Genomic DNA, 56,712 nt, shown 5'->3' on the forward strand with positions numbered 1-56,712 from the left:
TTCGCGACGGCCGCGCCGACGAGGACGCTCATCAGGAGCACGAACACCACGGTGTGGGTCACGCCGTGGTGGCTGATCGGGAGCACCCGCTGCAAGACGAGATCGGTGTCCGGGAGCATCGCGGTGAGTAACGCAAACCCCGTGAATCCCAGCGCGCCGCGTCGGCCCCAGACGAGCCACGCCGGGGCGGCGAACAGCAGCGCCATCCCGAGGTGGCCGGTGACGTCGACCATCGAGGTGGTCGCCTATCGGAGCCTCCGGGCGATCCGGAGGAGCAGCGACGTTGCCGTCCCGAGACCGGGAACGCGAGACGAGAGCGCGGCCGCACCCAGCAACAGGAGGCCGCTCTTCGGTCGCCCGCGCCGAAACGCCAGCAGGCTGTCGATCAGCGTCGACACGATGCTCAGCTTGTTCGCCGACCGCGAGTTCAGGTTCGCCATAGATACGTTTGCCAATGTAGGGCCCGTGTAGTCAAATCCGACACCGCTGCAGTAGCAGGCCGCCGAACCGATCGGTTTCGATCAAAAGGTCGCTCGCTCACTCCGCTCACGGGCGCGGTGCGCCCGTTCGCATTCCCGCGGTTCTCGCTCACGATGTTCGCTCCGAACCGCGCATCGCTCGCGGTCCTAATCGTGCCGGAAACGACGAAAGACTCGCTCGTCTTTCGAGGTTTCGGCACTCCTTCGCTACCGCTCAGTCGTGCCGAAAACTCCGCTGGCCCGTAAACGCCATCGCCATGCCGTGTTCGTCCGCGGCCTCGATCACGTCCTCGTCGTTGACCGAGCCGCCGGGCTGGACGACCGCCTCGATGCCCGCCTTCGCTGCCTCCTCGATGCCGTCCGGGAACGGGAAGAACGCGTCCGAGGCCATAACGGCTCCCTGCGCGTCCTTGCCCTCCGCGTGTTCGTCGGCCTTCATCGCCGCCAGCCGAACCGCGTCGACGCGAGAGACCTGCCCCATCCCGACGCCGACCGTCTCGGTGCCCTTCGCGAAGAGGATCCCGTTCGATTTGACGTGTTTGAGCGTCTGCCACGCGAACACCATCGACTCGAGTTCCGCCTCGCTCGGCTCGCGCTCGGTGACGACCTCGAGGTCGTCGGCCGAAATCGACTGTAGATCCCGTTCTTGGACGAGACGGCCGCCGACGAGGGGCTTTTCGGTGAAGCGCTCGGTGCGCTCGCCGAGCGCTCGCGGCTGATCGCCGCTCGCATCCGAGGCGCTTCGCGCCTCGCGGCCCACGTCGAGCACGCGCAGGTTGTCCTTCTCGAGGAGCACCTCGAGCGCGTCGTCGGTGTAGCCGGGCGCGACGACGACCTCCTTGAACGAGTCGATGACCTGTTCGGCGGTCGCGGCGTCGCACTCGCGGTTCAGCGCGACGATTCCGCCGAAGGCGCTCATCGGATCCGTCGAGAGGGCCTTCTCGTAGGCTTCGGCCAGCGAGTCGGCGGTCGCACAGCCCGCGGGATTGGTGTGTTTGATGACCGCCGCCGCGGGCTCGTCGAACTCCTTGATCAGGTCGAGCGCGCCGTCGGCGTCGTTGTAGTTGTTGTACGACAGCGCCTTCGCGCCCTCGTTCAACTGGTCGGCGTGGACGACGCTGGCCTCGTCGCAGGTGTAGTCGGCGTAGACCGCGGCGTCCTGATGCGGGTTCTCGCCGTAGCGGAGCGTGTCCGCACGGTCGTCGGAGACGAGGCGACGCGCTGGGAGACCACTGTGATCGTCGGAATCGGTACTCGCCACGTCGGCGTCGACGGAGACCTCACCGGACTCGAGATCGATCTCGACTGCACCCTCGGCGAACCACTTCACGGCCCGGGGATACGCGCGGAACTCCCCCTCGTGGAGGACGCGCTCTTTCAGGCCCTCTTCGTCGTCGCCCTCGTAGACCGGGATCGGTTCCTGCGTGACGATCGGTCCGGCGTCGACCTCGCTCTCGAGGACCGAACCGTCCTCGTCGGTCGCGTCGGTGACGACGTGGACCGTACAGCCCGTCACCGAGACGCCGGCCTCGAGCGCGTCGCCCCACGCGTCCATCCCTGGGAACGACGGCAGCAGTGCGGGGTGGACGTTCAGCGCGGTCGGCGCCTCCTCGAGGAAGGTATCGGAGAGGATCCGCATGTAACCGTCCAGACAGACGAGGTCAAACTCGTAGTCCGACAGCGCCTCGAGCACCGCCTCCTCGTGCTCGCTGCGGCTCATGTCATCCTCGAGCGGGACGACCTCGGTCGGAATCCCGCGCTCGGCCGCGGCCTCGAGCACCGGCGCGTCCTCGCTGTTCGTCAGGACGACGGCGAACTCGACTCCGCCCGGCCGTCGGTCGGCGATGTTCAACAGGTTGCGCCCTCGGTTGCCGGCCATCCCGGCGATTCGCGTCATGGTGGGACTCCCGCCCGCGAGCGGCAAAGTGGTTGCGGTCTCGACGGGCGATATATCCACGTCCGTGTATCGATCCGGCGGTATTCGCGACCTGATTCGGAGAGGTATGCACGCTCGTGGCATCGGACGCTCCGGGTTTCGATACGCTTTTGGACCGCGCTGGACAGACTCGCACAATGACCGAAACCGACGCCCTCTACGCCGTCTCGCCGCTGGACGGCCGCTACGACGGCCGGACCGCCCCGCTGTCGCCGTACGCGAGCGAGGCCGCGCTCATGCGCGCCCGCGTTCGCGTCGAAGTCGAGTACCTGATCGCGCTGGCCGACCTCGAGGCGACGCCCCTCGAATTCGGGCTCGAAGAACGCGAGCACCTCCGCGGACTCTACAGCCACTTCGCCGAGGAGGACGCTCGATTGATCAAGAAACTCGAGACGGAGGGGCACGCCGACTTCGAGGCGACCAATCACGACGTCAAGGCCGTCGAGTACTTCGTTCGGCACCGACTGCCCGAGGACAGCGAGGCCTCGGCCTGGATCCACTTCGGGCTGACCAGCGAGGACGTGAACAACCTCGCCCACCGGCTGCTCGTCCGTGACGCCGTCGACGAGGTCCTGTTGCCAGCGCTGTACGACGTGCGAGAGACGCTCGCGGACACGGCTCGCGAGTACCGCGACCTCCCGATGCTCGCGCGCACCCACGGCCAGCCCGCGACGCCGACCACGTTCGGCAAGGAGATGGCCGTCTACGCCTCGCGGCTGGGTCGGGCGACCGGTCGGATCCGGCGGGCGACCGACGACCTGCGGGGGAAACTCGGCGGCGCGTCGGGCACCTACGCGGCCCACGTCGCCGCCTACCCCGACGTCGACTGGCAGGCCTTCGCGCGGGACTTCGTGGAGGGGCTGGGCCTCGAGTTCGAGCCGCTCACGACGCAGGTCAACCCTTGCGACGACCTCGCGGCGCTGTTCGACGCGTTCCGCGGGGCCAACACCGTCCTGCTCGATCTGGATCTCGATATGTGGCTCTACGTCTCCGACCGCTACCTCGGCCAGGAGACCGTCGCGGGCGAAACGGGGTCGTCGACGATGCCCCACAAGGTCAACCCGATCGACTTCGAGAACAGCGAGGGGAACCTCTCGAAGGCGAACTCGGATCTCACCTTCCTCGCGGACTACGTCACTACCTCCCGGCTCCAGCGCGACCTCTCCGATTCGACGGTCAAGCGCAACATCGGCGGCGCCTTCGCCCACTGCCTGATCGCCTACGGCAAGACCGCATCGGGGCTCTCGAAAGTCGTCCCCAACGAGCGGGTCATGCGCGACGACCTCGAGGACACGCCCGAGGTCATCGGCGAGGCCGTCCAGACGATCCTCCGCCGCGAGGGACAGGCCGACGCCTACGAGCGCGTCAAGGCCGTGACTCGCGGGAAGGACGTCACCCTCGAGGACTTCCGCGAGATGTTCGACGACCTCGAGGTCGACGAAGACGTCCGCGAGGAACTCCACGCGCTGACGCCGACGGGCTACACCGGCGTCGCGAGCGAACTGGTCGACGACCTCGAGTAGGTCGCCTCTCACGGTCCTCGATTCCGATCGCCAGACACGATCTCGGCACACGGTTCCGGGATCGTGACTCTATAGGTCGCCGTCGTCCGAGACCCCGTATGGAATATCTCCTCTGGGTGCTCGTCGCCCTCGTGGCCTACGGACTGATGGCGCCCCTGACGAGCGTCGTGACGTCGGACGTGCCGCCCGCGGTCGCGCTCTTCCTCTCGACGACGATCTTCCTCGGGCTGACGACCGTCGTGCTCGTCGCGACTGGGACCGGCCACCCGTCCGACGCGGTAACGCCGTCGGCGGGAATCGTCTACGTCGCCGGCCTCTTCCTCTCGTCGGGCATCCTCGCGTACTATCAGGCGCTCGAGCGAGGCCCCGTTAGCGTCGTCGTGCCGATCTACGGCCTCTTCATCGTCGGGAGCTCGATTATCGGGATCGCGTTTCTCGGCGAGGAGTTGACCGCGACTCGCGCCGCCGGCATCGTCGCCGCATCAGGCGCGATCTACCTCGCCGCCGGAGGTGAGGAGTGATGCGGCGGTACATCGGCCTCTCGCTGTTTTCCTGTCTCGCGTACAGCCTGGTCGCACCCCTGATCTCGATCGCGATGACCGACATGTCCAGTACGATGGCCGTGTTCCTCTCGAATTCGGTGATGTTCGTCGCCGTCGGCCTCGTGCTCGTCTACCGAGGGCTGTCGGTACGGCCGTACCTCCGACATCCGCGGACGCCACATCTCGTCGCGATGGGCGTGCTGTTGACCGTCGGTCTGCTGACGTACTATCGAGCGCTGGCGCTCGGTCCGGTGAGTATCGTCGTCCCGATTTACGGGCTCTTCATCGTGATCAGTTCGCTGGTCGGGCTCGTCGTCTTCGACGAAACCGTTACCCTCCGTAAGCTCGCCGCGATCGGATTGAGCGTGGTGGCGATCGCGCTGATGTCCGTGTGACGGCTGAGCTGCTGTCCGTGTAACGGCAGCGCCGAAATCACGGAACCGGCGGCGTTGTCACCCTCCAGCCACCGATTCGAACCGCGGTCACCGGTTCGACTGGATTTCGGTCGACTCCTCCTGGCGAACCGCTTCCAGTTGCTCCGTCTCTCGGAGGATGAACGGTCCGATGGCGAGCGTTCGCTTCATGACCGTGAGGACGCGGAGCAGATAGGCGAGCAACACGGCGAACGGGGCGAGCGTGACTACGTAGAGAGCGCTGACGACGAGGTAGGCGGTACTGATGCCGAACGCCGTCCCGGTGATCTTCGCGGGGTCGAATTCGAGCATCATGTAGCCCGCGATCGCCAGGGCCGGCATCGCGCCGTAGAGGACCGCTCGAGAGATGTTGATGATCTCCCACTGAACGTAGAGCGTCTTGAAGTGCTCGCGCGCCGGGCCGAAGAACCGCAACGCATCGATCAGGTCGTCGAACGCCGCCGCGGCCTCGGTCGACAGCGACTCGTCGTACCTGTCCCGGAGCGTTCGCGCCGTAAAGATCTTCCAGGAGTAGTTGTAGTTCAGGACCGGCAGTAACGTTTGGAACGAGCCGAAGTCCGCGTCTTTCAGGTCGTCGCTGACTACCTTACTGTGCTCGACGAGCCCCTCCGTGAACGCGGCGATTTCGTCGAGTTGTTCCGACTCCGCGTCGCCGGTGACCGTATCGTTGAGGGTTATCGCCCGGGTTTCGGCCGTTTCGATAAGCGTCCGGAGGAACCGAGAGGGTTCGACCGGACTCACGCCGATATCCGCGGCGCCCTCGACCTCCTCGCGGAACTCGGTCTCGTTGGTCATCCGGTCGCGCTGTTGTCCGAGCGGCCCGATCTCTCCGGCGAGAACGAACTGCGAGACCGACAGGACGAGGGTGACGCTCGTGACGGTCGCGATGATCATCGAACTGAACAGGGAGGAGACGCTCCCGGTCGTCACGAACCGCTGTGGGGTCGTCGGGCCGAAGGCGTGACAGACGAGGAGCAGCGCGTACGTACTCGCGAGAATGACGCCGGTGACGAGCCAGCGGTTCGCGCTGATCAGGAACCAGATCTTCACGCGCGTTTCGCCGACGCGTTCGCGCATCGTATCGGCCGGCCGCGAGACGGCGTCCCGGTCGCTACTCATGGGGTCCGTTGTACATCGACCCCGTTGGTAAAAGGACTGCTGCCGTCAGTGGGAGACAAGCCGGCGAACTCGACGATCGCAACGCGGCGACGCGAGCGAGACCGACGACGGCTCGAGGCCGCCCTCACCCGACCAGTTCGACCAGCGTCGCCTCGAGCGCTCGCGCCGCCTCGCGGACGTCAGCGACCCGCACGTACTCCCGCGGAGCGTGTGCGACGGCCCCCTCGTCGTCGGCGAGCACGCCGGGGCCGAAGACGACCGTCGGCGCGTCCGCCGCGAAGTACGAGGCCTCCGTCGCCGCGGTGAACGGACGCACCTCGCCGCCGGACGCGCTCGCGAGGGCGTCGACGACCGCCGCGTCGGGATCGGTGTCCCAGGCCTCGAGGAACGGCGTCGGCCGGTCGGTAAAGCGGAACTCGAGGCCGATATCGTCGGGCACGGCGGCTCGCAGGTGTGCCGTCAGCGCTTCGTGAAACGCCTCGGCCGTCTCGGGCGGGACGCTCCGACGATCGACCGTCAGCGCGCAGTCGGCGGGCACCTGATTGGTCGCCTCGCCGCCCTCGACGACCGTCGGCGTCAGCGTCGCCGCGCCGAGCCGAGGGTGGGCCGGCGGCGCGTCCACGCGCTCGTCGAAGGTTCGAATCGCCTCGAGGACGGCCTCGAGTGCCGCGACCGCGTTGCTCCCGGTCTCGGGCTCGGCGGCGTGGGCGTTGGCACCCGAGAGGTGGATCGTCCCCTGGAACCGGCCCTTCGCCGCGGTACAGACGTCGAGATCGGTCGGTTCGCCGACGATCACCGCGTCCGCGTCTCGAGCGGGCGACTCCTCGCCCGACACCAGCGCGTACGCTCCCGTCGAGAGCACCTCCTCGTCGGGGGTGATCGCGAGCGTGATACGACTCTCGGTCGGCTCGACCGCGAAAAAGGCCGAGAGAATGGCCGCGAGCGGCCCCTTCGCGTCGCAGGAGCCTCGGCCTCGAACCACGCCCGAACCGCCCGAACCGGTCGCGTCCTCGTCACCGTCGCGCTCGTAGGGGACGTGCGGTGACACCGTATCGATGTGCGTATTCAACACGACGTGGGTCTCGGCGCTGGTCGCCGGCACCCCGCGACTCGCCAGCACGTTCCCGGCGTCGTCGACGCGGGGCTCGATGCCCCGGGACTCGAGCGTCTCGCAGAGAAAGTCGCGCATCGGGTCGACGGCTTCGTGGGAGGGGCGCTGGACGGCGTCCTCGAGAAACGCGACGGAGTCGAACGCGTCGGTGTTCGCGTCGTCGGTCGCAGCCTCGGCGGCGGAGCGATCGCCCGTCACGGCTCGACCGGCGGCTCGACGGCCACCTCGCCGTCGAACTCGTGTTCGACCGGCCCGGCGAGCGTCGGGCGTCCGCGGTCGTTGAAGCTCACTCGCAGATGGCCGCCCGGCGGGTGAACGTCGACCGGGTCGGCGTCGGTGAGTCCGAGGCGACGCGCAACGACCGCGACGGCCACCGCACCGGTCCCACAGGAGTCGGTTTCGCCCTCGACGCCGCGCTCGTAGGTGCGCTGGCGGAAGCCGCCCGACCCGTCGGGGCTGGCCACGGTGACGTTCGTCCCGTCCGGGAAGACCTCGGCGTGTCGAACCGGCGGCGCGACCGCCTCGAGGTCGACGTCGTCCACATCGTCGACGAAGCTCACGGCGTGGGGAACGCCGGTGTTGACGACCGAGACCTCGAGCCCCTCGACCGCCTCTTTGAGGACCGGTTCGTCGGCCGTGACCGGCACCTCGTCCGGAACGAACGTGAGCGGGGTCATCTCGATGACGATGTTCTCGTCGTCGCGGTCGGCTCGCAGGGTTCCCGCCTGAGTGTCGATCATCACGCTGTCGGTCCCCGTTCGCTCCATCATCCACTCGGCGGCGCAGCGAGCGCCGTTGCCGCACATCGATGCCGTCGCGCCGTCGGGCTGGAACAGCGTCATCACGACGCGGGGCGGGTTGAATTTCGCCTCGGGAGCGAGAAAGAGGATCCCGTCGGCACCGACGCCGTCCGTCCGGTCGCACTCGCGCTCGGCGAGGGCACCCCGATCCGGGACGTGTTCGTCCGCGTGGATAATTAGAAAGTCGTTGCCGGTGCCGTGGTACTTCTGGAATGGGATGCTCATCGTGCTCTCGTCAGTCGTTGTCGATGTCGCTCGCTCGGTCGCCCTCGTTCTTTCGGTCTGCATTCGAAGCGTTCCGCGCCTCGCGCTCCGCTCGCGTCACGTCGTCGACCGTCTCGCGGCGCCGGGCGAGTCGACCGTCGCCGTCTTCGAGGACGATCGACGCGGGCCGGGGTCGGGTGTTGTACTGGTTCGCCATCTCGTAGCCGTAGGCCCCCGCGTTGCCGATTGCGAGGAGATCCCCACGTTCGCTTACCGGTAGTTCGCGCTCGGTACAGAAAACGTCGCCGCTCTCGCAGATCGGGCCGGCGACGGTCTGCGGGACCCGTTCGCGGTCGCCATCGCCAGCTGCCGTCAGGTTCCGGATCGGATGGTAGGCGTCGTACATCGCCGGCCGAATCAGGGTCGTCATTCCCGCGTCGACGCCGGCGACGGTCGTCTCGCGGGCCGCCTTGACGGTGTTCACTTCGGTGAGGAGTACGCCCGCGTCCGCGACGAAGTAGCGGCCCGGTTCGATCGCCAGTTCGGCGTCGATCTCGCCGATCGCGTCTCGAGTGGCCTCCGCGACCGACTCGAGATCCAGCGGCTCCTCGTCTTCTCGGTACGGAACGCCGAACCCGCCGCCGACGTCGACGAACTCGAGGTCCCCCACTGCGTCGGCTACCGCTCTCGCCAGATCGCCCATCCGCGCGACGAACTCCCGGTGGTCCTCGAGTTGATCGCTCGAGACGCCGGAGCCGACGTGAGCGTGGATCCCGACGACGTCGAAGCCGCGATCGGCGGCGTCGGCCAGCACGTCGACGGCCCGTTCGGCGGGAACGCCGAACTTCGCGGCCGCGCCGGTTTTGACCTTCTCGTGGTGGCCAGCGCCGATACCCGGATTCACGCGCAGGCAGAGCCGGCCGTCGTAGCCCCGATCGGCCAGCCGATCGATCGTGTCCTCGGAGCCCGCGGTGACGGTCAGTTCGGGGTGGTCCGCCCAGGCGTCGACGATCCAGTCGAGGTCCCGCGCCGGCGGGTTCACCGCCGTGTAGTGGATCTCCGAGCCGGATGCGCCGGCCTCGAGCGCCCGTTGGACTTCGCCGGCGGAGGCACACTCGAGGCCCGCGCCCGCCTCGCGCAGCGTTGAGAGGACCTCCCTCAGCGCGTTCGCCTTCAAGGCATAGAGTATCTCGGCGTCCGGAAATGCGTCCTCGAGCCGGCGGTAGTTCTCCCGGACCCGCTCGAGATCGAGGACGTACAGCGGCGATCCGCAGTCCTCGACGAGCGCCAGTAGTTCGGCCGCGTCCCAGTCGGAGAGGCGGCGAACGGGCGGCGAATCCGCAGCGTCAGTCATTGGTACGTCAAAGTGAGCGAGAGGATTCAAGCGTTTGGGTTCTGCGCGACCGTTTCCCGTTCCCGACCGAGGGAACGGGTTCCGTTCGGATAGCAAGTATTATTTTTCCTACACTGTGTGCTACGGTAGATGCTTCCCGATCGCCTCCTGACGCCGCGCCGCCGCGACGCCGCGCTCCTCGTCGTCGCGATCGGACTGCTCGCCGCGCCGCTGTGGGTCCCCGCACTGCATCTGGGAGATCCGAACGTCCGGTACGAGCGCGTCGAAGTCGTCACCAACGGAACGGGAATCGAGTACGCGAACGCGACCGCCGTTCCGAGCGACGCGCCGATCAGCGACGAGATCGCCTGTTCGGACGCCTGGGAGATGCGCCCCTGCGCGTTCGAGCGGTTACTGCTCGAGAACCGGACCGTTCCGACGCGGATCCGAAGCACCAGTCAGGGACGGACGGAGCCGATCCTCACGGACCGCTACCGCTATCGGTACGTCCGCGTCGACGACGCCGTCTACGAACCGACCTACGTCGCGAACAGGTCGGCACGGCGGGGCGGCATGTACCGCGTCGATCTGGGCCTCGAGCGGGTGCCGCCCGAGGAGGCGCTCCGATCCGTCAGTCGGTCGGTCTCGTCCGACGCCGTGCCATCGGCCGTCGCGGAGGCCGCCCGGAGCGGCGATAGCCGCGCCACGCGTGAGGTCGACGTTCCGGCGGCCCCGATCCGGCTCGAGGAGGACGGAAACAAGGCCTACTACCGGGTGTACGAAACCGAGCGAAGCGATCCGGTGGCCCCAATGGACACGTTCGTTTCCATGCTCACCGTCCTCGCACTGCTACCGGGGCTATGGCTGCTTTGGCGGCTTTCGGGGCGAATTAACGTGACCTACGTCGGGGGAGATAAGCGATAGGAAATTGAGAAGGACGATTCAATGCCCGGGACGAAACGACTACTCCCGAAGCGCGTCTTCGCGCTCGGTCGCCTCGAGCGTCTCCGTCTCGATATCGGTCGCGACGACGGCGGGCTTGTAGGCTCCGCCCTCGAAGAGGTCGTGGTCGCTGATCGAGGACTCGACGAAGCGGGTAAAGGCGCGCCGGTCGGCGGGCAGTTCGCCGTAGAGAACCTCCTCCTCGACGAGGTCGTAGACCGGGATGCGCGGCGTCAGGAGCGTGTTCTCGCCGACGACGCTGTTCTCGCCGACGACGAAGCCGCTCGTGACGCGACAGCCCGCCCCGAGCGAGACGTTATCCTCGACGATGACCGGCGCGCCCTCGACCGGCTCGAGGACGCCGCCGATGAGCGTGTTCGCGCCGAGCTTGACGTTGTCGCCGATCTGGGCACAGGAGCCGACCGTATCGCAGGAGTCGACGAGCGTCCCGTCGCCGACGCGGGCGCCGATGTTGACGAAGGCGGGGCTCATCAGGATACAGTCCGAGCCGACGTTCGCGCCGCGGCGAACGACGGTTCCGTCGGGCGTGTTGCGGCTCCCGCGGTCGCCGTACTCGCTCGAGTCGGCGAGCGGCAGGACGTCGTTGTACGTGGTTCCGCCGTGGTCGTACTGCCCGATCGAGCGCAGGCCGAAGTTGAGCAGAATACCCTGCTTGACCCACTCGTTCGCCTCCCACTCGTCGCCCTGTTTCTCGGCGGCGCGGATCTCGCCGGACTCGAGGGCGTCGAGGAATGCCTCGAGGGTGGCGTATTCGTCTTCGCCGGCCGATTCGGCGTCGATTTCGTCGTTTTGCTTGCGCTCCCACAGCTCGTCGATTTCGGTCTCGAGTGCGCTCATTCCGTCATCACGTCCGAAAAGTCGTACCACCCCGCCTTCTGTCCAGCGATCCAGACCGCCGCGTCGACCGCGCCGGCGGCGAACACGCCGCGATCCTCGGCGCGGTGCGTGAGCCGCACCTCCTCGTGGTTGCCCGCGATGACGATTTCGTGCTCTCCCGTGATATCGCCGGCGCGGAGCGCGTGAACGCCGATCTCCCGCTCCGCACGCGGCGCGTCGCCCTCGCGGCCGTGCGTGCGCTCGGTGAAGTCCCCGTTGGCCTCGATCTCCTCGAGCAGGCGATTCGCGGTGCCACTCGGCGCGTCGCGCTTCTCGTTGTGATGGGTCTCGACGAGCTCCACGTCGTAGCCGGGTAGGTTCCGGACCGCCTCGCCGACGACGTTGACCAGCGCCTGCACGCCGCGGGCGAAGTTCGGCGCGTGAAGCACCGCGATATCCTCGCTCGCCGCCTCGAGCGCCTCGTACTCGTCGTCGTCGAACCCGGTCGTGCCGGTGACGAAGGCGACGCCCGCCTCGGCGCACGCCGTGGCGTAGCCGGCGGCCGACTCGGGGCCGGTGAAGTCGATGACGACCGTCGGTTCGCGCCCGGCGACGAGCGAGCCGAACTCGGCCGCGGGCTCGATCGCGACGCCCTCGACGGTCGCGTCACCGGCCGGCTCCCGGTTGACGGCGAAGGCGATCTCGCAGTCCGCCCGACCGACCGCGGCGGCGATCACTTCCCGGCCCATCCGACCCGTCGCGCCGGTGACGCCGATCCGCACCGTCATCGATCACGCTCCGCCGCGTCGGCGACTTCGGTCGTATCGCGCTCGAGGTCGGCGAGCACCGCCTCGAGATCCTCGCGATACTCGTCGGCCAGTCGGGAGAGCGGCGAGCGCATCCGGGCCGGGCCGTAGCCCCGGATCTGCATGGCTTCCTTGACCGGGATCGGGTTGGTCTCGACGAACAGGCCGCGGAACAGCGGACCGAGTTCGTGGTGGAGGTCGCGTGCGCGTTCGTAATCGCCGTCCAGCGCCGCGCCGACCATCGCGCAGGTCCGCTCGGGTTCGACGTTCGCGGCGACGCTGATCGTTCCCGTCCCGCCGACCGAGATGGTCGGCACGGTGAGCGCGTCGTCGCCCGAGAGCACGGCGAAGTCCTCGTCGGTCGTTCGCTCGGCGATTTCGCCGATCTGGCCGAGGTCGCCGCTGGCGGCCTTGTAGCCCGCGACGTTCTCGTGGCTCGCGAGCTCGACGGCCGTGTCGGGTTCGATGTTTCGACCCGTCCGCGAGGGGACGTTGTAGACGATCTGGGGCAGGTCGACGGCGTCCGCGATCGTCCGGAAGTGCTCGACCAGCCCGCGCTGTTCTGGCTTGTTGTAGTACGGCGAGATGAGCAGGAGGCCGTCCGCGCCCGCGTCGGCGGCGCGTTCGGAGAGCTCGAGCGCCTCTCGCGTGTTGTTCGAGCCGGTGCCCGCGATGACCGGCACGTCGTCGACGGCGTCGATGACCGCCTCGACGACCTGAACGTGTTCGTCGTGGGTCAGCGTCGCCGATTCGCCGGTCGAGCCGACGGGGACGAGCCCGTCGACGCCAGCGGTCTCGAGTCGCTGGGCGTCGGCCTGCAGTGTTTCGAAGTCGATTCGCTGGTCCTCGTCGAAGGGCGTACACATCGCCGGAAAGACGCCCGAAAGGTCGATTGGTGAACTCATGTGTTGGGTGTGGTGTCGGTGGGTCGTGTGTTAGCCCCCAATCGGTAGGGTGTATCGGTTCCGATCGGTGGGTCAGTGTTCGTCTGGGTGGTGAGCTGCCGTGCGCGGTCGGATCGTACCCGGGACGGGATGCCACGCCCGCCGCGAGCACACTCACGCACGTTTGCGTTTGGGAAAACGAGGGCGGACGCCGCTCACGACGGGACCGACGGTCGAGTGAGCGACGCGGCGCATATCCGAGACGTGGATCCGAACTGACTTATCCGTTGTGTCTTCGACCGCTCTCACTGCGACGCATTACCTGACATACAGTTCCGCGTAATTTATCCCCGAGCGTTACTTACCGTCGTGTATGACAGATTTCGGACTGAAAATGCGAATGGCGATCGTCGGCTCGATCCTGTTCGCGTTCTACATGCTCGTCGGAGCATTCGGCCTGGCGATGTTCGGGTTCAACATGTGGCCGCTGGTCTTACTCGGCCTGCTCGTGCTACCGGTCATCCAGTACAAGATCGGGACGTGGTCGGCGACCAGAAAGGCCGAACCGATGCCCGAAGACGGCCAGTATCGGGAGATCCATCAGATGACCGACTCCCTCTGTCGCGATATGGGCATCAAAAAGCCCAAACTGATGGTCATGGATATGGGCGTTCCCAACGCCTTCGCGACCGGTCGGAAAGGGAAAGGCGTGGTCGTCGTCTCGACGGAGCTCATCAGGCTCCTCCAGCGCGACGAACTCGAGGGCGTGATCGCCCACGAGCTCGCCCACATCAAGAACCGCGACGTCCTCGCGATGGTGCTTGGCAGCTCCATCGCGATGATGGTCGGCTGGGTCGCCTACATGGTCTACATGATGGGCGGCGAACGTAACATCGGCAGCATCATCGTCGGGATGGTCATCTCGAACATCGCACAGATGCTCGTCATGATCTTCGTGCTCGCCATCTCGCGGTACCGCGAGTTCGTCGCCGACGAGGACGCCCGCCAGTACATCGGCAGCGGCGACCCGCTCGCCCGCGCCCTCGAGAAGATTTCCAGCGGTGCCCAGGGCCGCGAGTCGACGGTCGACGACAGCGTGAGCGCGCTGTGTATCTTCAACTCGGAGAAGGGCCTCCTGCAGACGCTGTTCGCAACCCACCCGCCAACGGAAAAGCGGATTCGGAAGCTCCGAAGCTGAGCACCGCCGGCGGTCCCGACGCGGTCGGACCGAACGCCGCGATTTTTTATGGTCGCCCGCGACATGCTAGTATATGACGGAAATTCATCCGGGGCAGCGCGTCGCCGTTCTCGTCGACGCCCAGAACCTCTATCATACCGCACAGAGCCTCCACAGCCGGAATATCGACTACTCCGCGCTGCTCGAGAAGGCCGTTCAGGACCGCCAGCTCACGCGCGCCATCTCCTACGTCATCCGCGCGGATTCGCCCGAGGAGGAGAGCTTCTTCGATGCGCTTGTCGATATCGGCTTCGAGCCGAAGATCAAGGACATCAAGACGTTCTCCGACGGGACGAAAAAGGCCGACTGGGACGTCGGGATGAGCCTCGACGCGGTGACGCTGGCGAATCACGTCGACACGATCGTCCTCTGTACGGGCGACGGCGACTTCTCGCGGCTCTGCTCACATCTGCGTCACGAGGGCGTCCGCGTCGAGGTGATGGCCTTTCAGTCCTCGACGGCCGAGGAACTCATCGAAGCGGCCGATTCGTTCCTCGATCTCGGCGATCGCCACGAGACGTTTCTCCTCTAGGTCGTCGACGGAGCCGACCGAACGTCGGCTCGAGCCCGCTTCGGGGCGGAAGAGTAGTCTCTCGGTTCCTATCGTCCGTTCGGGATGAATGCGACGTATCGTAGCCGCTGAAACGATCCACGCGCTGATCGCAACGCTCTCGTGCGATTCGGTGTGCAGTGACGTTCAGCGGCTACTAGAGTTCGGCTGCCGGCTCTGCCAGAGCCCGATCAACAGCGCGTACCCCGTGACGAGCAGCGTCGCACCGGCAACGAGGTACGTAAGCGGCCCGGAAACGAGTGCGGCCGGCCCGATCAGTGTCAGGGTTCCGATGACGAGCAGCGTCACCCCGAGACCGATTTGCGTGACATCCATGCGATACCGATAGTAATAAATCGACCATTATAACATTCACCATCTCGTTCCGGTTCGTTTTCTAACCGAATGGGACAATCGCCGCGATCGGCTTTCGGTCCCACCCGGCGACCGCTGTATCGGATTCGGCCTCGAGCGCCATCGAAACGCCGGCAGGTCGAAGGGCTTTCGACGCGCCGGGTCGAACGCCGGTCAATGAGCGAGCCAGCAGACGGACGCGCGGGTCTCCCGGAACTCCGGACCGTCGGCGACTACCAGTTCGGTCGGGGTGCGGGCGCAGCCCTGTTCCCGCCCGAGGAATCGCTGACGATCAAACGCACCACCTCGGGGCGGCCACAGCAGGTTCACGGCGAGGCGGGCCGAATCGTCTCCTTCGGCACCGACGGCCGATTCACCCTCGGACTCGAGGGCGGTCGCCGGCTCGACGCCGCGCTCGATCATCCGTCCTACCGCGTCGTCGTCGACGACGAGAGCGAGCCGTTCGTCCGCGACGAGAAGAACGTCTTCGCGAAGTTCGTGCTCGAGGTCGGCGACGAGATCCGACCGGGCGACGAGGTGCTGGTCGTCCACGAGCGCGGCGAGTTGATCGCCGTGGGGACGGCGCGTCTCGACGCCGCGGCGATCCGGGACTTCGAGTCGGGGATGGCGGTGAACGTCCGCGAGGGCGCGCCCGCGGAGACGTGAGGCGGAGGGCCACACGAGGATCTCGAGCGGGCCGTCGAACGCTTCGGAGAGGACGCCCGGTCGCGTGTCGGCGCGGATCGAAAACGCCGAGTAGCGGTCCGGGAGTTTGAATGGGATATTAGGGTGTGGGTGTGAGTAGTGCACACGAATGCGACAGCAACCAGATCTGAGCGGCCAGGCCGCGTTCATCACGGGAACGACGCGGGGAATCGGGAAACGACTCGCACTCGCGCTCGCCGAACGGGGCTGTGACATCGTTTCGACGGGGAAAACCGTCGACGATTCGGACTCCGACCTCGAGGGGACGATTCACAAGACGGCCGAGGAGTGCGCCGAGAAGGGCGTCGATACGCACGCGATTCAGTTAAACGTCCGCGACGAGGACGCGGTCGAGGCGGCCATCGACGAGGCGATCGACGAGATGGGCGAGATCAACATCGTCATCAACAACGCCTCGGCCATCCAGATCGGCAACGTCGAGGGGATTCCGGCCGACCGGTACGACCTCCTGAACGAGGTCAACGTGCGCGGAACCTATCTCGTCTCGCGGGGATTCATCGATCACCTCAGGAACGTCGATGACGACGCCTGGATCCTGACGAACGCACCGCGGGTCGAGATCGACCGCGCCCCGGGAGCGGCGGCGTACTCCTGGTCGAAGATGGGAATGTCGTTCGTCACGCTGTCGCTGGCGCAGGAACTGGACGACGACGACGTCGGCTGTAACACCTTCTGGCCGGTGACTGCGATCGATACGCGAGCGACCCGCTACTTCGAGATGGGGACCGAAGACGACTGGCGCACCCCCGATATCGTGTCGGACACCGTCCTGGAGATCCTCGAGCGCGACCCGGGCGAGTTCACCGGAAATCACGTCTACGACGAGGAGTTCCTCCGCGAGGCCGGCGTCGAGGACTTCTCGGAGTACAATCTCACCGAGGGAGATCCCGAACCGACGTCAGCGCAGCTCTTCGACCCGGACTACTCCCGCTCGAGCGAGACGTAAGGACTGGCCTTCACCCCGTCCTCGCCACCCAGCGCTCGAACGAACGACAAAGTAAAAGGGAACCCGCGGCGACGTGTCGAGTATGTTTGGAGGAGGTGGCGGCGGACTCAACCCGCGCAAGATGGAACAGATGATGGAGCAGATGGGGATCGACGTCGAGGACATCGACGCCGAAGAGGTCATCATCCGCACCGACGAGTACGACCTCGTCTTCGACGACGCCGAGGTCACCAAGATGGACGCCCGCGGCCAGGAGACCTACCAGGTCATCGGCTCGCCCGAAGAGGTCGAGTCCGGATCCGCCGGCGGTAGCACCGGCAGTGCCGATGCCGGAAGCGACGCCGAACCGTCGATTCCCGACGACGACGTCGAACTCGTCGCCACGCAAGCCGGCGTCGGCGAGGACGAGGCCCGCGAGGCCCTCGAGGACAACGACGGCGATCTCGCCGCGGCGATCGCCTCCCTCGAGTGACTCGAGTGAGCGGCAACGAGAACGCGGACGACGGGACCGAGACCGACGCGGGAGCCGAGGGCGGCGACGACCGCGTCCCGGTGTTGCTCGTCCGCGGCGACCGCGAATACCTCGTGAAACCCGGCGGCGAACAGGGGACCGACCTCGGCGTGCTCGAGGTTCCCGAGGACGTGCAATCGGGCGACACCATCGAGACGCATCTGGGCGACGAGTTTCACGTCCGTCGACTCCGGGGCCCGGATCTCTTTCACCAGTTCGAGCGGACGGGCGCGCCGATGGTCCCCCGCGATATCGGCCTCGTGATGGGCGAGACGGGGATCGCCCGCGGTGATCGGGTCCTCGACGCCGGGACCGGAACCGGCGTGCTCGCGGCCACGATGGCCCGCGCTGGTGCCGAGGTCGTGACCTACGAACAGGACGCCGAGTTCGCCGACGTCGCTCGCGAGAACATGGCGCTGGGCGGCGTCGAGGACGCCGTCGACGTCCGAACCGGCGACGTGCTCGAGCACCTCGACGACCTCGAGCCGTCGTCGTTCGACGTTCTCACGCTCGATACGGGCGACGCGCCCGCGATGGTCGAGCACGCGCCGGACCTGCTCGTCGACGGCGGGTTCATCGCGGTCTACAGTCCGTTCATCGAGTCGACCCGCGAGGTCGCACGGACGGCCCGCGAGGTCGGACTGGCGAACGTCACCACGCGGGAGACGATCCAGCGCGAGATGCAGTTCGACGACCGGGGCTCGAGGCCCTCGACCGCACCCGTGGGTCACACGGGGTATCTGACGATCGCGCGCAACGAATAGGGCACTTCTCCTGTAGAGCGGCCGGCGAGCGTTTCTCGACCGACGACCGAGACTCGATTCGCGGCCCGAGATCGTACTATGGCAGTGAATGTTTATCACGGGCGCCGGACACAGGAACGGTATGGCGAACGGGCAGAGCGAAGAGGCGTATCTCGAGCAACTCGTCGACGAGGAGTCGCTGCGGGAGTATCTCGCGTCGGAACTCGGCGCTGTCGACGAGTTCGCGGTGACGTATCACCAGGCGGGGCATTCGAACGAAACGCTGTTCGTCGACTGGGGGGAGCGAGAGCTCGTCTGCCGGCGGCCGCCACCGGGTGCGACTGCCGACTCCGCACACGACGTTCTCCGAGAGTACCGCGTGATGAACGCGCTCCAGGGGACCGACGTTCCGCTCCCGGAGACAGTCCTCGAGTGCGACGATCACGACGTTATCGGGTCCGACTTCTACGTGATGGAACGGCTCCGCGGCGACGTGATCCGCGAGTCGGAGCCGAAACGGTTCGGGAAGCCCGAGTTCCGCCGGCGAATCGGAACCGAACTCGTAGACGTCGGCGCGGAGATACACGCGCTCGACCCCGAAGCGGTGGGGCTGGGATCCCTCGGGCATCCGGACGGATACACCGAGCGGCAAGTCGACCGGTGGACGGCGCAGATCGAGTGGGCGATGGAAGTGACGAGCGAACGACGGGAGGTACCGCCGCTCTTCGAAGTGGCCGACTGGTTGGCCGACAACGTTCCCGAGCCGCCCGCGAACTCCCTCGTTCACGGCGATTTCAAGCTCGACAACGTGCTGTTCGCACCCGAGACACCGCCGGAGATCGGAGGCGTGTTCGACTGGGAGATGTGTACCCGGGGGAACCCCTTCGTGGACCTCGGGTGGATGCTGGCGTACTGGCCCGACGAGAAAGATCCCGAACGAACGAAGGTGCTCACGCCGTCGTTCCTCGCTCACGCCGACTATCCGACCCGCAGACAGTTGCTCGACCGGTACGAGGATCGGACGGGGTGGACGCTCGAGAATCAGCGGTTCTACCGCGCGTTCGGCGTATTCAAGATCGCCTCCGCCTCGGAGATGTTCTTCCGACGGTACCTGGAAGGCAACAGTAACGATCCGACCTACCCGAACATGGAGGAACGCGTTCCCGAATACGCCGCCCGGGCCGAGCGGATCATAGACGGCGAAGAACCGCTCTGACGAGTATCGGCGATCGTCCTCTTCGGTAAAGACGGAACGTCAGGTGACGTTCCGATCTGCTACTCGTCTCCGCTCAATTGTCGTCCTCGCGCCACTTGTGCTCGCATTCGGTACAGATGAAAAAGCGCGTCTCGGACTCGTCGGCCGATCGGATCTGTTGCATGTACCAGAGGGCGCGGTCGTTGTTACACTCGGGGCAGATCGCGTTGGTCTCGGGGAGGGAAGTCTCGCCGGAGGACTCGATAATCTCGCTGGCTTCCTGGTCGTCGGTGACGGTGTACTCGGCGGCGTCGCCTTTCGGCTTCGTAAAGCCGCAGCTGCCACACTCCCAGAGCCCGTCGTCGGCTTTCATCATCGAACCGCAATCGTCGCAGAATTCCATCGTTGTCCGGGCTACGGAGGTGGAGCGACTTAAGGGGCCTGTTTCAGCCCGTTGACCGGTTTCGGCTCCGGTCCCGTCGAGCGGTGCTTACCCTTCTCCCTCCGACTGGTACGGCTCGCCGACGGCCTCGCGCGGGAGAACGTTATTGAGTTCCGACTCGAGGTCGTCCATCGATTCGAAGCGATCGCTGTCGCTCCGTTCGATGAGCGCCCCCAGGTTTCGCTCGCCGTCCGCGAGGAGGAGGGTGACGTCCTCGAGTTCGGCGGCGGCTCGGTCGTTCGTGACGGGATACTCGAGCTCCTCGAGGACGCTCTCGATGCGGCTGAGTTTGACGTCGGACATGGCTGGACGAACGCGGGCCGGCGGCTTGTAGTTCTGCCGTGCTCGCGCGTACTGTCTCTGATACTAACATTTCGATTCGAAACTATAATCGGGGCCGATCACGCAGATACGGTCGATGCGGAGAGTCGTCGATCGGGTTATCGCACCGTTCGCCGTGGATCGACGGGTGCTCGCGCTGGCGGGGGCCCGAATGGCGGACGGGATCGGCAACTCGTTTCTGATCATCGTCATTCCGCTGTACGTGACCAGCGGTATCGTGAGCGGGACGGCGTTCGGCCTCGGGGAGTCGATGATTACCGGGGTCATCCTCTCGATTTTCGGATTCCTCAATAGCAGCTTTCAGCCGTTTACCGGTCGTTTGTCGGACCGTCTCGGGCTGCGCAAGCCGTTTATTCTGGTCGGACTCGCCGGACTCGCGGTGATGAACGTCGCGTACGTCTTCGCGGAGACGTACGCCGTCTTGTTGCTCATCCGCGGCCTGCAAGGCATCAGCGTCGCGTTCATCATCCCGTCGTCGGTCGCGCTGGTCAACGAACTCGCGACGACCGGTGACCGCGGCGGGAATATGGGCGTCTACAACACGTTCCGGCTGATCGGCTTCGGGGCTGGTCCGGCGGTGGCCGGTGCGGTCGTCAGTCGCGGCCCGTACGCGATCCTCGGCGGGGTCGTAATCGACGGGTTCGATGCAGCCTTTTACATCGCCGCGATCACGGCCGCGATCAGCTACGGATTGGTGACCGTGCTGGTCTCCGACCCCGAGTCGACGGCCGCGAACGCCGGTGCGGACCTCTCGATTCCCGTCCTCGATCGGTCGGGATCCAACCTGCTCGATCCCATCTTCACGCTCGGCGTCGCGTCGCTGTTCATGGCGACCGCGATCGCGCTGTTCGCGACCATTCAGCCCCAGGTCAACGCCCGCCTCGAGCAGGGATCGACCTGGTTCGGTCTCCAGTTCGCGGCGTTCATCATCGCGCAGGTCGCGTTGCAGACGCCGATCGGACGGGCCTGCGACCGGTACGGCCGTCGCCCGTTCATCGTCGCCGGAATGGTCTTGCTGATCCCGACGACGCTCGTCCAGGGGTTCATTCTGTCTTCGGTCCTCATGTTCGTCGCCCGGTTGTTTCAGGGGATCGCGGCCGCGATGGTGTTCGCCCCGTCGCTGGCGCTGGCGGGCGATCTCGCCGGCGAGGGCGAGTCCGGGTCGAAGCTGTCCGTGCTCACGATGGCCTTCGGCTACGGAATCGCCCTCGGGCCGCTTTCCTCGGGCGCGCTGGTGGGCTTTGGCTTCAGAGTCCCGTTCGTCTTCGGAACGGTCCTCGCCGTTTTCGGGGCGATCCTGGTCTATACGCAGATCGAGGAGACGCTCGAGTCGACGGCCTCGGTGCCGGTCGTCGGGAGCGATTGACGATACGCCTTTGTGACGCGGCCGAGTCGAAGTCCGTATGCGCACTGGTATCTCCCACCATAATGCGACTCGAACTGGGGGTGCGACATGACGCCGGACGCCGACGACTCGGTTCGACCGTTCGAGGTGTCGGTCGACCGGGACGAGATCGACGACCTCCGGACGCGTCTCGAGCGGACCCGCTGGCCGGACCAACTCCCCGAGGCGGGCTGGGCGTCCGGGACCGAGCGCGAGTATCTCCGGGACCTCTGTGCGTACTGGCGCGAGGAGTTCGACTGGGCGGCGTTCGAAGATCGGTGCAACGAGTTCGAGCAGTACGTGACGACGATCGACGGCCAGCGGCTGCACTTCTATCACGTCCGCTCGCCCGAACCGGACGCGACGCCGCTGTTGCTGAGTCACGGCTGGCCCGGCTCCGTCACGGAATTTCTCGACGTCCTCGGCCCGCTGACGGACCCGGCCGCTCACGGCGGCGATCCGGCCGACGCCCTTCACGTCGTCGCGCCCTCGCTGCCGGGCTTTGGCTTCTCCGGCCCGACCGGAGAGCAGGGGTACGACGTGCCGCGGATCGCCGACGTCTTCGCCGACCTGATGGCCCGGCTCGGCTACGACCGGTACGTCGCACAGGGCGGGGACTGGGGCGCGTTGATCGCCGCCCTGCTGGGAGCGAACTACCCGGATCGCGTCGCGGCGATCCACACGAACATGCTCTTTCTGAACCCCTCGTCGCTCCCGGTCGAGGATCCGACCGAGTTGCTCGACGAACAGGGGCTGGCCGACTACCGGGAGACCGCCGCGTTCCGCGAAACCGAAACCGCCTACCACGAGATTCAGGCGACCAAACCCCGGAGTCTGGCCTACGGGCTCACCGACTCCCCGGCCGGGCTCGCGGGTTGGATCGTCGAGAAGTTCAGGGCCTGGAGCGACTGTGGCGGTGACCTCGAGTCGCGGATCGACCGTGACCGGCTGCTCGACAACGTAAGCGTCTACTGGCTGACCGGGACGATCGGCTCTTCGATGCGACTCTACGCCGAGACGGACGTGGGCGCGGCGACGCCGGCGTCGGTCGACGTCCCGACGGGCCACGCTCGCTATCCGGCGGAGGTGTACAAGACGCCCCGCCGCTGGGCCGAGGCGATCTACGACATCGAGTACTGGTCCGAACAGCCCGAGGGCGGCCACTTCGCCGCCATGGAAGTGCCGGCGTCGTTCGTCGACGACCTGCGATCGTTCGCCGGCGAGTTCGGCTGAGGTCGGGGCGGAGTCGCTCGAGCCGCGGCGGGACGCAACGCAAAAGTACCGGTTACCCATACGGTTCGACGATGACGCTCTCGGAGGAGGCCAAAGGCCGGTTGGCGGACGTGGTGGAGCTACAGCCGACGAAGAATTCCGAACTGCAAGAGCGCTGGGAGATGGACAGCGGCAGCGAGGTCCACCAATTTCTCGAGAACGAACTCGGCGACTACTACTTCCGGGACGACAACAGTCTGATTCGGGCGACCGCGGAAGCGGCCGAGCTGGTCGACGTCGAGCCGGGGATCGAGAGCGATCCCGACGACGGGGCCCCCTCCAAGATCCGCGTTCCCGAACTGCAAGCGCGGATCGTCGCCGTCCTCGCCGGGCCCGAAGAGGAGTCGGAAAGCGTCGTCTCGGTGTTGCACAAGCTCCGGGACGAGTACGACGTCGATGCCGAGGCCGAGGACGTCCGCTCGGGCCTCCAGAGCCTGCGTCGCAAGGGGGTCGTCGAGGTCCAGTACCGTACCGTGCCGACGTTCCGGCTGGCGGTCGAGCGCGACGACCTCGAGGTCGCCGTCTCCGACTGACCACCGAACTTTTTCCGCCTCGGGTTCGCTCGCTCTGTCTTCGCGCGGCAAGGCCGCGCGAACGGTCCGTGGGACCGAAGGTCCCACGCTACTCGCTCACCACTCTCTGCTCGCAGACCTTCGAGCAGTACTATCACGATAGTGGCACGCTACAGCCCCGGCCGCCGTCGCCGACGCCGCTCCTCGAGGAGCTGCTGCGATCGTTTTCCGGGGCCGCCCTCGATCGGCCAGCCGCGGGTGCGCCAGACGGGCGGCTCGGGTTCGAAGTCCCGACAGGAGCCAGCGCACTCGGCCGCCGTCTGGCACCGCCCCTTGGCGGCGCAGTACGGCAGCGCCTGGTGGGCATCTCGAGCGCGCAACTGGAAGTGCCGACAGTCGGGGCGCATCGTGTCGACGAACGAGCGCCAGCCGCGTTCGTAGGCGCGCTCGGCGATCGCGAGCCGTTTGTCGGCTTTCGTTTCGGGATCGACGTACTCGAACCGGGCGGCGGAACCGTCCCGTTTCCCGCCGTCGGGTCGCTCGAGGACCCGCGTTCCCGGCTCGTCGACCGCGAGCGAGCGGGGATGCCACGCGACCGCGGCGGTGAGGTCGGCGGGCTCGAGCGCGAGGATGCCCGCCTCGATCGGCAGGTCCTCGAAGAGAACCGGTTCGACGCGCTCGCCGGTTTTTCGGGTCGCGACCCAGACCTCGTCGGCTACCCCCATCGCGACGTCGTACTCGAGTTGCGAGCCGAGTGCGCGCGCCGCGCTGGCGTCGAGATCCGGTTTGTTCTCGATCGCGACGATCCGCTCGAGCCAGTCGGGATAGGCCCACTTGCGCCGGATCTCGATGCGATTTCCCGACTTCCGGGTCTCGAGGATGCCCCGATCGTCGGCTTGGTGGATCGCCTCGCGGACGTATCGCCACGGATAGCCGGGGTGGGGGAGCGCGTCGCGGTAGTAGGCCCACTCGGCGGGGGCATTGCGGACGACGTGGAGGAGGTCGCTGTCGAGGCGGTCGGGACCGAAGTGCGCGCGGCGGCGGAGGGCATCGCGGTCGCACTCGAGGACGATGGTGTCCCAGCGCCGGCGCTTGGTTCCCAGTTGACGGGCGACGACGAACGCGCGGTCGTCGCTGGCGGACTCGTCCGGGGGCCACTCGCGTTCGGCCCACCGGCAGGTCCGTAGCTCGAACCCGAACTCGGCGGTGTCTGGGTCCACGCAGGCCCTTGGGAACGCGGGTGCAAAAACGCTGCTCGATCTGTCGGCGACCGGTCAGTTGGTCCCGTACGAGGTCATGAAAACGTGGACGAGAGACGGCAACAGCGCTGCGCGAAGCGGTGAGAGCACCGAAAGCGGCGCTATCGCCTGGGTCTCGGAGGGAAACGCGATAGCGTACTGTCGAACCGTCGCCGGTCGTTGAACCGTTGCCGGCCGTCAGCGAGACCGCTAAACGGAGACCGGGATCGAGCCGACGGTCGGCATCCGTCGACTACTCTTCGTCCGTTCCCTCCTCCTCCTCGCGTTCGTCGAGGAACTCGTGGGCGTCCTCGAGGATCTCCCGAGGGCCGTCCTGCGTGACGGTGTTGATCGCCTGGTCGTAATCGCGCCACTGGAGGTCGCGATGCTCGTTCGATAGTTCCGCGCTCGCCTCGAAGGACTTCGCGATGAAGAGGTGAACGGTCTTGTGGATCGTCTTGCCGTTCGCCTCGAAGACGTAGTCGTAGTCCTTGCGGAAGCCGTCGAGTAGTCTGAACTGTTCGATACCTGCCTCTTCCGTTACTTCGCGGATCGCCGTCTGCTGAAGTTCTTCATCTCCTTCGACACCGCCCTTGGGAAACTCCCAATCGCCTGGGCGGCTCTTGAGTAGAAGATACTCGCGCCGGCCCCGCGTATCGCGGAAGAGGATCGCGCCTGCGCTCGTAGCTTCGACTGCCATTAAGTGGGATAATAGGTGAGACGTTAAGAGAATATCGGACTGTTCGTCCAGCGGACACTGATTCCGGACTCGATTTTCACGACGGCGTCGGAGGGCCGCCCGCAGTCGGTCACCGCCGGCGGGGCGACGGGTGCGTCTCAGCAAGTTTTTACGCGCCGACCGTGGACGTATTCGACACCACCAGCCATGACCTTCGTCACCCGTCTCACCCTCCAGAGCGGCGATCGAGCCGCGCTCGATAGTATCGTCGACGACATCAAAACCAACGCGGAGCGGAAGGGAGCGGCGCTGAAAGGCCCCCACTCCCACCCCCCCGAGACGTTCTCCGTCCCCCAGCGCTGTCGGCTCCACGCCGACGACGACCGGGAGTTCTCCTCGTGGAAGTACACCGTCTTCACGCGCGAACTCGAAATCCACGGCCACGATAGCCTCGCGCGCAATATCGCCTCGCAGAGCTTCCCCGACTCGGTCCACATCGAGGCCGAGGTCGAGCAGATCCACGGTGCGGGCCGCGGGAACTGAGCGAGCGTCATCCGGCACAGTCGGGCACGCCCTCCGTCTCGACGTGTAACTGTCGATAGCACTTTTTACCGCCCCCGACGAGGACAGAGTATGACCGCGGACGACCTCGTTTCGCTCCGGCGAGACCTCCACCGAAAACCCGAGCCCGCGTGGCGGGAGTTCTACACCACTGCGCGAATCGTCGACGAACTCGAGTCCCGGCTGGGCGACGACCTCGCCGACCTCCACGTCGGCCCCGACGCCATCGCGGGCGACCATCGGATGGCGGTCCCCGACGACGCCGACCTCACCCACTGGTACGAACGTGCTCGAGATGCAGGGGTCGACGAGACCGTCCTCGAGCGACTCGAGGGCGGCTACACCGGCGCGGTCGCCGTCCTCGAACGCGGCGAGGGGCCGACCGTCGGCCTCCGCGTCGACATCGACGGATTGCCGCGGGCGGAGTCCGACGACCCCGCTCACCTCCCCGTCGCCGAGGGGTTTCGCTCCGAGCACGAGGGCGCGATGCACGCTTGCGGCCACGACGCTCACGCGACGATCGGAATCGGCGTCCTTGAGCGAGTCTCTGAGAGCGACTTCCGGGGAACGTTGAAGGTCTTCTTCCAGCCCGCAGAGGAGGTCGTCGGCGGCGGGAAGTCGATGGCCGAGAGCGAACACATCGAAGCCATCGACGCCCTGCTCGCAGTGCACATCGGGCTCGACCACCCGACCGGTGAGATCGTCGCCGGAATCGACGGCTTTCTGGCGGTATCGCACCTCGAGGCGGAGTTTACGGGCGAGTCGGCCCACGCCGGCGGCCACCCCGAGCAGGGGCGCAACGCCGTGCAAGCGATGGCGACGGCGGTCCAGAACCTGTACGGGATACCCCGGCACAACGACGGCAAGACGCGCGTCAACGCGGGCGTCGTCGAGGGCGGCAGCGCCGCGAACGTCATCCCCGACGAGGCGCGGATCGTCGCCGAAGTTCGGGGCGAGACGACCGAGCTGATGGAGTACATGAAGCGCCGAACCCGACGGGTGCTCCGGAGCGCCGCCCAGATGCACGATTGCACGGTCTCGATCGACACCGGTGCGGAGGCTCCCAGTGCGACCAGCGATGGGGCGCTCGTTTCGGTCGTCGCCGACGCGGCGAGCGACACGGCCGGCGTCGAGAGCGTTCTCGAGCGCGACGAACTCGGCGGCAGCGAGGACGCGACCTTCCTTATGCGCAAAGTGCAGGAAAACGGCGGCACCGCGTGCTACGTCGGCGTCGGCACCGACCACCCCGGCGGCCACCACACGGCGACGTTCGACGTCGACGAGGAGAGCATCGGCCACGGGATCGACGTGCTGGCGGGGGCGATCGAACGGATCGGTCGCGAGCGTCCCTGATCGGGACGGTCGTCGCCCGCTCAGTTGTCCATCACGACCTCGAGGTCGAACGGCGCGTCGGCGGGAGCCGACTCGGGCTCGAGGTAGCCGACGGCGAACGCGGTGTAGACGTTGCCGGCCTCGGGTGCCACGTCGAAGGTTCCGACCACGTCGCCGTCGTTGTTCTCGGTCGCCGGCCGGACCTCGAGCGTGTACTCGCCGCCCGGTACCTCGGTCGTCGCCGCGTCGCCGAATTCCGCGCCCTCGAACAGCACCGTCTCGCCGTCGCCGACCGTCACGTCGACCGCGGGGGCGTCCGGCGAGGCGTGGACGAGGCGAACCCGCGCATTGTCGCCGGGGTCGCTGACGTCGTCCTCGAGGACCGCCGGCGCGAAGGGCCGGTTCTCCTCGCTCAGTTCGCCCAGTGCCGCGACGGTGAACGCACCCTCCGTAATTTCGAGTTCCTCGTCGAACACGACGGTGTCGGCGTCGCCAGCAGCGGTGATCATCACCTCGTAGGTCGCCGGCTCGAGTTCAAGGTAGTCGCTCACCTCGCGGTAGGGGACGTCCTCGAGAACGGCGTCGCCGTCGACGTAGACGTCGACGTTCGGCGCGTCGGGCGAGAGGTGTGCGACGCGGACGTTCGCGCCCGAATCCGCCATCTCGTCGTCGGTTTCGGAGTCGTCGTTCGTCCCGTCACCGCTCGTTCCGTCGCCCGATCCGTCGTCGCTCATCTCGGTGTCGTCGTCGCCATCGCCGCCTATGCAGCCGGCGAGCGCGATCCCGCCTGCGGTTCCGATCAGCGTCAGTGCGCGTCGGCGTGTGTGGTTCTGTACCATCACAATTCGTTACTTGTGGGATAGGAATACCGAAAGCCCCTAACAGAGTAGGGATATAATCACGAGAATTGGCATCTATAGTTGAACTGGGCCTATAATTACAGGTAATCCGGTGCGCCGAAACGACCGACTCGAGCGGGCGCGGCCGGGAGCGGGCTCCGAGCATCGCGAGGAGCCCGCGACCCGGGGGAGGGCAGGCGGTTCACCGAAACCCACCGCGAGCGAGTGAAACGAGCGAGCGGGCCGACGACCGACCCAACGGGGAGGGAGGAGCGCTTTTGATCGAAATTTTGCCGAGCGTCGGCGAGACGTGCGCCAGGATCGCTGGCGCACGTCTCGCCAGAGCGCAGAGCAAAATTTCGGTGCTAGTATTTGGGCTCCGCCCCGGTCGTCTCGTAGACCTTCTCCATGAGTTCGTCGCGCCGGTCCTGCCAGCCCGCGAGTCCCGCGGGACTGGTCGGGTAGTTCTCGTAGTGGGCGAGCAGTTCGTCGGCGCGGCGCTTGGTCTGGTAGAGGTTCCAGATGGTCCCCCAGTGGCCGCGGCTCTTGACCAGCGCCTCGAGTTTGAGCTTCAGTCCGATATCCGTACTGCCGGAGTACAGCGCCTCGGCGAGCTTGTCGCCGGGCATCGCGGCGAGTAGCCCCATCAGGTCGTCGACGTCGACGGCCGTCGAGAGGATGTTGTAGACGTCCAGCGCGGCGTAGCGCGCGCCGAAGTGGTCCATCACCTTCTCGTTGTACGCCCAGAAGGTGTCCTCGCCGAAGTCGCCGGTCTCGAGGGCTTCGATGGCCTGCTCGGCGGCGTACTTGCCGCCGTAGGCGGCACCGGCGATCCCGCCGCCCGTGGTCGGGTTGACGTGACCGGCGGCGTCGCCGATGGCCATGTAGCCCGGATGGACGGCGGAGTCGTAGGGTCGCCGAGTCGGCAGCGCCGCGCCGAGTTTGTCCTCGACTTCGGCACCCTCGAACTCGGGGCGGTTCTCGAGGTCGCGTTTGAGGTCGTCGACGAGCTGCATCGGCTCCTCGGTCATCTGGAAGCCCAGGCCGGCGTTGATCTCGGTGTCGGTCCGCGGGAAGTACCAGAGGTAGCCCGCCGCGCGCTCGGTGGGCTTGAAGACGAGCGCGTCGTCCCACTCGACGGGTTCCTCGACGTGAACGATCTCGCGGTAGGCCGAACAGAAGTGGCTGTAGTTAACGTTCGTGTCGAAGGTCGAGTCCGAAAAGTCGACGTTGTCCTGCAGTACCGACAGCGAGCCCGCGGCGTCGATGACGATATCGGACTCGTACTCGATCGGTTCGCCCTTGCGGATCGTCTCGACGCCCGTGACGCGGCCGTCGTCGTTCTGAACGACGTTTTTGACGACGGTGTCGTAGTGAAAGTCGACGCCGGTGTCGCCCGCACCGTCGATGATCCGCCGGCCGTACTCCCAGCGGTCGATGACGGCCAGCTCGCCCGGCACCGGGATCTCGAGGACGGTGTCCTCCTGTGGGATCTCGAAGCGGCCGTGATCGACGCCGGTGTTGGTGAAGGCCGGCTCGAGTTTCGATTTCGGAATCGCCTCGGGGAAGGCGTCGGCACCCTTCAGCGCGTCCCCGCAGGCGATGTGGCCGGCTTCGGTCTCGGACTTTCGCTCGAGGACGACGACGTCGTACCCCTCCCGTGCGATGGTCGCTGCGGCGTAGCACCCTGCAGTGCCGGCTCCGACGACGAGCGCGTCCGGCGACTGCGTTCCCGTCGTCGCGGTAGCGGCCAACTGTTCCTGCGTACTCATACCAACACTGTCCACACCACGGGAAGAAAACGTTTTATGTGTGAATTGTTGGATCAGCGGGGTCGAAACCGGGCGACGACGGATCGGTTTCAGTTCGACCGGTTGCGTCGGATTCGTTCGAGCGAGCGGCTTTCGGTGATCGATTCCTCCCGTCCTCATCACGACAGCGGGGAATAAAGAGTTTTAGTGCGGTCTTTCGTAGCAGCCTGTATGACAGAGTACACGATCGAGTTCGTCGGGACGGGCGAGACGATCACCTGTACCGACAAGCAGACGATCCTCAGTCGCTGTCTCGAGGAGGGGATCGCCCAGGAGTACTCCTGCCGAGTCGGGATGTGTCTGGCCTGTTCGGCGAAAATCCTCGAGGGGGAGGTCACCCAGCCCGCCGCCCGCGGACTGACCGATGCGGAGGCGGAGAACTACGCGCTGACCTGTATGGCGCGCCCCCAATCGGATCTGAAACTCGATCGCGGAAAGTACCCGCCGAGCATCGAGGGCGACCTCGCAGGCGGCGCAAACGACGGCGCGGTGGCCGACGATTGATTGGCAGGGCGAACTGGTCGACAGGGCGTTTAGGGATTCTACGCGCTATACGAGTCACTGAAACGATTCACACGTAGATGGCATCGCTGTCATGCGTCAGGTGTGCAGTGACTTTCAGCGACCGATAGTATTCCCGTCAACGCGATCGACGGTTCGTCACGAACGGGCAGTCTGCGAGGCGAAAAAGACGTGACCCGAAAGAGCGATCAGCGACGTCCGTGGCACCGCTCGGGTTCGAATCGTCTCTTCGTAGTATCGTTCGAACCACCGCTACACACCCGGCTCGCGCGGAGAGGAAGTCGAATGCGACGACTCGATCGGCTCCTCGAGGAGCGACGTGCTGAGAAAGGGGACGACAGTCCCGTTAGCGCCGTCGGGTCCGGGCGAACAGGCAAATCGCGATCGCCATCGCGAGAAGCGCAGCGAGCGGGCCGAATCCTGGTACGGAATCGTCGCTGGCACCGTTGTCGACAGATTCGTGGTCGCCGGCTGGATCGGCCCCGTCTGCGTCGTCGTCGGAGTCGTCGCCGGCTGGATCGTCCTCGTCTGCGTCGTCGACGGAGTCGTCGACTTCGTCCGGATCGTCATCGTCGATCACGGCGTCGTCGATGACCTCGAGGGTCAGTCTCTGGTCGTCGACCGAGAGTGCGTACGTTCCGGGCCCGTCGAACGTGTGGGTAACCGTGACCGTCTCCGTTTCGCCACTGGCGACCGTGACGGTTTCCTGGGCGATCGTCTCCCCGTCGAGACGCAAGTCGACGTCGTAATCGCCGCGTTTCTCGCCAGCGTTCTCGAGCGAGACGGTAATGGCCACCGTCTCGCCTGGGCGGATCTCAGTCGGCGAGACCGCGAGCTCAGTCACGGTGATGTCCGCAGTACCATCAACGGGGACATCGCTTCCGCCTCCACTACCGCTCCCGCCGCTGCCACCCGAAGGTGGTGTCGCGACCGTAAACGAGAGCGTTTCGGTGTGCCGGTTGCCAGCACCGTCAGTGACGGAGATCTCGAGGTCGTGGCTCGAGCCGTCACTCAGACCGGTGGCGTGGTATTCGACGGAGTCGCTCGCAATCGTCGTGGCGTCGTCGAACGTGACGAGCGCGTCGTCGAAGACGACGACGGTCTCGCTCGCATCCACGCCGCTGCCCGCGTCGTCGAACTCGACCCGGAGCGTCGTCGAGGACGTGCCGGCGGCGAACTCGTACCCATCGGTCGGACTCGTCGCGGTGACAGCGGGCGGCGTGGTGTCCGTCGCGATCGCGCCGTAGGTCGAGAAGTGGGTCACGTTTGCCACCCAGTACTCGCCGGCGGTGCCGTCGGGAAGAGTAACGTTCTCGACGGTGGTCGGCACGTCGGACCACGTTCTGTTAGTCTCGTCGAAGTGACGGATGGTCACGTCGTCGACGCCGACGCCGGTCGGCAGTCTCGACCGATCGACCGGAACGCCGACGACGGCGCGGCTGAGGTTACCAGACAGGCGCTTCTCGAGCTCGGCGTCGAGGAAGTTGACGCCCAGTCGATCGGCCGTCAGGGGTTTCATGGGCGTCCGACTCTCGCTCACCGTGACGAACGTGTCCGCGACCGGCTGGTCGGTCGTGAACTCGACGAACAGCCCCGAGGGGACCATCTTCACCAGGATGGTGTCGTTGGCGTCCGTCCCGCCGCTGACGAACCGGGCGAACGCGTCGGTGGTGCCGCGGTTACCGGCGCGATCCAGCGCGCTCGCGGTGAGGTTGTACTGGCCGTTCCCGTGCAGCTCGAACGTTCCGTTCCAGGCGGTGCCGGACCCGACCATCGCGACCGGCTCGACGGTCCCGTTGGGTAGCTCGACGTCGACTGCGAGCGTTCCTGCGCGGAGTGGTTCGCTCGCCTCGACGCTCACGTTGCCGGTGCTGGCGTCGACGCGGTCCGCGGTGGTGGACAACTGTGGGGCCCTTCGATCGACGACGATTTCGGTACCGGCCGCGACCTCGGCGCGGTTGCCGCTGTCGTCAACCGCCTCGACGGAGATCTCGTACTGGCCGTCAGCGGCGATCCTGGCCGGGTCGAACGACGCGGTCCAGTTACCGCTGGTCGCGTCGAACAGCGCGGCCTCGGTCCGCCGCGCTGGTGAGGCCCGCGCGTCCAGTTCGACCCGGACGCGCTGAACCGACCCGAGCGTGTCGGTGACGTTCACCGAGACGTCGATGTCGGTCGTGCCGTTCGCGTAGACAGTCGCTCCGTCGCGTGACGAACTCGCGACGTCGACAGCGTGGACGGTCGGCGCGTCGTCGTCGTCGCCGGAGCCGGTGATCGAGACGTTCACCGTCCCCTCGTCGGGGTCGTCGGAGTGGATCGTCACCGTCGCGTTCGCCGTACCGAGGTCAGTCGGCGCGTAGGCGACGGTGAAGACCTCGGTTTCGCCGTAGCCGAGTTCGGCCGTCTCGTTTCCGGCCGTGATCGCGTAGGCGTCGGCTTCGGGTCCGGCGAGTGTCACGTCCGAGAGCGTCAGATTCTGGTCGCCTACGTTGGCGACGGTGATCGTCTTCGTCCGGGTGCTTCCCACCGGCGTCGTCCCGAAGTCGAGCGCACTCGGCGTCACCGAGACATCCGCGCCGACGGTGATGGAGGCGTCGACGACGGTGACCGTCACCGACGAGTAGTCGGAGTAGGTTCCGTGTTCGTCGCGGATGAGGTAACCGAAACTGTCGACGCCGACGAATCCGGGGTCGGGCGCGTAGGTAAAGCTCCCGTCGACCACGCCGCTGACCGTGCCGTGAGCGGGTCTCCCCGTGTTCGTCGTGATGATGTCGTCCCCGTCCAGATCGTAGTCGTTTTTCAGTCGACCGGGCGCGGCCACGTCGAGTACCTCTCCCTGGAGCACTGCGTAGTGGTCCGGGACGGCGACCGGCGCCCGGTTCGGGTCCGGCAACACCTCGACGGTGACGGTCGCGTACGAGGAGTACGTGCCGCGTTCGTCACGCATCAGGTAGACGAAGCTGTCCGTTCCCGTGAACCCCGGATCGGGCGTGTAGGTAAAGCTTCCGTCCACCACGCCGCTGACCGTACCGTTGTCGGGGCTGCCGGTGTTGGTCGTGATGATCACGTCCCCGTCCGGATCGCGGTCGTTCGCGAGCCGTCCCGGCGCGTCGACGGTGAGCGTCTCTCCCTCGACCATCGAATACTGGTCGTCGACGGCGACCGGCGCCCGGTTTCCGTCGAAGACCTCGACGGTGACGGTCCCGTACGAGGAGTAGGTTCCGTGTTCGTCGCGAATCAGGTACCTGAAGCTGTCGGTGCCGACGAACCCTGGGTCGGGTCTGTAGGTGAAGCTTCCGTCCACTACTCCGGTGACCGTGCCGTTGTCGGGGCTGCCGGTGTTGGTCGTGGTGATACCGTCCCCGTCGGGATCGTAGTCGTTGGCGAGACGACCGGGTGCGTTGACGGTCAGGTTCTCGCCCTTCTCGATTGCGTAGTGATCGTCGACGGCGATCGGCGCCTGGTTGGGATCGGGGAAGACTTCGATGGTAACGGTCCCGTACGAGGAGTACGTGCCGTGTTCGTCGCGAATCAGGTACCGGAAGCTGTCCGTTCCCGTGAATCCGGGGTCGGGCGTGTAGGTGAAGCTTCCGTCGACCACGCCGCTGACCGTGCCGTTGTCGGGACTGCCGGTGTTGGTCGTGGTGATTACATCCCCGTCGGGGTCGTGATCGTTGGCGAGCCGTCCCGGCGCGTCGACGGTGAGCGCTTGTCCCTCGAGCGTCGTGTAGTGATCGTTGACGGCGATCGGCGCCTGGTTGGGATCGGGGAAGACCTCGACGGTGACGGTCCCGTACGAGGAGTACGTGCCGTGTTCGTCCCGAATGAGGTACCGGAAGCTGTCGGTACCGACGAATCCGGGGTCTGGCGTGTAGGTGAAGCTTCCGTCCACCACGCCACTGACGGTGCCGTTGTCGGGGCTGCCGGTGTTGGTCGTAGTGATGTCGTCCCCGTTGGGATCGTAGTCGTTCGCGAGACGACCGGGAGCGGCGACCGTGAGCGCCTGTCCCTCGATCGTCGTGTAGTGGTCGTCGACGGCGACCGGTGCCGTCCCGTTCGTGTCGAAGACCTCGACGGTGACGGTCCCGTACGAGGAGTACTCGTCGTGTTCGTCGCGGATGAGGTAGTCGAAGCTGTCGGTGCCGACGAACTCGGGATCGGGTCTGTAGGTAAAGCTCCCGTCGACCACGCCGGAGACCGTGCCGTTGTCGGGACTACCGGTGTTCGTCGTGATGATGTCGTCCCCATCGGGATCGTAGTCGTTCGCGAGGCGACCGGGCGCGCTGACGGTCAGATTCTCGCCCTTCGCGACCGCGTAGTGATCGTCGACGGCGACGGGCGGCCGATTCCCGTCGACGACCTCGATGGTGACGGTCCCGTACGAGGAGTACGTCCCGTGTTCGTCTCGAATGAGGTAGTCGAAGCTGTCCGTTCCCGCGAAGTCCGGATCGGGTCTGTAGGTGAAGCTCCCGTCGACCACGCCGGAGACCGTGCCGTTGTCGGGGCTGCCGGTGTTCGTCGTGGTGATGACGTCCCCGTCGGGGTCGTAGTCATTGGCCAACCGTCCCGGCGCGTTGACGGTCAGATTCTCGCCCTTCGCGATCGAGTAGTGATCGTCGACGGCGACGGGCGCCCGGTTCCCGTCGACGACCTCGACGGTGACGGTGCCGTACGAGGAGTACGTGCCGTGTTCGTCGCGGATGAGGTACCGGAAGCTATCCGTTCCCGAGAAGTCCGGATCGGGTCTGTAGGTGAAGCTCCCGTCGACCACGCCGGAGACCGTGCCGTTGTCGGGGCTGCCGGTGTTGGTCGTGATGATGTCGTCCCCGTCGGGGTCGTAGTCGTTCGCGAGGCGACCGGGCGCGCCGACGGTCAGGTTCTCGCCTTTCGCGGTCGAGTAGTGATCGTCGACGGCGACCGGCGCCTGGTTGGGATCGGGCAGCACCTCGATGGTGACGGTGCCGTACGAGGAGTACGTGCCGTGTTCGTCGCGGATGAGGTACCGGAAACTGTCGGTGCCGACGAATCCGGGATCGGGCGTGTAGGTAAAGCTCCCGTCGACCACGCCGGAGACCGTGCCGTTGTCGGGGCTGCCGGTGTTCGTCGTGGTAATGTCGTCCCCGTCGGGATCGTAGTCGTTTTCCAGTCGACCGGGGGCGCTCACGGAGAGCGTCTCCCCCTCGTAGACGGAGTAGCTGTCCGGGACGGCGACCGGCGCCCGGTTTCCGTCGACGACATCGACGGTGACGGTGCCGTACGAGGAGTACGTCCCGTGTTCGTCGCGAATGAGGTACCGGAAGCTGTCCGTTCCCGTGAACCCCGGATCGGGCGTGTAGGTAAAGCTCCCGTCGACCACGCCGCTGACGGTGCCGTTGTCGGGGCTGCCGGTGTTCGTCGTGGTGATTACATCCCCTTCGGGGTCGAAGTCGTTTGCGAGCCGTCCCGGCGCGTCGACGGTGAGCGCTTCGCCCTCGAGCGTCGTGTAGTGGTCGTCGACGGCGATCGGCGCCCGATTCTGCACCGTGACGGTTCCGGTTCCCGAGAGCGCCACGTTCACCGTCGACTCGTCGGCGTCGTCCGACGAGAGCTCGAGGGTCGCATTCGCCTGTCCGGGTGCCTCCGGTGCGAACTCGACGGTGACGTCGTGCGAGTCACCCGCCGCGACGGTCGTCGCACCGCCGCCGTTCGTGACGGTGTAGACGTCCGCGTCGGGACCCGTGAGCTGTACACCGTCGAAGGCGAGCGGGCCGCCTCCGACGTTCGAGACGGTTACGGTCGCCGTCGCGCTCTCCCCGACCTCCACGTCGCCGTAGTCGCGGCTCGTCGGCGCGACGTCGATTTCCGGCGGTCCGACGACCTCGGCCGTCAGTGAGACGTTAAAGCGTGGTTCGTCGGGGTCGTCACTCCGAATCTGTAGGGTCGCCGTCTTGGTGCCAGGCGTCGTCGGTGCGGTGGAAACCCTGACGTAGGCGGAGCGGCCCGGCGAGAAGGGGTCGTACTTGTCGGACTCGTCGGTGATGATGTCGAACTCGTCCGCGTCCGGTCCGACCAGCACCGAGTCGGACCAGTTGAGTTCGTTCGTACCGACGTTCGTCACCTCGAAGTCCTTCTGAATCCACTCGCCGACATCGACGGTACCGTAGTCCCAGCTCGCTGGCGCGACGTCGACGTCGGGCTCGAACCCGGTCACGCTGATCTCGATCGGCGGTAGGTCCTCGATGGTGACGTTGTACGTTCCGGCCGCCGAGAACGCGTGGGTGAATTCCACGTCGGTAGTAGCTCCCGCCGCGATCGTCCCGGTGTCGGTGTCCTCGACGACGCCATTGATCGAGAGGTCGGCCGTGTAGTCGCAGTCGGTCTCTCCGATGTTCCTCGCGGTTGCGGTGACCGTCACAGCCTCTCCCGCGGCTATATCTGTCGACGACACGGAGAGCCCCCAGAAGTCGAACATCGATTTCGGCTCGGCGGTCGTGCCGCCCTCGAGGGCGACGAGCGAGTAGGTGCCGTCGTCGTTTTGCAGTCCAGTCGCGTAGAGTTTGCCGTCGACGACGGCCGGTGTGAACGAGTACTCGTCGTAGGCGTCGTAGCGCCACACCAGGTCGCCGGTATCGGCGTCGTACGCCTGAATGGCGCTGTCGGTCGTCGGGACGTAGATCGTCCCGTCCGCGTGGACGGGGGAGTACCTGGCGGCAGCGCAGATCTGATTGCTCCACAGCAGGTCTCCACCGGTCGATCCGGTGGTCGCGTCGACCGCCTGAATCGCACCATCAGCAGTAACGTAGAGGGTGTCGTTCGCCAGCGCAGGTGACGATCCGGTGTAGCCGTCGACGTTCGCGGGCGTACTCCAGATAGTGCTGCCGTCCGTTGCGTCGAGTGCGTAGAGGTTCGCGTCGGTGCTGTCCCAGGCGGTGTCGTCGACGTAGACGACGCCGTCCTCGACGACGGGTGAGTGGAGAGTGGAACCGGTGCCGGCGATCGGTTCGCTCCACTCGATGGCACCAGTCGTAGCGTTCAGCGCGTACGTGTATCCGTCGTCGCTCGTGACGTAGACGGTACCGTTCTCGACCGCGGGCGTGACACCCATCCCGTAGCTCGAACTCGCGCGGGAGAACGTCCACAGGACCTCCCGCGTGGTCGCGTTCAGGGCGTGTAGGGTGCCAGAGTATCCGCCGTCGACGTAGATGTCCCCGGCGACGTATGCGACGTCGTCGACGACAGTGATTCCGCCGACGTCCTCCACGTCCTGGTACGTCCAGAGACGCTCGCCGGTCGTGGCGTCGAACTGGTAGACGCGGCCGCCGCCGGCGGTGTAGAGGGAGCCGCTCGCGTAGGTCGGTGCCACCTCGACGTCGCTCCCGGTCGGGTACTTCCAGCGCAGCGAGCCGTCGGTCGCGTTGAAAGCGTAGACCGACTCGTCGCCGCCGTCGGACCCGCCGGCGAAGATCGTCTCCTCGGCCACCGTCGGCCCGCTGGTCCACTCGCTCGAGTGGTTCGCGATCCAGTTCACGACGTCGTCGCCGACCGCGGTCGGCGCGCCGGTACCGGTGTAGTTCCCGGTGTTCCCGGCGTCGAAGCTCTCCTTCGGCCAGGAGGCGGCGTCGGGCGCGAGGTCGCGCGGCCCGCCGAGGTCGAAGACGGTGCCGTCGTCGGCGTCGCCGACGTGGACCGTCTGGGTGCCGGCGCGATCGTACTTGTGCATGTTCATCGCGACGACGCCGTCGTCCTCGTTGCCGTCCCCGTCGTTGACGGGAACGAGGAAGAACACGAAGTCTTCGCGAACGTCGAGGCGCACCGTCCAGGTGATCGTGGTACTCTCTCCCGGGGCGAGCGTCCCCGCTTGAGTGATGGAGTTCAAGAAGTGGCGGTCACCGTGATTGTCCGGCGCGACGTCGAGTTGGACGTCGTAGTTCCGGGCGTACGCGCCGTGATTGGTCGCCGTCGCGGTGACGGTGACGTTCTCACCCTCCTCAATTTTGTGCGAGTCGACCGAGAGATCGGTGTACTCGATGATTCCGCCCCCGCGGATGACCCGGAACTTGTCCGGTTGGGTCGTGTCCAGGTAGGTGATCATCGTTCCGTTCGCGATGGCCTGGGCGCCGCCATGGCCTCGCGAGAAGGAGTCCGTCTCGGTGTACAACTCGCCCGTTTCTGCGTTGTAGACGGAGGTGTGGTCCCCACCGGCGTCGCCGGCGTAGAGCAGCCCGCCCACTGCGAACGTGTTTCGGAGGTCCGAGGTGGACCGGTTCCAGTCGATGTCTCCGGTAACAGGATCCAGCCGGTAGAGCTGGGAGACCGAGGAGCCAGTCGTGAGATCGATTCGCTGGCTGACGAACACCCCGTCGTCGGTGACGGTCGGACTGTCGAGCCGCCCGCGGTTGGTCTCGTCCGTGCGATAGGTCGGGCTGAACGACCAGCGCTCGCTCCCGTTCGAGAGGTCGAACGCGTGGAGCACCTCGATGGGGTCGCCGTCCTGCTGCTGATCCTCCGAAATCGCGTAGACGGATCCGTTGCGGATCACCGGCGGCTCCAGGACGTCGATCTGGGGCCCACTGGTCGACCACAGCGGGGTGCCGGTCGAATCGAACGCGACCAGCCGGTCGTCGTAGGAGGTGCCGCTGTCGACGTCCTCGTCGGCGAGCGTCGCGACGACCATTCCGTCTGCCGCCGTCACGTAGTAGAACAGTTCGTTCTCGCCATCCGCTTCGATCCGCTGGTTCCAGTTCGTCGTCCCCGTGTCGGCGTCGAACGCGATCAGCCGGGCGTCTGAATCCAACTCGCTTTCCGGAATCCCGCCCGCGACGTACACCTGCCCGTCGGAGACGACCGGCGCCTGATCGTGGGAGAGCGACTTGTTCAGGGTGAAGTCGCGACGCCACTCGATGCTTCCAGTCGCTGTGTCCAGCGCGAACAGCGAGTTGTCGACGACGTTGGGGCCATTCCCGTCGTAGTTCATCGGTCGGGTGAACAGGTACGCCGTGTCGCCGTCGACGGTCGCCGACCCGGCGGGCGCTCGATCGCGGGCCGAGACGTTGATCTCCCACTCGAGGTCGCCGGTCACCTCGTCGTAGGCGGCCAGGGTGTCAGGACCGGACGTCCCGTAGTCCTGGACGACGAAGACGCTCCCGTTCGCGATCACCGGCCGCGCGTCGTCGTCGAAGTACGTGAGGTTCCAGACCTCCTGGGCGTTACGCATCGGCCCGACGGTGTCGGGGTTGTCGCCCGTTCGCCCGCCATCGAAGCCGACGAACGGCCACTCGTCGACGTCCGTCGGCGTCTCGACCGCGACGGTCACCGGATCGACCGCGGGATCGCTCGCGAGGGGGCGCTTCAGGGAGACGTTCCACGATCCGGAGGAGTGGACCACGCCGACGAAGGTGAGTTCGCGGGACTCGCCAGGAGCGAGCGTTCCGTTCGCCCGATCGAGTGCTCGCCAGTCCGCGTGCACTGGCGGGTTGCCCATCAGCGAGAGGTCGAAATCGCGGGACTCGTCGTCGACGTTGGTCACGTCGACCGTCGCCGTGAACGACTCGCCCGGTTCGACAGCGGTCGAGGAGAGCGTGAAGTTCTCGAACTCGAACGGCGAGTCCTCGAGGGCGTAGACGCGCGAGTAATCGGTGTTGATGTCTTCGGTATCGGTGACGTGAACGTAGAGCCGGTCATCGGCGACGGCGGGAGCCATCGCCCAGCCCTCGAGCCGGTACTCCCACAGCTCGGTTCCGGTCGCGCCGTCGAGGCCAACGAGGAAGCCTCGATCATTGACCGCGTAGACGGTCCCATCAGCGACCGCAGGCGAACGTGCGTACATGCCGTGGTAGTGGAGGCCGTATTCGATACTCCCCGCGAAGCGGTGGAGCCACTCCCGTTGACCTGTGGTCTCGTCGAGTGCGTGAACGGTATTGCCCGCTGCGAGGTAGACGTGCCCGTCCGCGACGGCTGCACCCCGTGGCTGGGTGTTGATGTCGAAAATCCACTCGACATGCCCGTCGGTGGCATTCAATTTGTAGAACTTCGGATCGTAGGTTTCGTCTCCAGCGCCGACGAACACCGAGTCCTCGACTACCGTCGGTTGCATCGAGAGCTCTCCTTCCATCTCGAAGCGCCATTCCTCGCTGCCGTCGCTGGCGTTCAGCGCGTAAACGGCGTAGTCGCGATCGTTCACCTGGCCGGTCGCGTAGACCGTCCCGTCGGCTGCCGACAGGCTGCCGGTAACGTCCTCGTTGACGTCGACAGACCACAGCTGTTGACCCGTCTGGAGATCGTAGGCGGACAGGTATTCTCCCCGGGTAGCGTAGAACGTTCCGTCGAAGGCGACCGACGTGTCGGCTTCGAAGTTCGACACGTTCCACGCCTCGGTGCCGTTCGTCGCGTGGTAGGCACGGATCCAGTCGCCGTCCGAGTAGCTGGTCGCCGTGGTGACCACCACACCTTGGGTAGCCGTCACGGACCCGAGGCTGGGCTCGGCAACCCTCCAGACTTCCTCGCCGGTGTCGTTGTCGATCGCTCGAAGGCTGTCTGCCCCCGGGACGAACACGAGCCCGTCGGCGGTCACGGCCGGGATATCGACGTCGTCGTCGGTGAATTCGTGAATCCATCGGGCGGCTGGACCGGTCGTCGGCCCCGACGAATTCGGATTGTGGCCCGACCGGCCCGGATCGCGGCCGGCGGTTCCCCAGTCGTCGGCCTCGAGCTCTGACCACGGATCAGTTCCGCTATCGGACCCCAAGATGCTACTGGTACCGAGTGACGGATGAACCGGAGAAATTTCGGCCGTGTCTACCGACGAGAGCGCGCCATTTGGCGGCGACGCAGCCGTCGCGGATCCGACCGGAACGATCACCGCTGAAAGAACCAGAAGTGTGACGACCACGATAACGGGAACGTCTTCCGTTCCGATTCTCTCCCAAAACCCCACATATGTGCTCATTTCAGTAGATAAGAGTTATGGCCGAACATGATATACGCTCCGAGCGAACAATTCTCGCCCCATGAACCGGTGTTCGGATTCCGAAACGCGTTCCGAAAGTCAGAACAGTTTATATCCTCGTACGCGCTCATCACGGTCGATGACTACGGATTCGACCGACGCCCTCTCTCGCGAGGCGATCGACCGATCGGACGCACTCCAGGTACTCCGTGACGGCCCGCTGACGCGAGCGGCCCTCGTGAACTCGTTGGGCGTCTCCCGAACGACCGTCCACCGCATCGTTCGGGGACTCGAGGCGTTCGACCTCTTGGTCGAGGACGACGGCGAAGTTTCGCTTTCGGCGCTTGGTCGAGCAGTCGTGCGTGCAACAGAAACCTACCGGGAGACCGTCGGAGCAACGCTCCACCTCGAGCCACTGCTATCGTCTCTCGACCACTGTGACGTCGAGTTCGATGTCGCGTCGTTCGCCGACGCTTCGGTAACGGTTGCGGAGCCAGGCGACCCGTACGGTCCCGCGAACCGCGTTACCGACCTGATCCGAGAGACGAATTCACTCCGTGGATTCGAGACTGCCTCAGTCGCTCCATCGTACCTCGAGGCCGTTCACGAACGAGTCCTCGACGGGATGAGCGGCGAACTGATCTACGAACCGTCCGTCGTCAGTCGAATTTCGGAACAGTACACCGACCTCACAGCGGAGTCGGCCGACCGAGCGCCACTCGCGATTCGGGCACACGAGGCCGTCCCGTTCGGTCTCGCGCTGTTCGACGACAGCATCGGGATCAGTGGCTATGACCGTGAGAACGGGCTCCTCACGGTGTTCGTCGACACCGACGATCCGACGGCTATCGCGTGGGGAGAGGAACTGTTCGAGTCGTACTGGACCGATTCGACTCCGGTCTAAGCAGTAGTCACCAGCGTACGTCCACCGCTTACTCGGCGACCGCGCAGTTGTTCGGCCCCAACTCGAGTTCGAACGCCGTCTCGCCGTCGACGTCCTCGAGGCCGAGATTCACCGCCACGATCCGCTCGTGATTCGGCGGCCGGGGCGGGAGGTCGTTCGTCGCGTGGGCGACGAACTCGGCTTCGTCCATCGAGAGCGCCGCGAGGCGGTCGGACAGGGTCTCGAGTCGCGCGGTATACGTCCCGTCAGCCCGCTGCTCGGCGGCGTCGCTGTAGTGGCCCGGTGCGATGATCGCGTCGTCGGGCAGCTCGAGGCGGCAGTCCTGCAGGGTCTCGTACAGCCGCCGCGCCGCGGCGGCCGCGCCGTCGTCCCCGCGCTCGAGGTCCGGCCGCCCGACGCCCTCGAGAAAGAGCGTGTCGCCGGTGAACAGGAGGTCGTCCAGTCGATACGAGAGCGATTCGGTCGTGTGACCGGGCGTCGCGACCGCGGTCAGCGTCGCCGCGCCGATCCGTACCTCGTCGCCGTCCCGCCGAGCGTGCGAGGCGGGGCTCGCGGAACGCAGTTCCGCGGCGTCGCCGATCGTCGTCGCGTCGAACGCCAGCCCGCGGTCGGTCGCGCCCTCGGGGACGACCGCGTCGGCGTCCGTCCGTTCCGCGAGGGATCGGACGCCGCTGACGTGATCGGCGTGGACGTGCGTGTCGATCGCGTACTCGATCGTCGCGTTCCGATCCTCTGCGTTGTCGACGTACCTGTCAGTAAACGCTCGAAGCGGATCGATCACCGCCGCCTCGCCGTCGCTGTAGACCGCGTAGGCGAGACAACCGCTCGAGGGCCGATCGTACTGGACGACCGTCGCCGGCGCGTCGACATCGAGTTCGCGAGCGACGTAGAGATCGGCCCAGGCGTCCATCCCACCGGCGAGGTTGGCCGCGTCGATGTCCGCCTCCCGCAGGAGGGAAACGGCGTGGGCGCTCGCCTCGCCGCGGCCACAGACCGCGAGGATCGGTTCCGCCAGATCGGCCGCGAGATCGTCCACACCGCCCGTGGCCTCGGCCTGAATGAACTTCATGTGGGGTATTTGGACGGCCGTGACGCCCTCTCCCTCGAGGTGCCAGCGCTCGAACTCGTCGCGGTCGCGGACGTCGAGGACGGTCAGTTCGTCGCCGGATCGCAGCCGAGTGGCCAGCGCGTCGGGGGTGATCGACGGCGTCTCATCGGCCTCGTCGGCCGGCCGGTCGGCGGCGTCGCTCCGGTCGCTCATGGGACGCGATACGCGCTCGAGGCGGGTAAAGCCGCGCCACGATGTACCGACGCCGATCGCTCGTGTCGCCAACGTTCAACACGCTCGACGGCGTCGTCTCGGTATGGACGCCGACGAATTCCGGCGAACGATCGAGGAATCGATGTCGGTCGAACTCGAGCGCCTCGGGTCGTCGAAGCTACTGGTGGCTCAGACTACCGCGAACCTGACGGCGGAGGCGGTCCTCCGGACGGTCGCGGACGGCGAACGCGCCGCGATGGAGACCTTCGAATCGTGGGCCGATGACGAGGACCACGAGGACGCGCGGAACGCGTTCGCCGAGTATCGGGAGCAGGAACGCGACCACTACGACCGGGTCGTGGCCCTGCTCGACGGCGAACACGAACCCGACGATGCGGCCGCCGACCCGATGCACGATCATCTTCGAACGCTCGAGACGACGGTGGACCGTCTCGGTAGCGTCGTCGGGCGGTCCTTGGTCGCCGACCGGACCCACCTGCAGGTGGTGAGCTTCTTCGTCAACGAAGGCGACGAACGGCGCGCCGACACCTTTCGAGAGTTACGATCCGAGACGGGGGCTCAGGGTGATCGGGCGCTCGAGTTGTTGGCGGCCGTCTGTGAGGGGAGCGACGACTGGGACCGCGCGCGGACGGTCGCCGAGGACGTGATCGACACCGCGTACGAGGCGTACGCGGACTCGCTGGACGAGCTCGGCCTCGATCCGAAGCCGATCTGTTGAGCCGGTACCGCGCGTCGGCCGACCGCTCGCCGTCCGGGAGTGCGAAAGCAATACGCATCCCGATCGGCGGATGGACCGCGCCGGATCGGTGAAGAATGGACTGCCGGCATGGGTGTCGGGTATGGATCGACGAGGCGCAGCGACGGGACAACCGGCGTGCGCGGCGACGAGGGGAGAGCGGGCGGTCGTCGACTCAGTCGACGAAGTCGATGTCCTCACCCTGCGCGGGCGCTTCGGGCTGGACGGCGTCCTCGCCGTCGGGCCGGCCGTAGATCTGCGGCGATTCGACGCCGGTGACGACGATCATCGTCCGCATGCTGCCCTCGAGGCTCTCGTCGATCGAGGTCCCCCAGATGATGCGCGCGTCGGGGTCGATCCGGTCGTAGATCTCTTCGACGACGCCTTCGGCCTCTTCGATGGCCATGTCGTTGCCGCCGGTAACGTTGACGAGGGCGGAGCTCGCGCCCGAAATGTCGACGTCCAGCAGCGGCGAGCGGAGCGCGGTCTTGACCGAGTCCTCGGCCTTCGCTTCGGAGTCGGACTCGCCCAGGCCGATCATCGCGACGCCGCCGCGTTCCATGACGGTGCGGACGTCGGCGAAGTCGAGGTTGACGAGGCCGGGTTTCGTGATGAGTTCCGTGATGCCCTTCACCGAGCGCATCAGCACCTCGTCGCTGACCTTGAACGCCTGTCGGACGGGCAGTTTGCCGACCGAGTCGAGCAGGCGGTCGTTGGGAACGACGATGACGGTGTCGGAAACGTCGCGCAGGCGCTCGAGGCCCGCTTCGGCGTTCGTCCGCCGAACTTCACCCTCGGCGGTAAACGGCGTCGTGACGATCGAAATCGTCAGCGCGCCGGCCTCGCGGGCGGCCTTGGCGACGACCGGCGCGGAGCCGGTCCCGGTGCCGCCGCCGAGGCCTGCCGTGACGAAGACCATGTCGGAGCCGTCGATAGCGTCGTAAATGTCCTGTTGGCTCTCGAGGGCGGCCTCCTCGCCGACCTGCGGGAGCGATCCGGCTCCGCGTCCGCCCGTTTTCTCCTCCCCCATCAGGATCTTGGTGTCGGCGTCGATCTCGACGAGGTGCTGGACGTCCGTGTTGGCGGCGACGAGCTTCGCGCCGTGGATGCCCTCCTCGTGCATTCGGTTGATGGTGTTGCCGCCGGCACCGCCGCAGCCGACGACCGTGATGTCGGTCTGGAGGTCCTGCAGGACGTCTTCCAGTTCGTCGTCGGTCATCGTTCCCGTCTGATGCCCGTCTTCTGGGCCGCCGTCTGTCGATCCGCCACCCTGTGGCGCGGCGTCGTCGGGGGCCGTGGCCTCCCCGTCCTCGGCCTCGTCGATCGCGTTGTCGATTATGGAGTCCATTCTTGGCCCTGTCTAAACAATGGAGCATAATTACCTTTCCCCCACACGTCAGACGGCTGTCTGACACGTTAATTGATTTTTATGTGTCTGGATAAATAGAAGAAACGTTTGAAGGAGGGCGCCTAATAACTACGCATTACTATCGCTTTCCGGACCAATCACGTCGGAAATCGCCGCGTCCGTTCGGTCGTCACTCTCTCGGGGCTGACCGTTTCCCCGTCGACGGTGACCGTCTCGCCGTCGGCGAGCGCACCGAACTTCGGTCCTTCGGGAACGCCGACCTGCCGAGCCAGCGCGGGGTCGAACGCCGTCTCCTCGGCGACGACGGCGTCGCCCTCGATCGTCACCGCGTCGTACTTCTCTTCGAGCACGCCAGCCAGTTCCGCGACGATCGCCCTCCGGCGGTCGCTCGAGTCGGTGTCGTCCCCGGGTTCGCCGTCGACGTCGGTATCGGGGACCGCCGCCCGCGAACCGACGCGACTCCCGCCGTTTTCCGTCGCGAAGGCGACGGTGTTCGCCTCGACGATCTCGCGGACGCGATCGGGGTCGATCCCCTGTGCGGTACTCACGAGATCGGCCGGCAACTCGACGACGGCGACCGACTCCGCGAGCCGGTCTCCGAAGCGGATCCCGTCGTCGACGGCCCCCAGATCGGACTCGACCGCGTCGACGAGTTCGAGCGGGCGGTCGCCGACCTCGCGAAGCCACGTCTCGCTCACGACGCGGCGGTCGAGGTCCGCGAGCGTCTCCTCGAGGATCGGCCACTCCCCGTCCAGCAGCGCGACGTCGGCGTCGCTGGCCTCGAACGCGCGCTCGAGAACCGGGCGGTGGGTCGTCGGGTGATCCATCGCCTCGAGCGCCCAGTCGGCCGCGACGTGGCCGACCGCCCACGCCGTCTCGCGGACGACCCGTCCGTATCGCGGCGCGTAGTGGTTGCCGCCGAAGCCGACGACCTGTCTGGATCGATGGGGGTCGACGGTTCGTAACTCGAGGACGGCGCGCGCCACGGCCTCGGCACCGTCGGGATCGTCCCACTGTTCGTCGCCGCTGCCGAGTTCCGCAAAGAGCGACGGGCAGCCCACCTCGGAGGGGCCGTGGTGCGTACACTCCATTCCGACGTCGTACCGCTCGGGGGCGTATTCGTCGAACGCCTCGAGCAGCCGATTCAGCGCGTTCGGCGCGGCCTCGGCCAGCGCGTCGGGCTCGCCGCCGAACTCGGCCGGGCCGAAGTTGCCCGTGAAGTGGCCCGTCAGCAGCGCGCCGGTGTCCCCCGAGTGCCGGGAGGCGAAGACGAGCAGGTCGGGGTCGCAGTCGAAGGCGTCGGCGGGGCGCTCGAGGTCGATGTGTAACCCGTCGAACGAGCGGAGTTCGGCTCCGTCGGTCCGGTAGTACGTGCCGCCGCCGTCGGCCGCCGGGAGGTCGTCGTCGGTCAGTTCCGTCCAGTCGGCGCGCTCGCGGAGGTGCCGGCAGATATGCTCCGAGGCGCGGTCGGCACGGCTTTCGACGATCGCGATCACGGGGAAGCGTCGGTACCGGGCCGACGAATAGCCTGCGCTTTCGACAGCGGTGATAGCATCCATCGACCGTTGTCCGGAGGAGCGCGTCCGATCGAATCGATTCGGCCAGGCACGCCGCTCGCTATCGGTCGTTCACTCTCCGCTGTTTCCGAGGTCCTCGTCTCGGCACCGGTCCCGTCGGGAGTCGCAGAATCCGCTTGCCGTATGCTGATCGCGGTTGCTACCTGGATATAGTCAGCTACCCGTTCGAGGCCAGAATTTCGCCATCAGAGATAGCGTGCAAATTCCAATTCCGAGAAATCCGATCCTCTCGCCCCAACTCGGAAATATGAGATCGAACTGGAGTGTGAATATGGCAAATAGCAGCACTGCAATCCCGTACATCATAATCAGATCAACGTCTTCCATACGCGATTGATACTCCGTATTGGGTAAATTTTCAAACAACATTGTGTTTAAATAATTTGGTGTAATCTCCCCCTCTACTCGCTTTTGGAACGGTATCACCATCCCTCGAACGCTGATCGGACGCCGGAAACCGGGCCGAGGACGGAGCGCCGGCATGAGAGACCAAGGGTCGGCCGGATGATCTCCCCGGCGGACTGCCATCGACGCCGGACTCGTGACGCCGTCTACGCCGGGGGATACCGGAGCCGCGGAAATACCCGTAGCAACAGCTACCCGTAGCTTTTCGTGTTTGGCGGTAACATATAACGTAGACGGCTGGTCGATCAATGACCGAGAACACGTCGAACGAATCGACCCACACCGAAGCCGGAGATCGGTCGGTCGATTTCGATCTCGACATCGCCGACCTGAGCTCGCTCACCGGTGATTGCGCTATCGTTCCCTTCGATGCCGACGGGTGCATCGGCGCGTGGAACGCGGGTGCGCATCGCCTCACGGGATACGAGGGGGAGACGATCGTCGGCTCCCATTATCGGACCGTCTTCCCGCCGGACGATCGCGACGACGGCCGGCCGGAACGGTTGCTCGAGCGAGCGAGAGCCGACGGAACCGCCGAGACCGACGGGTGGCGCGTCCGGAGCGACGGGAGTCGGTTCTGGGCTCGCGAGGGGATCGCGGCGGTCCGGGAGGGCGGCGAGGCCGGCGTCCCCGCCGATCGTTCGGACGCCGGTCTCGGTGGGTACGTCTGGTTCGTCCACGACCGAACCGAGGAGCGCGAGCGGATTCGGGACCTTCGGGAGGAGAAGGCCTTCGCCGAACACGTCTTCGAGGCGCAACCGGACATCGTCTACGCGTTCGACGCGACGGGCAATCACCTCGAGTGGAACGATCGGTTGCCGGCGGTGACGGGCTACACCGAGTCGGAACTGGCCGAGATGGCCCCGCTCGAATTCATCGCACCGGACGACCGGGATCGAATCGCCGCGGCGATTCAGCGGATTCTCGAGGAAGACGAGTACGTGACCGCCGAGGCGGACCTCCTGACGAAGGACGGCCGTCGGATCCCCTACGAGTTCAACAGCGCCCGAATCACCGACGACGACGGCACCGTGCTCGGCTTTACCGGGACCGGCCGCGACATCAGCGAGCGCGAGGCCCGCGAGCGCGCGCTTCGGGAGGAGAAAGCGTTCACGGAGAGCATCCTCGAAGCGCAACCGGATCTGCTCTACGCGTACGACGCCGAGGGAAACCTGATCGAGTGGAACGATCAGTTCGAACGCGCGACGGACTACGAACCGGACGAACTCGCGGGCCTCGATCCGCTTACGTTCATCGCACCGGAGGACCGCGAGCACATCGGCGACGCGATCGAGCGCATCCTCGATGACGGCGAGCGCGTCACCGCCGAAGGGAAGATCCTCACGAAAGACGGCCGGCGAATCCCCTACGAGTTCAACAGCGCCCGGATCACCGACGACGACGGTACCGTGCTCGGCTTCACCGGCGTCGGCCGAGACGTTCGCGATCGCAAGGCCCGCGAGCGCGAACTCGAGCGACTGGAACGACTCAATGCGGTTATTCGGACGATCGACGAGACGATGGTCGCGGCCGATACTCGCGACGAAATCGAGACCGCGATCGTTCAGGAGTTCGCGTCGGCCGACGCCTACCGGTTCGCGGTTATCGGTCGAGTCGGTACCGCGGCGACGACCGACGGCGACGCGTGGGAACCCGCGGCCTGGGCGGGAATCGACGCGCAGTCTGCGCCCGTTCTCTCGTCGTTCGTCGATCCGCCGACCGACGCGGACGGCGCGTCGGTCCTTGAAAACCGTTCCGTACAGCGGTATCGGTTCCTCGGCGAGAGTCCGATCGAGGCGTGGCGACACCACGCCGACGAGGAGGAGTACGGCTCCGTCGCCGTCGTTCCGATCGTCGCGATCGATCGATCCCTCGGGGCGCTCGTGATCGCCGCGGACGAGCCGTCGGCCTTCGCCGACCGGGAGCGGGAGGTGCTCCAGGAGTTCGGAGGGACGGTCGGTCACGCGATCAACGCGATGACGCTCCGCCAACTCCTCTATCAGGACACCGTTATCGAACTCGAGTTCGAGTCGACCGATCGGGGCGATGCCTGCATCAGACTCTCGGACGAGCTCGGTTGTACGCTGTCGATCGACCACGTGTTGCCGCTGACGGACGGGGTGTTCGTCTATTATGTCACCGCGTCCGACGCCGACCCCGAGCGCATCCGCGAGGTCGCTCGCGACGACGACGCGTTCACCGAACTGCGGCTCATCGACGACGACGACGAGAGCTACTGGGAGTGCGTCGTCCGCGGATCGACGATCACCGATCACCTCGCGGATTACGGCGCGCGACTGCAGTCGAAAACGATCCGCGACGGCGTCGCGGAGCTGACGGTCCAGGTCAGCCCCAATGCGGACCTTCGCGGACTCGTCGATCGGATCACGTCGACGTACCCCGACAGTCGACTCCGCTCGAAGCAAACGGTCGAGCGCCCGGTCGAGACGCGCGGCGACTTCCGGCGAACCGTCGAGTCGCTGCTGACCGACAAACAGCGCACGGCTCTCGAGGCGGCCTACCACGGTGGCTACTTCGAGTGGCCGACGCGAAACAGCGATGCGTCCGAGATCGCGGACCGACTCGACATCGCCCGACAGACCTTCCACCAGCACCTCAGAGTCGCACAGGCGAAGCTCCTCTCGGCGTATTTCGACACGACCGACTGACGACCACCGTCCGATACCAGAGCATGCTGGTACACTCCTTTCCCCCGCTCGTTGTCTCTATCTGGCAATGAGTACACCCCCATCCGTCGAACTGACGACGGCGCTTGACGTCCTCGCAGCGCCGCGACGGCGATACCTGCTCGCGACGCTGCTCGAGCGCGAGGACACGACTTCGACCGACCGCTCGTCAGCGTCGAAACGGTCGTCGATGGAACGACTCGCGATCGATGTCGCGACCGTGGAACGCGACTGTCCGATCGTTACCGACGAACAGTGTGAGCACGTTCACACGGACTTAATTCACGCCCACGTTCCGCGGCTCGTCGACGCCGGACTCGTGACCCGACGCACAGACGGTGGCGAAACGACCCTCGCCCTCGCGGAGCACCCCGTCTTCGAGTCGGAGTGGGTCCGTTCGCTCCTCGCCGATCCGACCGGCGAAACGCTTCCCGTCGACGAGACGACGGTCGACCGGACCCTCGAGGCCCTTCGCAAGCCGCGTCGCCGAGCCGTCTGTGCCGTCCTCTCGAGGCGGCGCGGAACCGTCTCCGTCACCGATCTCGCCGCGGCGGTCGTCGCGCGAGAGGGCGGCGACGGGACGCGGCTCGTCGACGTCACCGAGGCCGAGTGTTCCACCGTCTCGACGGCGCTCGTCCACGAGCACCTCCCGATACTGTCCGACGCGGGTCTCGTCGAGTACGACGCCGAGGCGGCGCAGGTCGCGCTCGCGACCGACGCACCGCAGTGGCGGATCGACTGGATGACCGAGGGGCCACTCGCCGACGTTGCAGATATCGTCCGCCGATCCACCCGACCGGATCGGCGTTCCGACTCGGGCGGTGCTTCGGACGGGTCGACGACCGAATCGACGGCCGCGGACGCGCCGGTCCCGACGGCGTCAGCGGCGAACGGTGATCGGATGCTGTGGACGCTGGCGCGGCCGCGAGCCGAACGATCCGCCGCCGACGGATCGTCGTCTTCGCGGGAGGTCACGAATCCGCCCGGCGAGTCGTCGGCCGCGAGCGATCCGCACGGCGGGCCGTCGACGTAAACTCCGTGACGCGGTCCCGCGAGCGCTCCCCCGATCACGGAACGAGAAGGAAGACGAACCCGACGTAACCGAGGACGAGAATCGCGCCGTCGACCCGCGTCAGCCGCCGGCCGTACGCCATCAGCCCGATCAGCGCGAGGGTGAACGCGACCATGACGGGGAGTTCGAACCGGAGCGTCGACGGTCGGATCTCGATCGGCGTGATCAACGCCACGACACCCAGCACCGCGAGGATGTTGTAGATGTTCGAACCGACGACGTTGCCCACGGCGAAAGCCGTCTTGCCGCGGACCGCGCCTACGACCGAGGCCGCCAGTTCCGGGAGCGACGTGCCGAGGGCGAGCACGGTCAGCCCGATAACGAGATCCGAGACGCCGAGCGCCGACAGCAGGCTCGTCCCGCCGGCGACGAGCCACCGCGAGCCGACGACGAGCGCGACCAGCCCGCCGACGACGAGCGCGACGTCTCGCACAGACGCACCCGACTCCGCGTCGGGTTCGTCGACCATCGGCGGGGACTCCCCGCTGACGGAGTGCAGAATACCCGCCGTGAATCCCGCGAGGACCAGCAGGAAGACCACTCCCTCGAGGCGACCGATCCGTCCGTTCGCGCCGAGGCCGACCAACAGGATCGCCGCCAGCACCATCACGGGAACGTGCCGCCGGAGCACCCGGTCGCCGATCTGTAACGGTTTGATCAGCGCGGAGATCCCGAGCACCAGTCCGATGTTCGCGATGTTCGAGCCGACGATCGTGCCGAGTCCGATGTCGCTCGAGACGTTCAGCGCGCCGATCGTCGAGACGAACAGTTCCGGCGCGGTCGTCGCGAACGCGATCACCGTCACGCCGACGGTCGCGGCCCGGAGCCCGATCCCCAGCGCCAGCCGCCCCGCGCCCGCGACCAGCAACTCGGCACCACCGTACAACGCGACGATCCCGCCCGCCAGCAAGAGGAGATCGAGCGGGGTTCCGGAGAGCATGGCACCGGCTACTCGAGAGGGGTGTAAAAACGACGCGAAACGGACCGTCGGTCGTGCGTTCAGTCCGTCCGAACGCAGTAGAAGCCAGACCGGTTATGGTCCTGCCGCGTCGAGTGACGGGAAACGATGGCTATGGACGTTTACGGTTTACTCGGCAATCCGGTCGGTCACTCGCTGTCGCCGCTGATGCACGAGGCCGCGTACGACGAACTCGGCCTCGAGGCGCGCTACGTGACCTTCGAGCCCGACGAAGACGATATCGACGACGCGATCCGCGGGGCCGACGCGCTCGGAATCGCGGGGCTCAACGTGACGATCCCGTTCAAACGGGACGCGCTCGAGATCGTCGCGCCGGAGGATCTGGCGACCCGGATCGGCGCGGTCAACACGATCGACTTCTCGGGTTCGGGCCCGCCGACGGGGTACAACACCGACGCCGTCGGCGCGCTGCGCGCGTTGCGCCATCACGACGTCCGAGTCGAGGGTGCGCGCGCGGTCGTCGTCGGCGCCGGCGGTGCCGGCAGGGCGGTCTCCTTCGGACTCGCCGACGCCGGCGCGACGGTCGCGATCGCCAACCGAACCGAGTCGACGGCCCGCGACCTCGCGGCCGAGGTCCCCCGCGCGACCGACCACGGGCTCGGCGAGCTCGACGGACTCGTCGCCGACGCCGACGTGCTGGTCAACGCCACGAGCGTCGGGATGGAATCGGCCGAGACGCCGGTCCCCGCGGACGCGCTCCACGACGAGTTGACCGTCCTCGATGCGGTTTACACCCCGATCGAAACGCGGCTCCTGCGCGATGCGGCCGCCGCCGGGGCGGCGACTATCGACGGCGCGTGGATGTTGCTCTATCAGGGCGTCGAGGCGTTCGAAATCTGGACGGGCCGGGACGCACCCGTCGATGTTATGAATAGAACCCTGCGATCGCGACTGTGAGCCGACGCGGTGTCTGGAGCCGCCGCTGTGACAGTATCAGGCGAATTTAAGTGGTGGAACCCACTACGTCGAGATAATGGCAATCCTCCAGAAGCTGAAGTCCCTGTTGGGGTTCGACGACTCGGAGTCGGAGCGCGGGGGCACTCGAGAGGTCGGGGTAACGGTCGAACGGGAAGGGACGGCGGACGACGGGGCTGCCGTCGACGCGGATCGAGACGAAACGGCCGCCGACGCGAGTGCCGAGCCGACGCAGTCGGCCGCGACCGGCTCGCGGCGGGACGACTCGACGGAACCGTCGGAATCGACGGCGGCGGAGTCGGCCGACACGAGCAACGAGTCGCCCGTCGAAGAGGCCGAACCCGACGCAGCGACGGAGCCCGTGACTGACGGAGAGACCGCCGACAGCGAGTCGACGCTCGAATCGGCAGGGGCCGCCGAGGTCGAGGCCGACACCGAATCCGAGCCGGTCGACGACACCGACTCTGATCCGGACTCGGAGCCGAAAGCGGAGACGGAAACGGAATCCGAACCGGAAACGGAGGTCGAATCCGAGTCGGAAGCGGAACCCGAACCGGAGGCGGAGGCCGAGCCCGAAGCGGCCAACCCGGAACCCGTCGTCGAGATCAAGGGGATCGGACCCGCCTATGCCGACCGCCTCGCCGGCGCGGGCGTCGACACGATCGGCGAACTCGCCGCCGCCGACGCCGCCGAACTGGCCGAACAGACCGACATCTCCGAGACGCGAATCCAGGGCTGGATCGATCGCGCCGAAGTCAGATAACGGACGGCACGTCGCCCGTTACACCTCCCTCGTTCCTCTCTTTCCCACCTCCATCTCCGTTTCACTCTCTTCTGCGAACCGCGCATCTCCGCGTCAATTTCGACCGTTCGCGTCGCCGATTTCTGGGCTGTTCCGCGCCCCCGAAACCGCAAGCTGATTATCCCCGCCCTCCTCTCGAGGGGCATGAGCGATCCGCGCGTCGTGACGACGCTCGACTCGTTTCGCGCCGCCGCTCGCGACCGCGAACCCGGCGGGTCGGCGACGGAACGCGCCGCGCCGTCGCCGACCGCCGGACGCCGCGTCCCCGTCGAAGTTCGCGTGTCCGTCGGCGATCCGTTTCTCGCCTACCGGCGAGCGCGCGGCGGTGACGGCTCCGCCTTCCTCGAGACGACCGGCGGCCAGCCCGGCTGGGGCTACTTCGGCGTCGACCCCGTCGACCGGCTGACCGTCGGTCCCGACGCCGCGACGCGAACCCGCGACTCGGAGCGCTCGCCGACGCTCGCCGCACTCGAGGGGCTGCTCGCGGGCGATCGGCTCGTCCGCGGAAACTGCGACGTGCCCGTTCCCTGCGGGGCCGTCGGCTGGCTCTCCTACGACGTGGCCCGCGAACTCGAGACCCTGCCCGACGCTGCGATCGACGACCGAGGGCTTCCCCGTCTCGAGGTCGCGGTCTACGATCGGTTCGCGGCCTGGGAGGAGCCCGCCGACGGCGACGTAACGCTGCGGATCACGGCCTGTCCGCGGATCGGCGATCGCGACCCCGATTTCGATTCCGACACCGATTCCCAGCGCGACGCGGAACCGACCGACGCCGCCCTCGAGTCGGCCTACGAGCGCGGCCGCGACCGGGCGCTCGAGCTCGCCGAGGCCGTCCGCGACGGCGATCCCGGAATCGGCGACCCGCCGGTCTCGAGCCCGGAAGCGACCTTCGAGAGCGACTGCGGTCGGGAGGCGTTCGCCGACCGCGTGCGACGGGTCAAGGCGCACGTTCGCGAGGGCGACACCTTTCAGGCCAACGTCTCTCAGCGGCTGGTCGCGCCGGCCGCGGTCCACCCCGTCGCGGCCTACGACGCGCTGCGCCGGGTCAACCCGGCGCCCTACTCCTGTCTGCTCGAGTTCCGGGCGGCCGATCTGGTGAGCGCGAGTCCCGAGTTGCTGCTCGAGCGCGAGGGCAATGCCGTTCGGACGGAGCCTATTGCGGGGACTCGACCGCGCGGCGAGACGGCCGAGGCGGACGCCGCGCTCGAGGACGACCTGCTCTCCGACGAGAAGGAACGCGCCGAGCACGCCATGCTGGTCGACCTCGAACGCAACGACCTCGGGAAGGTCTGCGAGTACGGCTCCGTCGCGGTCGAGGAGTACCGCCGGATCGACCGCTACGCCGAGGTGATGCACCTCGTCTCGAACGTGACCGGTCGGTTGCGCGACGACGAGACGCTGGCCGACGCCGTCGCGGCGGTCTTCCCGGGCGGGACGATCACCGGCGCGCCCAAACCGCGGACGATGGAGATCATCGACGAACTCGAGGCGACCCGGCGCGGGCCCTACACGGGCAGCGTCGGCATCTTCGGCTTCGACGGGCGGGCCACGCTCAATATCGTCATCCGGACGCTGGTCCGCCACGCCGAGGAGTATCACCTGCGGGTCGGCGCGGGGATCGTCCACGACTCCGACCCGGTCCGGGAGTACGACGAAACCCTCGACAAGGCTCGCGCGCTCATCACCGCGGTCGACGAGGCGTTAGGCGAGCGGGCCGAACTGGGGCTCGAGGTCGGCGGCGACGGGGTGCCGGCCGACGGCGAGGCGACGCCACTCGACGGCCGGGGCGGCGGTGATTCGAATGACTGAGCGCGCGCCGGTCGACGAGACGCGTATCCTCGTCGTCGACAACTACGATTCGTTCGCGTACAACCTCGTGCAGTACGTGGGAGAGATCGCGGACGACGTCGTGGTCCGGCGCAACGACGCGATCGGTCTTTCCGCCCTCGAGTCGATCGATCCGACCGGCATCGTCGTCTCGCCGGGGCCGGGAACGCCCGAAGCGGCCGGGATCTCGATCCCGCTGTTCGCCGAGACGGAGTACCCGATTCTGGGGGTCTGTCTCGGTCATCAGGCCCTCTGTGCGGCCAACGGCGCGCCGGTCGTCCACGCGCCCGACGTCGTCCACGGCAAGCCCTCGACGATCGAGCACGACGGCGACGGGATCTTCGCCGCGTTGCCGGAGACGTTTCAGGTCGGGCGCTACCACTCGCTGGCGGTCGACCGCGCCGACCTCCCCGATTCGCTGCTCGAGACGGCGCAGACGATCGACGAGCGCGGCGTCCTGATGGGGGTTCGACACCGCGAGCGGCCCCACGTCGGCGTCCAGTTTCACCCCGAGAGCATCCTGACGCGGGGTCACGACGACGCGGCCGGCGGCGACGGCATCTCGTTGCGGGTCGGGAAGCGCATGATCGCCAACTTCTGTCGGTTCGCCGCGGAAGCGACGGCGGCGGAGGAGAGACGGGATGACTGACGGCGACGACCGCTACTACCACGTCGATGGCGAAATCGTTCCCGCGGGCGAGGCGACCGTCAGCGTGGCCGACCGCGGTTTTCGGTACGGCGACGCCGCCTTCGAGACGCTGCGGGCCTACGGCGGTACGATCTTCGCGTGGGAGCGCCACCTCGAGCGCCTCGAGCGAACCTGCGAGGCCCTCTCGCTCGAGCACGGCCTCGCCGCGAGCGACCTCCGGGAGCGGATTTACGAGACGCTCGCGGCGAACGACCTCGCGGACGCCTACGTTCGCCTCTCGATCACGCGCGGCGTCCAGCCGGGTAAACTGACGCCCCGGGCCGACGTCACCCCGACCGTCGTAATCTACGTCAAACCGCTCCCCCGTGGGGGGCTCGGGGGCGAACCCGTCTGGGACGGCCCGGCGACGGTTCAGACGGTCGAGACGCGGCGAGTCCCCGA

The 56,712-nt window shown here is 66.6% G+C and carries 49 protein-coding genes (2 of these 49 only partly in view); 26 read left to right on the plus strand and 23 right to left on the minus strand.

The annotated features are described in order from the left end of the window. The 3 genes from AC0QDI_RS21290 to purH form a co-directional block, all read right to left on the minus strand. A protein-coding gene (locus tag AC0QDI_RS21290; protein WP_474671617.1) for a metal-dependent hydrolase crosses the window boundary here: on the minus strand, positions 1-233 show its 5' end (the start). 322 nt of this gene lie to the left of the window's left edge; 233 of the gene's 555 nt are visible here — the first part of the coding sequence; the start codon lies at positions 231-233; its stop codon lies beyond the left edge, outside the window. Positions 234-245: 12 nt separating this feature from the next. Next, a complete protein-coding gene (locus AC0QDI_RS21295; RefSeq protein WP_474671619.1) occupies positions 246-440 on the minus strand; it encodes a hypothetical protein in 195 nt (64 codons plus the stop codon). 253 nt (positions 441-693) lie between these two features. Further along, complete coding sequence (gene purH, locus AC0QDI_RS21300) at positions 694-2,376, minus strand: bifunctional phosphoribosylaminoimidazolecarboxamide formyltransferase/IMP cyclohydrolase (protein ID WP_474671621.1); 1,683 nt, start codon at positions 2,374-2,376, stop codon at positions 694-696. Positions 2,377-2,552: 176 nt separating this feature from the next. On the opposite strand from purH, the gene purB reads away from it, so the two are divergent. The 3 genes from purB to AC0QDI_RS21315 all read left to right on the plus strand — a co-directional run bounded on the left by purB (position 2,553) and on the right by AC0QDI_RS21315 (position 4,875). Next, positions 2,553-3,938 (plus strand): adenylosuccinate lyase, encoded by a 1,386-nt coding sequence (gene purB / locus AC0QDI_RS21305; protein ID WP_474671623.1) that lies wholly within the window; start codon positions 2,553-2,555, stop codon positions 3,936-3,938. 98 nt (positions 3,939-4,036) lie between these two features. Then, positions 4,037-4,459: an EamA family transporter gene (locus tag AC0QDI_RS21310; RefSeq protein ID WP_474671625.1), complete on the plus strand. Its 423-nt coding sequence runs from the start codon at positions 4,037-4,039 to the stop codon at positions 4,457-4,459. After that, entirely contained in the window at positions 4,459-4,875 is a 417-nt protein-coding gene (locus tag AC0QDI_RS21315; protein ID WP_474671627.1) for an EamA family transporter, read from the plus strand. The genes AC0QDI_RS21310 and AC0QDI_RS21315 overlap by 1 nt, the downstream gene beginning before the upstream one ends. Positions 4,876-4,962: 87 nt before the next feature. On the opposite strand, the gene AC0QDI_RS21320 is transcribed toward AC0QDI_RS21315, so the two are convergent. From AC0QDI_RS21320 to lysA, 4 genes are all read right to left on the minus strand, one after another. After that, positions 4,963-6,033, minus strand: coding sequence for a DUF7972 family membrane protein (locus tag AC0QDI_RS21320; protein ID WP_474671629.1), 1,071 nt, complete (start codon positions 6,031-6,033; stop codon positions 4,963-4,965). Between the two features lie 124 nt (positions 6,034-6,157). Next, complete coding sequence (locus AC0QDI_RS21325) at positions 6,158-7,342, minus strand: M20 family metallopeptidase (protein WP_474671631.1); 1,185 nt, start codon at positions 7,340-7,342, stop codon at positions 6,158-6,160. Further along, positions 7,339-8,169: a diaminopimelate epimerase gene (gene dapF, locus AC0QDI_RS21330; protein WP_474671633.1), complete on the minus strand. Its 831-nt coding sequence runs from the start codon at positions 8,167-8,169 to the stop codon at positions 7,339-7,341. The genes AC0QDI_RS21325 and dapF overlap by 4 nt, the downstream gene beginning before the upstream one ends. Before the next feature lie 10 nt (positions 8,170-8,179). Continuing rightward, positions 8,180-9,502, minus strand: a complete 1,323-nt coding sequence (gene lysA / locus AC0QDI_RS21335; RefSeq protein ID WP_474671635.1) for a diaminopimelate decarboxylase — start codon at positions 9,500-9,502, stop codon at positions 8,180-8,182. Between the two features lie 129 nt (positions 9,503-9,631). Between lysA and AC0QDI_RS21340 the strand changes: the two genes are divergently transcribed. Continuing rightward, entirely contained in the window at positions 9,632-10,405 is a 774-nt protein-coding gene (locus tag AC0QDI_RS21340; protein WP_474671637.1) for a hypothetical protein, read from the plus strand. 39 nt (positions 10,406-10,444) lie between these two features. On the opposite strand, the gene AC0QDI_RS21345 is transcribed toward AC0QDI_RS21340, so the two are convergent. From AC0QDI_RS21345 to dapA, 3 genes are read right to left on the minus strand one after another with little or no spacing between them, the layout of a single operon-like run. Then, on the minus strand, positions 10,445-11,281 hold the full coding sequence (locus tag AC0QDI_RS21345) for a 2,3,4,5-tetrahydropyridine-2,6-dicarboxylate N-succinyltransferase (RefSeq protein ID WP_474671639.1): 837 nt from the start codon (positions 11,279-11,281) through the stop codon (positions 10,445-10,447). Then, a complete protein-coding gene (gene dapB / locus AC0QDI_RS21350; protein WP_474671641.1) occupies positions 11,278-12,048 on the minus strand; it encodes a 4-hydroxy-tetrahydrodipicolinate reductase in 771 nt (256 codons plus the stop codon). The genes AC0QDI_RS21345 and dapB overlap by 4 nt, the downstream gene beginning before the upstream one ends. Further along, positions 12,045-12,971: a 4-hydroxy-tetrahydrodipicolinate synthase gene (gene dapA / locus AC0QDI_RS21355; RefSeq protein ID WP_474671643.1), complete on the minus strand. Its 927-nt coding sequence runs from the start codon at positions 12,969-12,971 to the stop codon at positions 12,045-12,047. The genes dapB and dapA overlap by 4 nt, the downstream gene beginning before the upstream one ends. A gap of 352 nt (positions 12,972-13,323) precedes the next feature. Here dapA and AC0QDI_RS21360 point away from each other — a divergent pair, with 352 nt between their 5' ends. Together AC0QDI_RS21360 and AC0QDI_RS21365 are read left to right on the plus strand one after the other, a co-directional pair. After that, positions 13,324-14,148 carry a M48 family metallopeptidase gene (locus AC0QDI_RS21360; RefSeq protein ID WP_474671645.1) on the plus strand — a complete coding sequence of 275 codons (825 nt, stop codon included), beginning with the start codon at positions 13,324-13,326 and terminating at the stop codon, positions 14,146-14,148. A 73-nt stretch (positions 14,149-14,221) separates the two neighbouring features. Then, positions 14,222-14,719 (plus strand): LabA-like NYN domain-containing protein, encoded by a 498-nt coding sequence (locus AC0QDI_RS21365; RefSeq protein ID WP_226040484.1) that lies wholly within the window; start codon positions 14,222-14,224, stop codon positions 14,717-14,719. A gap of 165 nt (positions 14,720-14,884) precedes the next feature. Here the strand turns inward: AC0QDI_RS21365 and AC0QDI_RS21370 are convergent, their stop codons facing one another. After that, positions 14,885-15,073, minus strand: a complete 189-nt coding sequence (locus AC0QDI_RS21370; RefSeq protein WP_474671647.1) for a hypothetical protein — start codon at positions 15,071-15,073, stop codon at positions 14,885-14,887. Between the two features lie 195 nt (positions 15,074-15,268). On the opposite strand from AC0QDI_RS21370, the gene AC0QDI_RS21375 reads away from it, so the two are divergent. The 5 genes from AC0QDI_RS21375 (at position 15,269) to AC0QDI_RS21395 (ending at position 19,233) form a co-directional block, all read left to right on the plus strand. After that, the gene (locus AC0QDI_RS21375; protein WP_474671649.1) at positions 15,269-15,757 is read left to right on the plus strand and encodes a PUA domain-containing protein; all 489 of its coding nucleotides are present in this window, start codon (positions 15,269-15,271) and stop codon (positions 15,755-15,757) included. Positions 15,758-15,905: 148 nt separating this feature from the next. Then, entirely contained in the window at positions 15,906-16,763 is an 858-nt protein-coding gene (locus AC0QDI_RS21380; RefSeq protein ID WP_474671651.1) for an SDR family oxidoreductase, read from the plus strand. 82 nt (positions 16,764-16,845) lie between these two features. Beyond that, on the plus strand, positions 16,846-17,235 hold the full coding sequence (locus AC0QDI_RS21385; protein ID WP_474671653.1) for a nascent polypeptide-associated complex protein: 390 nt from the start codon (positions 16,846-16,848) through the stop codon (positions 17,233-17,235). Beyond that, positions 17,232-18,038, plus strand: coding sequence for a methyltransferase domain-containing protein (locus AC0QDI_RS21390; RefSeq protein ID WP_474671655.1), 807 nt, complete (start codon positions 17,232-17,234; stop codon positions 18,036-18,038). The genes AC0QDI_RS21385 and AC0QDI_RS21390 overlap by 4 nt, the downstream gene beginning before the upstream one ends. Positions 18,039-18,159: 121 nt before the next feature. Continuing rightward, positions 18,160-19,233, plus strand: a complete 1,074-nt coding sequence (locus tag AC0QDI_RS21395; RefSeq protein ID WP_474671657.1) for a phosphotransferase family protein — start codon at positions 18,160-18,162, stop codon at positions 19,231-19,233. A 73-nt stretch (positions 19,234-19,306) separates the two neighbouring features. Here the strand turns inward: AC0QDI_RS21395 and AC0QDI_RS21400 are convergent, their stop codons facing one another. Together AC0QDI_RS21400 and AC0QDI_RS21405 are read right to left on the minus strand one after the other, a co-directional pair. Then, positions 19,307-19,615, minus strand: a complete 309-nt coding sequence (locus tag AC0QDI_RS21400; protein WP_273741446.1) for a transcription factor S — start codon at positions 19,613-19,615, stop codon at positions 19,307-19,309. Positions 19,616-19,702: 87 nt separating this feature from the next. After that, positions 19,703-19,957 carry a DUF5789 family protein gene (locus tag AC0QDI_RS21405; RefSeq protein ID WP_474671659.1) on the minus strand — a complete coding sequence of 85 codons (255 nt, stop codon included), beginning with the start codon at positions 19,955-19,957 and terminating at the stop codon, positions 19,703-19,705. A 115-nt stretch (positions 19,958-20,072) separates the two neighbouring features. On the opposite strand from AC0QDI_RS21405, the gene AC0QDI_RS21410 reads away from it, so the two are divergent. The 3 genes from AC0QDI_RS21410 to AC0QDI_RS21420 all read left to right on the plus strand — a co-directional run bounded on the left by AC0QDI_RS21410 (position 20,073) and on the right by AC0QDI_RS21420 (position 23,185). Next, positions 20,073-21,362, plus strand: coding sequence for an MFS transporter (locus AC0QDI_RS21410; protein ID WP_474671661.1), 1,290 nt, complete (start codon positions 20,073-20,075; stop codon positions 21,360-21,362). Between the two features lie 87 nt (positions 21,363-21,449). After that, positions 21,450-22,613 carry an epoxide hydrolase family protein gene (locus tag AC0QDI_RS21415; protein ID WP_474671663.1) on the plus strand — a complete coding sequence of 388 codons (1,164 nt, stop codon included), beginning with the start codon at positions 21,450-21,452 and terminating at the stop codon, positions 22,611-22,613. A gap of 71 nt (positions 22,614-22,684) precedes the next feature. Further along, positions 22,685-23,185 carry a DUF5797 family protein gene (locus AC0QDI_RS21420; protein ID WP_474671665.1) on the plus strand — a complete coding sequence of 167 codons (501 nt, stop codon included), beginning with the start codon at positions 22,685-22,687 and terminating at the stop codon, positions 23,183-23,185. 149 nt (positions 23,186-23,334) lie between these two features. On the opposite strand, the gene AC0QDI_RS21425 is transcribed toward AC0QDI_RS21420, so the two are convergent. Beyond that, positions 23,335-24,384, minus strand: a complete 1,050-nt coding sequence (locus AC0QDI_RS21425) for a DUF5787 family protein (protein ID WP_474671667.1) — start codon at positions 24,382-24,384, stop codon at positions 23,335-23,337. Between the two features lie 271 nt (positions 24,385-24,655). Then, on the minus strand, positions 24,656-25,102 hold the full coding sequence (locus AC0QDI_RS21430) for a bis(5'-nucleosyl)-tetraphosphatase (protein WP_474671669.1): 447 nt from the start codon (positions 25,100-25,102) through the stop codon (positions 24,656-24,658). 186 nt (positions 25,103-25,288) lie between these two features. Here AC0QDI_RS21430 and AC0QDI_RS21435 point away from each other — a divergent pair, with 186 nt between their 5' ends. Next, positions 25,289-25,624, plus strand: a complete 336-nt coding sequence (locus tag AC0QDI_RS21435) for an uS10/mL48 family ribosomal protein (protein WP_098724481.1) — start codon at positions 25,289-25,291, stop codon at positions 25,622-25,624. Between the two features lie 90 nt (positions 25,625-25,714). Continuing rightward, positions 25,715-26,995, plus strand: coding sequence for an amidohydrolase (locus AC0QDI_RS21440; protein ID WP_474671671.1), 1,281 nt, complete (start codon positions 25,715-25,717; stop codon positions 26,993-26,995). A 20-nt stretch (positions 26,996-27,015) separates the two neighbouring features. Here the strand turns inward: AC0QDI_RS21440 and AC0QDI_RS21445 are convergent, their stop codons facing one another. Both AC0QDI_RS21445 and AC0QDI_RS21450 read right to left on the minus strand, forming a co-directional pair. Then, positions 27,016-27,813, minus strand: a complete 798-nt coding sequence (locus AC0QDI_RS21445; protein WP_474671673.1) for a DUF4397 domain-containing protein — start codon at positions 27,811-27,813, stop codon at positions 27,016-27,018. A 365-nt stretch (positions 27,814-28,178) separates the two neighbouring features. After that, positions 28,179-29,585, minus strand: a complete 1,407-nt coding sequence (locus AC0QDI_RS21450; RefSeq protein WP_474671675.1) for a geranylgeranyl reductase family protein — start codon at positions 29,583-29,585, stop codon at positions 28,179-28,181. A gap of 210 nt (positions 29,586-29,795) precedes the next feature. Here AC0QDI_RS21450 and AC0QDI_RS21455 point away from each other — a divergent pair, with 210 nt between their 5' ends. Then, the gene (locus tag AC0QDI_RS21455; protein WP_474671677.1) at positions 29,796-30,128 is read left to right on the plus strand and encodes a 2Fe-2S iron-sulfur cluster-binding protein; all 333 of its coding nucleotides are present in this window, start codon (positions 29,796-29,798) and stop codon (positions 30,126-30,128) included. A 364-nt stretch (positions 30,129-30,492) separates the two neighbouring features. On the opposite strand, the gene AC0QDI_RS21460 is transcribed toward AC0QDI_RS21455, so the two are convergent. After that, on the minus strand, positions 30,493-40,866 hold the full coding sequence (locus tag AC0QDI_RS21460) for an Ig-like domain-containing protein (RefSeq protein ID WP_474671679.1): 10,374 nt from the start codon (positions 40,864-40,866) through the stop codon (positions 30,493-30,495). Positions 40,867-41,206: 340 nt separating this feature from the next. Here AC0QDI_RS21460 and AC0QDI_RS21465 point away from each other — a divergent pair, with 340 nt between their 5' ends. Further along, positions 41,207-41,971, plus strand: coding sequence for a helix-turn-helix transcriptional regulator (locus AC0QDI_RS21465; RefSeq protein WP_474671681.1), 765 nt, complete (start codon positions 41,207-41,209; stop codon positions 41,969-41,971). A 28-nt stretch (positions 41,972-41,999) separates the two neighbouring features. Here AC0QDI_RS21465 and AC0QDI_RS21470 read toward each other — a convergent pair whose 3' ends face one another. Continuing rightward, positions 42,000-43,232: an MBL fold metallo-hydrolase gene (locus AC0QDI_RS21470; protein ID WP_474671683.1), complete on the minus strand. Its 1,233-nt coding sequence runs from the start codon at positions 43,230-43,232 to the stop codon at positions 42,000-42,002. A 103-nt stretch (positions 43,233-43,335) separates the two neighbouring features. Here AC0QDI_RS21470 and AC0QDI_RS21475 point away from each other — a divergent pair, with 103 nt between their 5' ends. Continuing rightward, on the plus strand, positions 43,336-43,971 hold the full coding sequence (locus tag AC0QDI_RS21475) for a rubrerythrin family protein (RefSeq protein WP_474671685.1): 636 nt from the start codon (positions 43,336-43,338) through the stop codon (positions 43,969-43,971). A gap of 193 nt (positions 43,972-44,164) precedes the next feature. Here AC0QDI_RS21475 and ftsZ read toward each other — a convergent pair whose 3' ends face one another. The 3 genes from ftsZ to AC0QDI_RS21490 form a co-directional block, all read right to left on the minus strand. After that, on the minus strand, positions 44,165-45,337 hold the full coding sequence (gene ftsZ / locus AC0QDI_RS21480) for a cell division protein FtsZ (RefSeq protein ID WP_474671687.1): 1,173 nt from the start codon (positions 45,335-45,337) through the stop codon (positions 44,165-44,167). A gap of 158 nt (positions 45,338-45,495) precedes the next feature. Beyond that, entirely contained in the window at positions 45,496-46,917 is a 1,422-nt protein-coding gene (locus AC0QDI_RS21485; RefSeq protein ID WP_474671689.1) for a D-aminoacyl-tRNA deacylase, read from the minus strand. 171 nt (positions 46,918-47,088) lie between these two features. Next, a complete protein-coding gene (locus AC0QDI_RS21490) occupies positions 47,089-47,262 on the minus strand; it encodes a hypothetical protein (RefSeq protein ID WP_474671691.1) in 174 nt (57 codons plus the stop codon). Positions 47,263-47,588: 326 nt separating this feature from the next. Between AC0QDI_RS21490 and AC0QDI_RS21495 the strand changes: the two genes are divergently transcribed. Both AC0QDI_RS21495 and AC0QDI_RS21500 read left to right on the plus strand, forming a co-directional pair. Then, positions 47,589-50,009 carry a PAS domain S-box protein gene (locus tag AC0QDI_RS21495; RefSeq protein WP_474671693.1) on the plus strand — a complete coding sequence of 807 codons (2,421 nt, stop codon included), beginning with the start codon at positions 47,589-47,591 and terminating at the stop codon, positions 50,007-50,009. 67 nt (positions 50,010-50,076) lie between these two features. Then, positions 50,077-51,060, plus strand: coding sequence for a DUF7344 domain-containing protein (locus tag AC0QDI_RS21500; RefSeq protein WP_474671695.1), 984 nt, complete (start codon positions 50,077-50,079; stop codon positions 51,058-51,060). 34 nt (positions 51,061-51,094) lie between these two features. Here the strand turns inward: AC0QDI_RS21500 and AC0QDI_RS21505 are convergent, their stop codons facing one another. Continuing rightward, positions 51,095-52,039, minus strand: coding sequence for a calcium/sodium antiporter (locus tag AC0QDI_RS21505; RefSeq protein ID WP_474671697.1), 945 nt, complete (start codon positions 52,037-52,039; stop codon positions 51,095-51,097). Positions 52,040-52,171: 132 nt separating this feature from the next. On the opposite strand from AC0QDI_RS21505, the gene AC0QDI_RS21510 reads away from it, so the two are divergent. The 5 genes from AC0QDI_RS21510 to AC0QDI_RS21530 all read left to right on the plus strand — a co-directional run. Further along, the gene (locus AC0QDI_RS21510) at positions 52,172-52,975 is read left to right on the plus strand and encodes a shikimate dehydrogenase (protein WP_474671699.1); all 804 of its coding nucleotides are present in this window, start codon (positions 52,172-52,174) and stop codon (positions 52,973-52,975) included. Positions 52,976-53,051: 76 nt separating this feature from the next. Continuing rightward, positions 53,052-53,756: a helix-hairpin-helix domain-containing protein gene (locus AC0QDI_RS21515; protein WP_474671701.1), complete on the plus strand. Its 705-nt coding sequence runs from the start codon at positions 53,052-53,054 to the stop codon at positions 53,754-53,756. A gap of 183 nt (positions 53,757-53,939) precedes the next feature. Further along, positions 53,940-55,604 carry an aminodeoxychorismate synthase, component I gene (gene pabB, locus AC0QDI_RS21520; protein ID WP_474671703.1) on the plus strand — a complete coding sequence of 555 codons (1,665 nt, stop codon included), beginning with the start codon at positions 53,940-53,942 and terminating at the stop codon, positions 55,602-55,604. Beyond that, a complete protein-coding gene (locus tag AC0QDI_RS21525; RefSeq protein ID WP_474671705.1) occupies positions 55,597-56,271 on the plus strand; it encodes an anthranilate synthase component II in 675 nt (224 codons plus the stop codon). The genes pabB and AC0QDI_RS21525 overlap by 8 nt, the downstream gene beginning before the upstream one ends. Next, positions 56,264-56,712: the 5' portion of an aminotransferase class IV gene (locus AC0QDI_RS21530; protein ID WP_474671707.1), read on the plus strand. Its footprint extends 430 nt past the window's final position; 449 of the gene's 879 nt are visible here — the first part of the coding sequence; its start codon is at positions 56,264-56,266; its stop codon lies off the right edge, out of view. The genes AC0QDI_RS21525 and AC0QDI_RS21530 overlap by 8 nt, the downstream gene beginning before the upstream one ends.

Source organism: Natrinema sp. LJW11 (assembly GCF_056135975.1).

Excerpts from the sequence above, each read along its gene's own strand:
- AC0QDI_RS21310 (WP_474671625.1), top strand. The coding sequence starts at position 4,037 with ATGGAATATCTCCTCTGGGTGCTCGTCGCCCTCGTGGCCTACGGACTG.
- AC0QDI_RS21490 (WP_474671691.1), bottom strand. The coding sequence starts at position 47,262 with ATGGAAGACGTTGATCTGATTATGATGTACGGGATTGCAGTGCTGCTA.
- AC0QDI_RS21320 (WP_474671629.1), bottom strand. The coding sequence starts at position 6,033 with ATGAGTAGCGACCGGGACGCCGTCTCGCGGCCGGCCGATACGATGCGC.
- AC0QDI_RS21510 (WP_474671699.1), top strand. The coding sequence starts at position 52,172 with ATGGACGTTTACGGTTTACTCGGCAATCCGGTCGGTCACTCGCTGTCG.
- AC0QDI_RS21455 (WP_474671677.1), top strand. The coding sequence starts at position 29,796 with ATGACAGAGTACACGATCGAGTTCGTCGGGACGGGCGAGACGATCACC.
- lysA (WP_474671635.1), bottom strand. The coding sequence starts at position 9,502 with ATGACTGACGCTGCGGATTCGCCGCCCGTTCGCCGCCTCTCCGACTGG.
- purB (WP_474671623.1), top strand. The coding sequence starts at position 2,553 with ATGACCGAAACCGACGCCCTCTACGCCGTCTCGCCGCTGGACGGCCGC.
- AC0QDI_RS21340 (WP_474671637.1), top strand. The coding sequence starts at position 9,632 with ATGCTTCCCGATCGCCTCCTGACGCCGCGCCGCCGCGACGCCGCGCTC.
- AC0QDI_RS21495 (WP_474671693.1), top strand. The coding sequence starts at position 47,589 with ATGACCGAGAACACGTCGAACGAATCGACCCACACCGAAGCCGGAGAT.
- AC0QDI_RS21405 (WP_474671659.1), bottom strand. The coding sequence starts at position 19,957 with ATGTCCGACGTCAAACTCAGCCGCATCGAGAGCGTCCTCGAGGAGCTC.
- AC0QDI_RS21505 (WP_474671697.1), bottom strand. The coding sequence starts at position 52,039 with ATGCTCTCCGGAACCCCGCTCGATCTCCTCTTGCTGGCGGGCGGGATC.
- AC0QDI_RS21485 (WP_474671689.1), bottom strand. The coding sequence starts at position 46,917 with ATGGATGCTATCACCGCTGTCGAAAGCGCAGGCTATTCGTCGGCCCGG.
- AC0QDI_RS21415 (WP_474671663.1), top strand. The coding sequence starts at position 21,450 with ATGACGCCGGACGCCGACGACTCGGTTCGACCGTTCGAGGTGTCGGTC.
- AC0QDI_RS21400 (WP_273741446.1), bottom strand. The coding sequence starts at position 19,615 with ATGGAATTCTGCGACGATTGCGGTTCGATGATGAAAGCCGACGACGGG.
- AC0QDI_RS21470 (WP_474671683.1), bottom strand. The coding sequence starts at position 43,232 with ATGAGCGACCGGAGCGACGCCGCCGACCGGCCGGCCGACGAGGCCGAT.
- ftsZ (WP_474671687.1), bottom strand. The coding sequence starts at position 45,337 with ATGGACTCCATAATCGACAACGCGATCGACGAGGCCGAGGACGGGGAG.
- AC0QDI_RS21380 (WP_474671651.1), top strand. The coding sequence starts at position 15,906 with ATGCGACAGCAACCAGATCTGAGCGGCCAGGCCGCGTTCATCACGGGA.
- AC0QDI_RS21370 (WP_474671647.1), bottom strand. The coding sequence starts at position 15,073 with ATGGATGTCACGCAAATCGGTCTCGGGGTGACGCTGCTCGTCATCGGA.
- AC0QDI_RS21430 (WP_474671669.1), bottom strand. The coding sequence starts at position 25,102 with ATGGCAGTCGAAGCTACGAGCGCAGGCGCGATCCTCTTCCGCGATACG.
- AC0QDI_RS21465 (WP_474671681.1), top strand. The coding sequence starts at position 41,207 with ATGACTACGGATTCGACCGACGCCCTCTCTCGCGAGGCGATCGACCGA.
- AC0QDI_RS21515 (WP_474671701.1), top strand. The coding sequence starts at position 53,052 with ATGGCAATCCTCCAGAAGCTGAAGTCCCTGTTGGGGTTCGACGACTCG.
- AC0QDI_RS21475 (WP_474671685.1), top strand. The coding sequence starts at position 43,336 with ATGGACGCCGACGAATTCCGGCGAACGATCGAGGAATCGATGTCGGTC.
- AC0QDI_RS21525 (WP_474671705.1), top strand. The coding sequence starts at position 55,597 with ATGACTGAGCGCGCGCCGGTCGACGAGACGCGTATCCTCGTCGTCGAC.
- AC0QDI_RS21315 (WP_474671627.1), top strand. The coding sequence starts at position 4,459 with ATGCGGCGGTACATCGGCCTCTCGCTGTTTTCCTGTCTCGCGTACAGC.
- AC0QDI_RS21385 (WP_474671653.1), top strand. The coding sequence starts at position 16,846 with ATGTTTGGAGGAGGTGGCGGCGGACTCAACCCGCGCAAGATGGAACAG.
- AC0QDI_RS21395 (WP_474671657.1), top strand. The coding sequence starts at position 18,160 with ATGGCGAACGGGCAGAGCGAAGAGGCGTATCTCGAGCAACTCGTCGAC.
- AC0QDI_RS21500 (WP_474671695.1), top strand. The coding sequence starts at position 50,077 with ATGAGTACACCCCCATCCGTCGAACTGACGACGGCGCTTGACGTCCTC.
- AC0QDI_RS21375 (WP_474671649.1), top strand. The coding sequence starts at position 15,269 with ATGAGCGAGCCAGCAGACGGACGCGCGGGTCTCCCGGAACTCCGGACC.
- AC0QDI_RS21410 (WP_474671661.1), top strand. The coding sequence starts at position 20,073 with ATGCGGAGAGTCGTCGATCGGGTTATCGCACCGTTCGCCGTGGATCGA.
- AC0QDI_RS21365 (WP_226040484.1), top strand. The coding sequence starts at position 14,222 with ATGACGGAAATTCATCCGGGGCAGCGCGTCGCCGTTCTCGTCGACGCC.
- AC0QDI_RS21295 (WP_474671619.1), bottom strand. The coding sequence starts at position 440 with ATGGCGAACCTGAACTCGCGGTCGGCGAACAAGCTGAGCATCGTGTCG.
- AC0QDI_RS21435 (WP_098724481.1), top strand. The coding sequence starts at position 25,289 with ATGACCTTCGTCACCCGTCTCACCCTCCAGAGCGGCGATCGAGCCGCG.
- AC0QDI_RS21360 (WP_474671645.1), top strand. The coding sequence starts at position 13,324 with ATGACAGATTTCGGACTGAAAATGCGAATGGCGATCGTCGGCTCGATC.
- AC0QDI_RS21445 (WP_474671673.1), bottom strand. The coding sequence starts at position 27,813 with ATGGTACAGAACCACACACGCCGACGCGCACTGACGCTGATCGGAACC.
- AC0QDI_RS21420 (WP_474671665.1), top strand. The coding sequence starts at position 22,685 with ATGACGCTCTCGGAGGAGGCCAAAGGCCGGTTGGCGGACGTGGTGGAG.
- purH (WP_474671621.1), bottom strand. The coding sequence starts at position 2,376 with ATGACGCGAATCGCCGGGATGGCCGGCAACCGAGGGCGCAACCTGTTG.
- dapB (WP_474671641.1), bottom strand. The coding sequence starts at position 12,048 with ATGACGGTGCGGATCGGCGTCACCGGCGCGACGGGTCGGATGGGCCGG.
- AC0QDI_RS21440 (WP_474671671.1), top strand. The coding sequence starts at position 25,715 with ATGACCGCGGACGACCTCGTTTCGCTCCGGCGAGACCTCCACCGAAAA.
- pabB (WP_474671703.1), top strand. The coding sequence starts at position 53,940 with ATGAGCGATCCGCGCGTCGTGACGACGCTCGACTCGTTTCGCGCCGCC.
- dapF (WP_474671633.1), bottom strand. The coding sequence starts at position 8,169 with ATGAGCATCCCATTCCAGAAGTACCACGGCACCGGCAACGACTTTCTA.
- AC0QDI_RS21345 (WP_474671639.1), bottom strand. The coding sequence starts at position 11,281 with ATGAGCGCACTCGAGACCGAAATCGACGAGCTGTGGGAGCGCAAGCAA.
- AC0QDI_RS21450 (WP_474671675.1), bottom strand. The coding sequence starts at position 29,585 with ATGAGTACGCAGGAACAGTTGGCCGCTACCGCGACGACGGGAACGCAG.
- dapA (WP_474671643.1), bottom strand. The coding sequence starts at position 12,971 with ATGAGTTCACCAATCGACCTTTCGGGCGTCTTTCCGGCGATGTGTACG.